Source organism: Amycolatopsis sulphurea, from assembly GCF_002564045.1.
Lineage (GTDB): Bacteria > Actinomycetota > Actinomycetes > Mycobacteriales > Pseudonocardiaceae > Amycolatopsis > Amycolatopsis sulphurea.
In genome coordinates, this window is the sequence record NZ_PDJK01000002.1 from 4,129,224 (window position 1) to 4,184,128 (window position 54,905).

The 54,905-nt window shown below is 69.1% G+C and carries 61 protein-coding genes and 1 pseudogene (1 of these 62 only partly in view); 14 read left to right on the forward strand and 48 right to left on the reverse strand.

The window, feature by feature from the left end; translation table 11 throughout:
• The 3 genes in view from ATK36_RS25080 to ATK36_RS25090 are tightly spaced (at most 16 nt apart) and all read right to left on the reverse strand, a layout consistent with a single transcriptional unit that may run on beyond the window.
• Positions 1-835, reverse strand: partial view of a choline/carnitine O-acyltransferase gene (locus ATK36_RS25080; protein ID WP_170069893.1) — the 5' portion only. 932 nt of this gene lie to the left of the window's left edge; 835 of the gene's 1,767 nt are visible here — the first part of the coding sequence; it begins with the start codon at positions 833-835; the stop codon falls past the left edge of the window.
• Positions 832-1,665, reverse strand: coding sequence for a class I SAM-dependent methyltransferase (locus ATK36_RS25085; protein ID WP_098513731.1), 834 nt, complete (start codon positions 1,663-1,665; stop codon positions 832-834). Before ATK36_RS25085 ends, ATK36_RS25080 begins: the two co-directional genes overlap by 4 nt.
• A gap of 16 nt (positions 1,666-1,681) precedes the next feature.
• Complete coding sequence (locus ATK36_RS25090) at positions 1,682-2,512, reverse strand: HalD/BesD family halogenase (RefSeq protein WP_170070054.1); 831 nt, start codon at positions 2,510-2,512, stop codon at positions 1,682-1,684.
• Between the two features lie 395 nt (positions 2,513-2,907).
• Here ATK36_RS25090 and ATK36_RS25095 point away from each other — a divergent pair, with 395 nt between their 5' ends.
• On the forward strand, positions 2,908-3,708 hold the full coding sequence (locus ATK36_RS25095; RefSeq protein WP_098513733.1) for an SDR family NAD(P)-dependent oxidoreductase: 801 nt from the start codon (positions 2,908-2,910) through the stop codon (positions 3,706-3,708).
• A gap of 149 nt (positions 3,709-3,857) precedes the next feature.
• Here the strand turns inward: ATK36_RS25095 and ATK36_RS25100 are convergent, their stop codons facing one another.
• On the reverse strand, positions 3,858-4,076 hold the full coding sequence (locus ATK36_RS25100; RefSeq protein WP_141544526.1) for a hypothetical protein: 219 nt from the start codon (positions 4,074-4,076) through the stop codon (positions 3,858-3,860).
• A gap of 314 nt (positions 4,077-4,390) precedes the next feature.
• On the opposite strand from ATK36_RS25100, the gene ATK36_RS25105 reads away from it, so the two are divergent.
• On the forward strand, positions 4,391-4,891 hold the full coding sequence (locus tag ATK36_RS25105) for a DUF3995 domain-containing protein (RefSeq protein ID WP_098513735.1): 501 nt from the start codon (positions 4,391-4,393) through the stop codon (positions 4,889-4,891).
• 54 nt (positions 4,892-4,945) lie between these two features.
• Positions 4,946-6,358, forward strand: a complete 1,413-nt coding sequence (locus ATK36_RS25110) for an NB-ARC domain-containing protein (protein ID WP_141544527.1) — start codon at positions 4,946-4,948, stop codon at positions 6,356-6,358.
• Between the two features lie 9 nt (positions 6,359-6,367).
• Here the strand turns inward: ATK36_RS25110 and ATK36_RS25115 are convergent, their stop codons facing one another.
• The 19 genes from ATK36_RS25115 to ATK36_RS25195 all read right to left on the reverse strand — a co-directional run bounded on the left by ATK36_RS25115 (position 6,368) and on the right by ATK36_RS25195 (position 21,859).
• Positions 6,368-6,850: a 3-hydroxyacyl-ACP dehydratase FabZ family protein gene (locus ATK36_RS25115; RefSeq protein WP_098513737.1), complete on the reverse strand. Its 483-nt coding sequence runs from the start codon at positions 6,848-6,850 to the stop codon at positions 6,368-6,370.
• Positions 6,847-7,296: a hotdog family protein gene (locus ATK36_RS32480; RefSeq protein ID WP_170069894.1), complete on the reverse strand. Its 450-nt coding sequence runs from the start codon at positions 7,294-7,296 to the stop codon at positions 6,847-6,849. Before ATK36_RS32480 ends, ATK36_RS25115 begins: the two co-directional genes overlap by 4 nt.
• Positions 7,293-7,655, reverse strand: coding sequence for a DsrE family protein (locus ATK36_RS32485; protein ID WP_170069895.1), 363 nt, complete (start codon positions 7,653-7,655; stop codon positions 7,293-7,295). The genes ATK36_RS32480 and ATK36_RS32485 overlap by 4 nt, the downstream gene beginning before the upstream one ends.
• On the reverse strand, positions 7,656-8,060 hold the full coding sequence (locus ATK36_RS32490; protein ID WP_170069896.1) for a hypothetical protein: 405 nt from the start codon (positions 8,058-8,060) through the stop codon (positions 7,656-7,658).
• 1 nt (position 8,061) lies between these two features.
• A complete protein-coding gene (locus tag ATK36_RS25125) occupies positions 8,062-8,388 on the reverse strand; it encodes a hypothetical protein (protein ID WP_098513738.1) in 327 nt (108 codons plus the stop codon).
• Positions 8,385-8,642: an acyl carrier protein gene (locus tag ATK36_RS25130; protein WP_098513739.1), complete on the reverse strand. Its 258-nt coding sequence runs from the start codon at positions 8,640-8,642 to the stop codon at positions 8,385-8,387. Before ATK36_RS25130 ends, ATK36_RS25125 begins: the two co-directional genes overlap by 4 nt.
• Before the next feature lie 32 nt (positions 8,643-8,674).
• Entirely contained in the window at positions 8,675-9,388 is a 714-nt protein-coding gene (locus ATK36_RS25135; protein ID WP_098513740.1) for a 2-hydroxychromene-2-carboxylate isomerase, read from the reverse strand.
• Positions 9,389-9,417: 29 nt separating this feature from the next.
• Complete coding sequence (gene fabG, locus ATK36_RS25140) at positions 9,418-10,164, reverse strand: 3-oxoacyl-ACP reductase FabG (protein WP_098513741.1); 747 nt, start codon at positions 10,162-10,164, stop codon at positions 9,418-9,420.
• Entirely contained in the window at positions 10,157-11,074 is a 918-nt protein-coding gene (locus tag ATK36_RS25145) for a 3-hydroxyacyl-ACP dehydratase FabZ family protein (protein WP_170069897.1), read from the reverse strand. Before ATK36_RS25145 ends, fabG begins: the two co-directional genes overlap by 8 nt.
• Positions 11,075-11,285: 211 nt before the next feature.
• Positions 11,286-12,320, reverse strand: coding sequence for a beta-ketoacyl synthase N-terminal-like domain-containing protein (locus ATK36_RS25150; protein WP_098513743.1), 1,035 nt, complete (start codon positions 12,318-12,320; stop codon positions 11,286-11,288).
• Positions 12,317-13,318, reverse strand: a complete 1,002-nt coding sequence (locus ATK36_RS25155; RefSeq protein ID WP_098513744.1) for an acyl-CoA thioesterase family protein — start codon at positions 13,316-13,318, stop codon at positions 12,317-12,319. Before ATK36_RS25155 ends, ATK36_RS25150 begins: the two co-directional genes overlap by 4 nt.
• Entirely contained in the window at positions 13,318-14,154 is an 837-nt protein-coding gene (locus tag ATK36_RS25160) for an alpha/beta fold hydrolase (RefSeq protein WP_098513745.1), read from the reverse strand. The genes ATK36_RS25155 and ATK36_RS25160 overlap by 1 nt, the downstream gene beginning before the upstream one ends.
• On the reverse strand, positions 14,151-15,113 hold the full coding sequence (locus ATK36_RS25165; RefSeq protein ID WP_098513746.1) for a beta-ketoacyl synthase N-terminal-like domain-containing protein: 963 nt from the start codon (positions 15,111-15,113) through the stop codon (positions 14,151-14,153). The genes ATK36_RS25160 and ATK36_RS25165 overlap by 4 nt, the downstream gene beginning before the upstream one ends.
• A complete protein-coding gene (locus ATK36_RS25170) occupies positions 15,110-16,252 on the reverse strand; it encodes a beta-ketoacyl synthase N-terminal-like domain-containing protein (RefSeq protein WP_098513747.1) in 1,143 nt (380 codons plus the stop codon). The genes ATK36_RS25165 and ATK36_RS25170 overlap by 4 nt, the downstream gene beginning before the upstream one ends.
• Positions 16,249-17,484 carry a beta-ketoacyl-[acyl-carrier-protein] synthase family protein gene (locus tag ATK36_RS25175; RefSeq protein WP_098513748.1) on the reverse strand — a complete coding sequence of 412 codons (1,236 nt, stop codon included), beginning with the start codon at positions 17,482-17,484 and terminating at the stop codon, positions 16,249-16,251. Before ATK36_RS25175 ends, ATK36_RS25170 begins: the two co-directional genes overlap by 4 nt.
• Before the next feature lie 24 nt (positions 17,485-17,508).
• Positions 17,509-17,754: an acyl carrier protein gene (locus tag ATK36_RS25180; RefSeq protein WP_245915130.1), complete on the reverse strand. Its 246-nt coding sequence runs from the start codon at positions 17,752-17,754 to the stop codon at positions 17,509-17,511.
• A gap of 228 nt (positions 17,755-17,982) precedes the next feature.
• Positions 17,983-19,662, reverse strand: coding sequence for a phytoene desaturase family protein (locus tag ATK36_RS25185; protein WP_098513750.1), 1,680 nt, complete (start codon positions 19,660-19,662; stop codon positions 17,983-17,985).
• Entirely contained in the window at positions 19,659-20,639 is a 981-nt protein-coding gene (locus ATK36_RS25190) for a beta-ketoacyl synthase N-terminal-like domain-containing protein (protein ID WP_098513751.1), read from the reverse strand. The genes ATK36_RS25185 and ATK36_RS25190 overlap by 4 nt, the downstream gene beginning before the upstream one ends.
• A complete protein-coding gene (locus tag ATK36_RS25195; protein ID WP_245915132.1) occupies positions 20,636-21,859 on the reverse strand; it encodes a beta-ketoacyl-[acyl-carrier-protein] synthase family protein in 1,224 nt (407 codons plus the stop codon). Before ATK36_RS25195 ends, ATK36_RS25190 begins: the two co-directional genes overlap by 4 nt.
• Positions 21,860-21,991: 132 nt before the next feature.
• Here ATK36_RS25195 and ATK36_RS34280 point away from each other — a divergent pair, with 132 nt between their 5' ends.
• Positions 21,992-22,414, forward strand: coding sequence for a TetR/AcrR family transcriptional regulator C-terminal domain-containing protein (locus tag ATK36_RS34280; RefSeq protein ID WP_098513752.1), 423 nt, complete (start codon positions 21,992-21,994; stop codon positions 22,412-22,414).
• Between the two features lie 24 nt (positions 22,415-22,438).
• On the opposite strand, the gene ATK36_RS25205 is transcribed toward ATK36_RS34280, so the two are convergent.
• Positions 22,439-23,107: a carboxymuconolactone decarboxylase family protein gene (locus tag ATK36_RS25205; protein ID WP_098513753.1), complete on the reverse strand. Its 669-nt coding sequence runs from the start codon at positions 23,105-23,107 to the stop codon at positions 22,439-22,441.
• Between the two features lie 79 nt (positions 23,108-23,186).
• Positions 23,187-24,005: pseudogene (locus tag ATK36_RS34845) on the reverse strand (AMP-binding protein); the annotation flags it as partial.
• 158 nt (positions 24,006-24,163) lie between these two features.
• On the opposite strand from ATK36_RS34845, the gene ATK36_RS25215 reads away from it, so the two are divergent.
• Positions 24,164-24,811 carry a TetR/AcrR family transcriptional regulator gene (locus ATK36_RS25215; RefSeq protein ID WP_245915140.1) on the forward strand — a complete coding sequence of 216 codons (648 nt, stop codon included), beginning with the start codon at positions 24,164-24,166 and terminating at the stop codon, positions 24,809-24,811.
• A 47-nt stretch (positions 24,812-24,858) separates the two neighbouring features.
• On the opposite strand, the gene ATK36_RS25220 is transcribed toward ATK36_RS25215, so the two are convergent.
• The gene (locus ATK36_RS25220) at positions 24,859-25,416 is read right to left on the reverse strand and encodes a nuclear transport factor 2 family protein (RefSeq protein WP_245915142.1); all 558 of its coding nucleotides are present in this window, start codon (positions 25,414-25,416) and stop codon (positions 24,859-24,861) included.
• Between ATK36_RS25220 and ATK36_RS25225 the strand changes: the two genes are divergently transcribed.
• The 4 genes from ATK36_RS25225 (at position 25,394) to ATK36_RS25240 (ending at position 29,340) form a co-directional block, all read left to right on the forward strand.
• Positions 25,394-25,801 carry a flavin reductase family protein gene (locus ATK36_RS25225; RefSeq protein WP_098513756.1) on the forward strand — a complete coding sequence of 136 codons (408 nt, stop codon included), beginning with the start codon at positions 25,394-25,396 and terminating at the stop codon, positions 25,799-25,801. The genes ATK36_RS25220 and ATK36_RS25225 overlap by 23 nt on opposite strands.
• A gap of 1 nt (position 25,802) precedes the next feature.
• Positions 25,803-26,897 (forward strand): 3,4-dihydroxy-2-butanone-4-phosphate synthase, encoded by a 1,095-nt coding sequence (ribB, locus tag ATK36_RS25230; protein WP_098513757.1) that lies wholly within the window; start codon positions 25,803-25,805, stop codon positions 26,895-26,897.
• A 43-nt stretch (positions 26,898-26,940) separates the two neighbouring features.
• Complete coding sequence (locus ATK36_RS25235; protein WP_098513758.1) at positions 26,941-28,095, forward strand: LLM class flavin-dependent oxidoreductase; 1,155 nt, start codon at positions 26,941-26,943, stop codon at positions 28,093-28,095.
• Positions 28,096-28,221: 126 nt separating this feature from the next.
• On the forward strand, positions 28,222-29,340 hold the full coding sequence (locus ATK36_RS25240; protein ID WP_098513759.1) for an LLM class flavin-dependent oxidoreductase: 1,119 nt from the start codon (positions 28,222-28,224) through the stop codon (positions 29,338-29,340).
• 111 nt (positions 29,341-29,451) lie between these two features.
• On the opposite strand, the gene ATK36_RS25245 is transcribed toward ATK36_RS25240, so the two are convergent.
• The 17 genes from ATK36_RS25245 to ATK36_RS25315 form a co-directional block, all read right to left on the reverse strand.
• On the reverse strand, positions 29,452-29,964 hold the full coding sequence (locus ATK36_RS25245; RefSeq protein WP_098513760.1) for a hypothetical protein: 513 nt from the start codon (positions 29,962-29,964) through the stop codon (positions 29,452-29,454).
• Entirely contained in the window at positions 29,964-30,569 is a 606-nt protein-coding gene (locus ATK36_RS25250; RefSeq protein WP_098513761.1) for a hypothetical protein, read from the reverse strand. Before ATK36_RS25250 ends, ATK36_RS25245 begins: the two co-directional genes overlap by 1 nt.
• Positions 30,566-30,775 (reverse strand): hypothetical protein, encoded by a 210-nt coding sequence (locus ATK36_RS31670; protein WP_141544528.1) that lies wholly within the window; start codon positions 30,773-30,775, stop codon positions 30,566-30,568. Before ATK36_RS31670 ends, ATK36_RS25250 begins: the two co-directional genes overlap by 4 nt.
• Positions 30,776-30,877: 102 nt before the next feature.
• A complete protein-coding gene (locus ATK36_RS25255; protein ID WP_141544529.1) occupies positions 30,878-31,513 on the reverse strand; it encodes a hypothetical protein in 636 nt (211 codons plus the stop codon).
• 10 nt (positions 31,514-31,523) lie between these two features.
• On the reverse strand, positions 31,524-31,928 hold the full coding sequence (locus ATK36_RS31675) for a hypothetical protein (protein WP_141544530.1): 405 nt from the start codon (positions 31,926-31,928) through the stop codon (positions 31,524-31,526).
• A 407-nt stretch (positions 31,929-32,335) separates the two neighbouring features.
• Positions 32,336-33,157 (reverse strand): mycofactocin-coupled SDR family oxidoreductase, encoded by an 822-nt coding sequence (locus ATK36_RS25260; RefSeq protein ID WP_098513763.1) that lies wholly within the window; start codon positions 33,155-33,157, stop codon positions 32,336-32,338.
• 253 nt (positions 33,158-33,410) lie between these two features.
• Positions 33,411-33,686 carry a hypothetical protein gene (locus ATK36_RS25265; RefSeq protein ID WP_098513764.1) on the reverse strand — a complete coding sequence of 92 codons (276 nt, stop codon included), beginning with the start codon at positions 33,684-33,686 and terminating at the stop codon, positions 33,411-33,413.
• 13 nt (positions 33,687-33,699) lie between these two features.
• A complete protein-coding gene (locus tag ATK36_RS25270; protein ID WP_098513765.1) occupies positions 33,700-34,374 on the reverse strand; it encodes an acetoacetate decarboxylase family protein in 675 nt (224 codons plus the stop codon).
• Positions 34,375-34,396: 22 nt separating this feature from the next.
• Positions 34,397-35,251, reverse strand: a complete 855-nt coding sequence (locus ATK36_RS25275) for an NAD(P)-binding domain-containing protein (protein ID WP_141544531.1) — start codon at positions 35,249-35,251, stop codon at positions 34,397-34,399.
• The gene (locus tag ATK36_RS25280) at positions 35,248-35,517 is read right to left on the reverse strand and encodes a phosphopantetheine-binding protein (protein WP_211291947.1); all 270 of its coding nucleotides are present in this window, start codon (positions 35,515-35,517) and stop codon (positions 35,248-35,250) included. The genes ATK36_RS25275 and ATK36_RS25280 overlap by 4 nt, the downstream gene beginning before the upstream one ends.
• Positions 35,518-35,550: 33 nt before the next feature.
• Positions 35,551-36,498 (reverse strand): hypothetical protein, encoded by a 948-nt coding sequence (locus ATK36_RS25285; protein WP_098513767.1) that lies wholly within the window; start codon positions 36,496-36,498, stop codon positions 35,551-35,553.
• 57 nt (positions 36,499-36,555) lie between these two features.
• Positions 36,556-37,731 (reverse strand): aminotransferase class I/II-fold pyridoxal phosphate-dependent enzyme, encoded by a 1,176-nt coding sequence (locus tag ATK36_RS25290; protein ID WP_098513768.1) that lies wholly within the window; start codon positions 37,729-37,731, stop codon positions 36,556-36,558.
• Positions 37,732-37,738: 7 nt separating this feature from the next.
• Positions 37,739-39,010 carry a lysine N(6)-hydroxylase/L-ornithine N(5)-oxygenase family protein gene (locus ATK36_RS25295; protein ID WP_098513769.1) on the reverse strand — a complete coding sequence of 424 codons (1,272 nt, stop codon included), beginning with the start codon at positions 39,008-39,010 and terminating at the stop codon, positions 37,739-37,741.
• A 36-nt stretch (positions 39,011-39,046) separates the two neighbouring features.
• Entirely contained in the window at positions 39,047-40,171 is a 1,125-nt protein-coding gene (locus ATK36_RS25300) for a nucleotidyltransferase domain-containing protein (RefSeq protein ID WP_141544532.1), read from the reverse strand.
• A gap of 37 nt (positions 40,172-40,208) precedes the next feature.
• On the reverse strand, positions 40,209-40,796 hold the full coding sequence (locus ATK36_RS25305) for a hypothetical protein (RefSeq protein WP_141544533.1): 588 nt from the start codon (positions 40,794-40,796) through the stop codon (positions 40,209-40,211).
• 2 nt (positions 40,797-40,798) lie between these two features.
• Positions 40,799-41,812, reverse strand: coding sequence for an OsmC family protein (locus tag ATK36_RS25310; RefSeq protein WP_098513772.1), 1,014 nt, complete (start codon positions 41,810-41,812; stop codon positions 40,799-40,801).
• Positions 41,813-41,815: 3 nt separating this feature from the next.
• Positions 41,816-43,138, reverse strand: a complete 1,323-nt coding sequence (locus ATK36_RS25315) for a trans-sulfuration enzyme family protein (protein ID WP_098513773.1) — start codon at positions 43,136-43,138, stop codon at positions 41,816-41,818.
• A 329-nt stretch (positions 43,139-43,467) separates the two neighbouring features.
• Between ATK36_RS25315 and ATK36_RS25320 the strand changes: the two genes are divergently transcribed.
• From ATK36_RS25320 to ATK36_RS25340, 5 genes are all read left to right on the forward strand, one after another.
• Positions 43,468-44,235, forward strand: a complete 768-nt coding sequence (locus ATK36_RS25320; RefSeq protein ID WP_211291948.1) for a methyltransferase domain-containing protein — start codon at positions 43,468-43,470, stop codon at positions 44,233-44,235.
• Between the two features lie 586 nt (positions 44,236-44,821).
• Entirely contained in the window at positions 44,822-46,090 is a 1,269-nt protein-coding gene (locus ATK36_RS25325; protein ID WP_245915146.1) for an extracellular solute-binding protein, read from the forward strand.
• 4 nt (positions 46,091-46,094) lie between these two features.
• Entirely contained in the window at positions 46,095-47,042 is a 948-nt protein-coding gene (locus ATK36_RS25330; RefSeq protein ID WP_098513774.1) for a carbohydrate ABC transporter permease, read from the forward strand.
• On the forward strand, positions 47,042-47,872 hold the full coding sequence (locus ATK36_RS25335) for a carbohydrate ABC transporter permease (RefSeq protein ID WP_098513775.1): 831 nt from the start codon (positions 47,042-47,044) through the stop codon (positions 47,870-47,872). Before ATK36_RS25330 ends, ATK36_RS25335 begins: the two co-directional genes overlap by 1 nt.
• Before the next feature lie 241 nt (positions 47,873-48,113).
• On the forward strand, positions 48,114-48,968 hold the full coding sequence (locus ATK36_RS25340) for a GHMP family kinase ATP-binding protein (RefSeq protein WP_170069898.1): 855 nt from the start codon (positions 48,114-48,116) through the stop codon (positions 48,966-48,968).
• Here the strand turns inward: ATK36_RS25340 and ATK36_RS25345 are convergent.
• Genes ATK36_RS25345 through ATK36_RS25365 form a run of 5 tightly spaced genes read right to left on the reverse strand, consistent with a single transcriptional unit; the run spans position 48,929 to position 54,903 of the window.
• On the reverse strand, positions 48,929-50,515 hold the full coding sequence (locus tag ATK36_RS25345) for a hypothetical protein (RefSeq protein WP_141544534.1): 1,587 nt from the start codon (positions 50,513-50,515) through the stop codon (positions 48,929-48,931). The genes ATK36_RS25340 and ATK36_RS25345 overlap by 40 nt on opposite strands.
• The gene (locus ATK36_RS25350) at positions 50,512-52,512 is read right to left on the reverse strand and encodes an NAD-dependent epimerase/dehydratase family protein (protein ID WP_098513778.1); all 2,001 of its coding nucleotides are present in this window, start codon (positions 52,510-52,512) and stop codon (positions 50,512-50,514) included. The genes ATK36_RS25345 and ATK36_RS25350 overlap by 4 nt, the downstream gene beginning before the upstream one ends.
• Positions 52,509-53,264 (reverse strand): GNAT family N-acetyltransferase, encoded by a 756-nt coding sequence (locus ATK36_RS25355; RefSeq protein ID WP_098513779.1) that lies wholly within the window; start codon positions 53,262-53,264, stop codon positions 52,509-52,511. Before ATK36_RS25355 ends, ATK36_RS25350 begins: the two co-directional genes overlap by 4 nt.
• A complete protein-coding gene (locus ATK36_RS25360; protein ID WP_098513780.1) occupies positions 53,255-54,061 on the reverse strand; it encodes a glycosyltransferase family 2 protein in 807 nt (268 codons plus the stop codon). Before ATK36_RS25360 ends, ATK36_RS25355 begins: the two co-directional genes overlap by 10 nt.
• Entirely contained in the window at positions 54,058-54,903 is an 846-nt protein-coding gene (locus ATK36_RS25365; RefSeq protein WP_098513781.1) for a class I SAM-dependent methyltransferase, read from the reverse strand. Before ATK36_RS25365 ends, ATK36_RS25360 begins: the two co-directional genes overlap by 4 nt.
• Between the last annotated feature and the right edge of the window lie 2 nt (positions 54,904-54,905).

Here is a 54,905-nt window from a genome sequence, read left to right on the forward strand (position 1 = left end):
CGGTCGACGGCGTGAAATCGTCCAGGCACAGGCAGAACAGCGCCGTCTCGATGGTGTCCAGCGCCGCACCGTTCCCGGCTTCGATCAGCGCCGTACGCGAGGCGGCCCACTCCGCGCGGGCCTTCGTGGTGAAGTGCCCGGCGGCGACGTCGGCGACGTGGTCGTCCTTGAGGATCGCGCGCAGGCCGTCGGCGAGCTGTTCGACGGAGTACGGGCGGCTGTCCTCGTCGAGGACGTCCAGCCGGTACGGGGTGTTCTTGCGGAACACCACGATGTGCCGCTCGCGCGAAGGCCCTTCCCAGCCTTCGCGATACGGCGTGCGCGCGGTATCCAGCTCCGCGCCCGGGATCCGCGTCGCCGAGAAGAGAAACTTGTGCTGCACCATCGACTGTGGCATTCCCCGCACGAGAACCGGCGGCAGCAGCTCGTCATCGACCTTCAGTTTGTAGTCGACGGCCGCCGCGGTCAGCGCGGCGGCGCGTTCGACCTGGCCCAGCGGGGACTCGCGGAACAGGAAGAAAAAGTTGGCATTGAGCGCGATCCGGTCGCGGCGGCCGAGGTAGCGGTACGGCCAGAACGTGTCGAGCCAGCTGCGTACGCCAGGCGAACGGTCGTACGCCTCCAACGCGGCCTGGAGTTCGTGCGCCGGGCTGTCCGGTGCCAGGAACGCCGCGACCGCGGCTTCGGTCTCGGCCAGCTCCTCCGCGGTGAGCAGCGGCGCGCACCACTCCAGGAAGCGGCGGCCGCTGTCCTCCAGGGTGGGGACCGGGACCCGGGGCAGCCGGTCGTCGTTGCCGAAGGTGCGGGTAGACCATTCCGGACTGCTCACGGTCATCCTTCTTCTCGCGGCGAAACTGCGCCGAGCAGGGCCGCGAGGTCCACGGCCGCGCCTGCGGGCTGGGAAACGTACAACCGCGCGTAGAGCGAACCTTCGGACTCCAGCCCGGTCGGGTCGACACCGGCGGCGGTCAGGTTGCCGATGATCTGCGCCTGTTCCTCTTCGGAGGCGAAGCTCCGCTGCCGGAACACGCCGTCGACCTCGGCGGTCTCGTAGCCCAGCTCGGCCAGGCTGTCCGCGACCGGCGCGTAGGAGAACATCCGCAGCACGAAGTGGGCCATCCACGGCCGCGCGCCGCGGGCGATCCGCGTGATGGTCTTCTCGGTGACGTAGCCGATGGCGCCGGTCGAGACGACGAGGTCGACGTCCTCCAGCAGCGCGCGCTGGGCGCTGTCCGGGTCGTCGCGTTCGAAATCCGCGTGGATCGTCTCGTCGAGAAACCCCGCCGACAGCGCGTACGCGAGCGCCGGCGCCGAACTGTCCAGGCCGTAGTACCGCGCGGCGCTCGTGTCCGTGATGCGCGCGCGGTCGGCTTCGAGCAGTTCGTCGCGGCTCATGGCGAGTACGGCTGGGTCGGTGTAGTGGGCGTACACCTCGTCGATCGTCGTGGCGCAGCGCTGCAGGCTCGCGTTGACGCCGTACGAGCAGCCGACGTCGAGCAGGGTCGGACGCTCGGCGGGGTGCGCGTCGATCAGCTTCGCGACGTACGGCTTCGCGCGCTGCGGGATGTCGTAGCCGACGCGCTGCAGCGTGCTGAAGAACGGCCGCGGGTCGGGTTCGGTGTAGATGTGGTCGAACGAGATCTTGCCGGTCGAGTCGAAAGGCACGGGCCAGGCTCCTGATCTAGTCGAGCAGTTCGTCACCCCGGTCGGTGCGCCCGTGCAGATGGACGGGCAGGACCCGGCCGAACAGCTGCCTGGTCCGTTCCGCGCTGCCGATGACCCCCGGGCGCTCACTGTAGGCGAAGATCGCGGAGTGGCGCGCGATCCCGCCACCCACCTTAGTGACCCGGTGCAAGGCGAAGCGTCCTTGGAACAATTGGAGGTCCCCCGGACGGAGGCGAAGGCGGTGCACCGGATGGGTGCCGTCCTCCCGGAGCACCGCCCGCACGGCCGGGAAGTTCTCGTCCGCCGCGGACCGGATGTTCGGGCAGTATTCAAAGATTCCACCCTCGTCGGCGGCCTGGGTGAGCATGCTGACGGTGTAGGAGTTCGTGTCGAAGTGCCACGGATGCGCGCGGCCGGGCGCGATGACGTTGAGCGTCAGCCCGGCGAGCGGATCGGCGAGTTCGTGCAGCACGGGCAGGCCGAAACAGTCGGCGACGAACCGCTGGAACAGCGGGCTGGTGTAGAGCTTGCTGATGATCGACGACGCCGGGATGCGGTCCCGCGCGACGAAAGCGTTGCCACGCTCCATGATCGTGCGGCCCGGATGGTCCTCGGGCAGTGGTTCGCCGATCGCCGTGTTGTAGGCGTTTACCTTTTCGATTTTCGCGTGCGTGTACGCCTCCAGCGGGGCGCATTCCGTACGCAGCACCTCGTGCAGCTCGGGCCGGATGAAGTCGGCGAGCACGCGGCAGCCGAAGGCGGCCAGCTCCGCCCGCGCGTTCGCGACGACCTTCCGCCAGGCCGGGCTGCCCGGTTCGGTGAGCGGGTAACGGTCGGTGTCGACCATGTCCAGTGCGGCCACGGAGGTGCTCACTCGACGTCCTCTCGGCAGGTGAAGCTGCGATGCTTGCCCTGGTCGTGAAGGAAAGTGGTAGCACAGATCCCGCCCGGCCAACGGTCGGTTTGTGAGCGGTCGCACAAGGTCATCGGGGGCGGGCGGGGAGGCGGCCAGGTGCGACGGCGGGAGGCTCCTGCCCGGAGCGGTGGATCACCCGGCCGGGTCCTTGCCCGGTGTTACCGGCTGGGAGCAGGCCCGGGGCCTGGATTGATCGGGTAACCGTGCCGGGGGGACGCGTCGCACGGAAGGTCGTCGCTCGGTGTGATCGGCTGCCCGGGCAGGACCGGCGGCCTAGACTGGCTGGGTCACCGGATCCGGAAGCCCGTACCAGAGGTGGAGATCGGATGAATCTGCCCGACCCGAGTGCCGCGAACCGTGCGGTGGTCACCGGCGCCTCCTCCGGGATCGGCACCGCGCTGGCCGGGGCACTGGCCCGCCGCGGATATCACCTGGTGCTGATCGCCCGTCGCGCGGACCGGCTCCAGGAGCTGGCGGATCGGCTGGCGCGGGAACACGGGATCGAGGCCGAGGTCCGCGCCTGCGATCTCGGCGACCGGGCGGCTCGCGAAGAGCTGGCCCGCGAGCTGTCCGGCCGGGAAATCGCGGTGCTGTGCAACAACGCCGGGTTCGCCACGTACGGCCCGTTGTCCGCGGCCGATCCCGCGCGTGAGCGCGAGGAAGTGGAACTCAACGTGGCCGCGGTGCACGACCTCACCCAGGCCGTGCTGCCCGGCATGCTCGACCGCAAGGCCGGCGGCATCCTGATCACCGGTTCCACCGCGGGCAACCAGCCCGGCCCGCTGAACGCCACCTACGCCGCGTGCAAGGCGTTCGCGAACACGCTGGCCGAGTCACTGCACACCGAACTGAAGGGCACCGGGGTCGGGTGCACGCTGCTCGCGCCGGGGCCGGTCCGCACCGAGTTCGCGGAAGTCGCCGAGGTGAGCAAGCTGACCGACATGCTGCCGGAAGCCCTGCTGGTGTCCGCTGATCGCGTGGCGGAGCAGGCCGTCGCCGGCCTCGCCGACGGCAAGCGACGGGTCGTGCCCGGTCCGCTCGCCAAGGCACAGACCCTGCTCGGCACCTACGGGCCGCGTGGCTTGTCCGGACCGGTGCTGCGTGGCGCTTATCGGCGGGCAGGGTGACAGGCGGCACCTACCGGGAGGGCCGCGCGCTCGGTCGGGAGGGTTGAGCGACAGCCAGGATGCGGCAGCCGCCGTCCCGGTCAAGCCGGCTTGACCGGCGAAACTCCGGCCGTCGCCAGACCGCCCCAGCCGCCGGTAAGCATGATCCGCTAACCCTCCGTCGACAGGTACTTGCCGAGCACCGGGGCAATCGCCGTAAGCGCCGCCGGTTCGGTCATCTCATTGTGGTCGCCGTCGACGGGGACCGCCTCGATCCGACCCGTGACCAGTGGCTGCCACGCGGCGGCGAAGCCGGACGACTGCCAATCCGCCGGTTGACGGGTGACCATGGTGGGGCGCCGGGCGGGCATCCGCAGAATCTTCCGCACGCCGCCCGGGGACAAGGCGCCGGACAGCACCGGACGGAATGAGACGAACCGCGCGGGTCGCTCCGGCCGCCGGAGGGGAATTCGCCCGGAATGGCAAGACCGGCGAAGCTCGGCCGTCGCGGAAAGTGGGGTGAAAAGTGAATTCATCGCACTCCGTGGCACTCCCGTCGCCCTGTGGGAGAGGAATATTTCGCGCGGTTGGGCCAGGCGGCGGAGAGGACTCCGACTTTGTTGCCGACCGCGTGCGGGTATGGCACTGTGTGGGCGTGGTGACCATGGGGGAAGCCGCTCATCCGGGGGGACGGTGAACTGGGGTGCATCCGAACCGCTCGTGGCAATACGGATTTCTCGCGGCAGGCTGGGCGGTGCTGTTCGCGGGCGCGCACTTCTTCTGGGCACTCGGCGGAGAATGGGGGCTGGACAGCTCGGCGGGCAGCCGGCTGGCCGCCGAGCGGCCGGGCTGGTTCGTGGCCGGGGGCCTCTGGGGGGTCGGCGGGCTCTGCCTGATCGGCGCGGTGGTGGCCGGCGGGCTGGCCCGGCGCGGGGTCCGCGGCCGCCGGTGGCGGCTGCTGAAGCTGCTCGGCTGGGGGGTCGCGGCGCTGCTGCTCGTGCGGGGGATCGGCATCGAGGTGCTGATCCTGTCCGGGGTGCAGGGCGTCGACGACGCGGTCGGCTCCGGGCAGAGATTCTGGACGCTCGCCCTGTGGAATCCCTGGTTCATCCTGGGGGGCGTGCTGTTCGCGCTGGCCGCGCGGAACTTCGGCAAGGAGCCGGCCGCGAGGCCGGCCGGTGAGGTGCCCGAAGCCGTCCGCTGAGGCCGCCCGCGACGATTTCCCGGTTTCGGCCGGACCGATCAAAGGGGGTTTGATTTGTCCTGGGAAAAACCTGCGACCGCGGCGGAATTCGTGCAGCGATTGCGAGAACTGCGACTCAGTGTGGGGCAGCCGTCCCTGCGCAGGCTGCAGCAACTCGGCGGCCGTACCACGGTGCCCAGCGGGGACGTGGTCGACGCCTTGCCGAGAAGCACCGTTTCGACCGTCTTGCGGGGCAGTAAACTGCCGCGCGCGGATTTCGTTTCCGTGTTCGTGACCGCGTGCCTGGTGCACGGCAAGCATTCGGCCGAGGAAGTGGCCGAGGTGACCGCGCACTGGCTCGGGCACTGGCGGGCGCTTTACGCGGCCGGGGACGGCGCCGACCTCGTGCCGATCCCCGACGTGCCGAAACCGGCGGTCGCACCCCGGCAGCTTCCGTTCGACGTTTCCCTGCTGGTGGGCCGGGAGGCCGATTTCGCGGCCGCCGAGGCGATGGCCCGCCTGCCGCGCCGGGAGAACGTGTTCCTGATCTCCGGCCCGGCCGGCGTCGGGAAGTCCGCGTTCGCGATCCGGTGGGCGCACCGGCAGCTCGACGGGTCTCCGGACGGTCAGCTCTACGTGGACCTGCGCTCGGCCCGCGGCCCGCGCTCGACGGCGAACGCGGTCGGGGCGCTGCTGAGCGGGCTCGGGGTGGCCGAGGCCGACTGTCCCGCGGATCCCCGGCGGCGGGTGGATCTCTACCGGTCGCTGGTCGCCGACCGGCGGCTGCTGGTCGTGCTCGACAACGCCCGGGACGCCGCGCAGGTCCGGCCGCTGCTGGCCACCGGCCGGCGCTGCCGGACCGTGATCACCAGCCGCAACCGGATGTCCGGGCTGGTGGCCCGCGAGGGCGCGCGCCGGATGTTCCTCGGCGCACTCCGCCCGAAAGCCGCGCGTACCCTGCTGGCCGCGGTGATCGGCGAGGAGTACCTGTTCGGTGCCCGCGCGGAGCTGGCCGAACTGGCGGAGTTGTGCGCGTATCTGCCGCTCGTGCTGCGGCTGGCCGCGGTCAAGTTCGCCGACCGGCCCGAGCAGGGCTTCCCGAACTTCGTCCGCGACCTGCGCGAGGGCGAGCGGCTGGTTTCGCTGGCGCTCGACGACGACACGGACACCTCGCCCGCCGCCGCGCTCGAATCCTCGTACTGCGCGGTCGGAAACGACGCTCAGCGGCATTTCCGCGCGCTCGGGTGCGCGGGGCAGGGGGAGTTCACGCTGGAGCAGGCCGCGGCCCTGGCCGGGATCCCGCTCCCCGAGGCCGCCCGGCTCGCCGGGCTGCTGGCGGCCGAGCACCTGGTGGACGTCCGTGGCGACCGGATCCGCCTGCACCGCGTGCTGCAGGCCTTCGCCAGGGTCAAAGCGGCGATCGCCGGCGACGAGCCCACCGCGGCGTGCGGGGCCGGTCACGGGTCTCTCCAGCTGGCCGCCTGGTGACCGGCCGCGCTACCCACCGGTCACCACCGAAGCCGGGCGTGCGACGGCGATCAGCGTGCCCACGGTGAGCAGCACCTGATCGCCGACCCGGCTTTCCCCGGAGAGGAACGCGTTGTCCTCGGCGACTTGGTCCAGCCGCACGAAGTGGCGGATCACGTCGCCGGGGAAGGCCGCGCCGGCGAACCGGCAGTCCCGGAGCTTGCCGACCATCGGCACCGCGTCGTCGTCCTGGTCATTGCCGCCGTCGGATCGCCCGTCCAGCCAGAGCAGCGCCGCGGACTGGCCGAACGATTCGAGCACGAGCGACCGTGGATAGGCGTAGCGGTCCTCCGGAAGCCCGGCGGAAAGCCCGCCGTAACAGGGTTCGCCGCCGGTCACCGCCTTGGCGGTTTCGATGGCGTGGCCGGGGTCGAGCGCGGTGATCCGGTCGACCAGGACCATCGGGTGGCGGACCGGGAGCAGGGCGAGCAGGTGCGCGTAGCCGCGGTTCATGACGCCCCGCCCCGGACCAGCTCGACGGTCATCTTCGCCACTTCCGTGCCGTCGTCCCGGCGGCAGCCGAGCACGGCCCGCAGCGCGCCGGGACCGGCGGCCGAAACCCTGATGTGCAAGCACAATTGGTCACCTTCGAGCATCGGTCGGAGCACCCGCACCGACACCAGCTGCCCCAGCTCCAGCCAATCGCCGAGCGCGTCGGCCGCGCCCAGATGCGTGCCGAGGGCGGGGGCGCGGTGCAGCTCGCCGCCCACCACCTGCCGGATCCCGTCGAGCAGGAAGACGGCGGGGTAGAGCGTGATCCCGGGGAAGTGCCCGTTCAGGTAGGGATCGCTCGCCCGGACGGTCTTGACCGCTTCGATCACCAGCTCGGACCCCTCGGCGTGGGCCGATATCCGGTCGGCGCCCTCGATCGGCCGGGCGTAGGTCCGTTGAGCCGTCACAGAAACCACACTCCGTCGTAGTCGGCCCACCGGGCTGCGAGCATCGCGGTGTCCGAGCAGGTGACGCCGTCGATCAGGGCGCTGTCGTCCAGGCCGAAGGCGGTCAGGTCCGGCCGGTCGACGTGGACAGGGACGCCTTTGGCCACCAGGGCGCACACCGTCTGCCGGGGTTCGGATAGGTCCACCGAGCCGACCCGGAACGCGGGGAGCGGCTCCTCGTCGGCGATCGCTGCGGTGACGGCGTTTCCGCGCAGGACCACTTCGACGCCGCCGAGCTGGTCGCCCATCATCAGGACGCCGTACAGCGCGTCGAAGAACTGCGCTTCGACGCCGCGGTCGACCACCATCAGGTAAGCCATCTACGCGCCTCCGATGTAGACGGTCCGGCGCGCCGCGGCGATCGTGGCCGCCAGCTGGGCATCGGAGCGCAGCCGGACCTCGGGCAGGTGATCCCGGGCGTCTCGCTCCGCGCTGCACGCTGTGCAGGCGATCCAGCTGAACTGTCCTTTGTGGTCGTTCAGCAATCGCCGGATGAGTGTGGCCGCCGTCGGTGCCGGGCCGCGCAGGTTGGTGGGTTTGGTCTCGCCCAGCGAGTTCTGCGTCAGCATCGTGTTGTACCCGCATGCCCAGGTCCGGATCGAGCCATCGCGGGCCGGCACGGCTTGCGCGAGACGGAGCACGGTGGTCAGGGCGTCGGTGGTGTGCGGCGGCGCGGTGAGCACCACGAGCACGTCCCACGTCCGGCGTTCGATGACGGCTGCCATGTCAGTGCCACACCACTTTCACGCCGTCGGTCAGCAGAGCCTCGGCGACGTCGTCCATGTCGGCCGGTGCCACACCGTCCGCCAGCGGAGCAGTTCGCAGCGCGCGGTGGGCCAGCGTGAACGTGTCAATCCAGACCTGCCCTCCGGCGTCGACGACCTGCGGCAGGCTCGGGTGCGCGCTGCGGATGCCGAGCGCGACAGCGTCGGCGACGAGGAACAGTCGCACCCGCTCACCGGCCCGTGCCAGGGCTTCGGCGTCCGCCAGGAGGCGGCACGCCGTCGTGTCGGCTCGGGTTTCGACGAGCAGGTACGCGCGGTCCTGCGTCATGCCGGGTTCTGCAGTTTTCGGTTCAGCAGCGCGGAAATGTCCGGCATCGTGCGTACCTCGGCGATCTCGTGCGACTCGATCCGGACCTGATAGGACCGTTCCAGGGTGACCGCCAGCTCCATCGCCAGCAGGGAGTCGACGCCGAGGTCGCGGACGAGGTCCACCTCCGGCGTGATCGAGTCCACCTCGACCTCCAGCACGTCGGCGACCAGTTCGCGGACCTCGTCCTGGTCGAATGCGGCTTCGACACTCATTGGATTCTCCTTGTGTGATAGGTGTTTCGCGGTTACCCGCAGCCGCCTGCGGGACCGATGTCGGCCCCGGCACGGACGGGTTCGGACCGGTCGGCTCCGGCCAGCCAGTCCAGTTCCACGCCGGCCTCCGGCGTTTCGCCCCGGACCTTCGCGACCCAGGCACGCAGCCGGTCGACGCCGAAGTACTTGTCGCGGCCGTGGAGGAAGAACGGGACGCCGAAGAGGCCGTCCTTATACGAGCGGATCAGCGTGTCGGCGCCGTGACGCCGGATCTCCGGGTCGTCTGCCGCCCCCGCGACGCGGGCGGCGTCGAGGCCGAGTTCGGTCGCGATCTCCGCGATGGTGGCCCGGTCGGTGATGTCGCGGCTTTCCTGCCAGCGGGCGCGGTAGACGAGCGCCACGTACTCGCGTCCGCGCCCGGCCGCCTCCGCGACCAGGTACCCGAGGTGGGCGATCTCCCAGTTCGGGTCCCGGTCCACCGGCCAGGTGACGCTGAGCCCGCGCGCCTCGGCGAGCCTCCGGGCGTCCTGGAGGATGTAGAAGTTCTTGGCCCGCGACATGTCGACGATCGGCAGCTGGACGCCGTCCTCGTCCAGGATCGCCTGGGTCCGCTCGTCCGGTTCCCAGAACGGGATCCACTCGACGCGGTCCGCGACGTCCGGGTGATGGGCCAGCAGATCGTGGTGGGCGAGCCAGGAATAGGGGCTGCGCAACGAGAAGTACCAGCGCGGTGGTTTGGCTGCCATGGCCGTGGGTCTCCTTCCGGCAGGGGCTCTCAGAGCGAGATGCCGCCGTCGATCTCGACGACGGTCCCGGTGATGTAGGCGGCCCGTCCGGAGACGAGGAACGACACGAGGTCGGCTACCTCACCGGCCTGTCCCATGCGCCGCAGCGCGATTCGCTTGACGGCATCCTCGGCGAGCTTGCCGGGCAGCGCGGCGGTCATGTCGGTGTCGATGAACCCGGGCGCGACCGCGTTCGCGCGAATTCCGTACGGACCGGCCTCCTTGGCCAGGGAACGGGTGAATCCGATGATCCCGGCCTTGGCCGCCGCGTAGTTCGTCTGCCGGGCGTGGCCCTGCACCCCGGCCACCGAGGAGAGGTTCACGATCACCCCGGATTTCGCTTTCATCATCTCGAAGATCGCGGCGCGGCAGACGTGGTACATGCCGTCGAGGTTGGTGCCGAGCACGTGGCGCCAGTCCTCGTCCGGCATCAGCACGAGCGCGCCGTCCCTGGTCACGCCCGCCGACGTCACCACGGCGCCGATCGGGCCGAGGGCGTCGTGGGTGGCGCGAACCCAGGCGTGGACCGCTTGGCCGTCGGTCACGTCCACCCGGGAACCGATCGCCCGCCTGCCCAGGTCGGCGATTTCCTTTTCCAGTTCCAGCGCGGCCTTTTCGTTGCTGCGGTAGCAGAACGCCACGTCGTGGCCGTCTTCGGCGAGCCGGCGGACGATCGCGGCGCCGATGCCGCGTGAGCCGCCGCTGACCAGTGCCGTGGGGACCGGCGTGTCAGGCATGTGTCCTCCTTGGTTCGTCCGTCCGGAACGCGAGCACCGCTTGCCGGACGGCCTGCACCGGTTCCGCGTCGACGGAACTTCCGCCTTCGAACAGCAGGGTGTCCCCGAGCGAACGCGTGAGGGCCACCCGATGGGTGACGATCTCGCCGGGCAGCACGGGTCTGCCGATGCCGGCCCCGGTGACGCTGCCGAGCAGCAGCAGGGCGTCTGCGCCGCCGGTGCCCGGCGTCCCGACGGCGAGCAGGGCCGCGGCCTGGACCCAGGATTCGAGCAGCAGGGACACCGGGTACGCGGTGCCAGCGGTGTCGGCCGCGTAGCAGAATTCGTTGCCGGTCACGGCTTTGGTCGCGGTGAGCCGTGCTCCCGCGGCGAGTTCGGTCACCCGGTCGACGAGCAGGATCGGGTAACGGTGCGGGAGCAGCCTCCGGATGTCGGCGGCGTCGAGCACGGTGTCATCGCTCGCTGTCTCGTGCTGTTCGGGCCGCCATCCGGGGCCGTAACGGAGCCGGATGGTGGCGACCTCGCCGTTGCCGGTGGAGAGCCGTGCCGAACAGCGCCGGCCTTCGTCGCGGGGTTGCCAGGTCAGCTCGGTGGTGACGATGTCGCCGGGGACCACGATTCCGGTGAACCGGGCCGACTCGATTTCCGTTGGCCTGGAATCGGTTACGGCGGCGGGATGGGCGAGGCGGGCGCTGCGCAGGGCGCAGTCCAGCAGGCAGACGCCGGGGAAGATCGGTCGTCCGGGGTAATGCCCGGCGAACACCGGCTCCGTCGCCTCGACGGCGAGCCGGGTGACGGCCCGGAATCGTTGCGGACGGCCAGGATCCGGCTCGATCGGGGTCACGAGCGTAACCGGCGCGAGGACGGTGATTCCTTCGCCGGTGGCCGCTGCCACGGTGCCGGTGCTCATCGCGCTCCGGCCAGTGCGCAGCCCGGCCATCGGTTCCGCTGCCCCCGGCTGGGGAAGTCTGTGAAGGGCCCCTTCACGGACTCTGAGTCTGTGAAGGGGCCCTTCACAGACTTCATGTCGGTTCGCGGTGGGGCAGCACCCGGTCGTGCTGGCCGGGGCGTGGCAGGTGTTTCTTCGCCGCGTTCGGTGGCCGGTGCCGCGGTCCCGGCGCTCATCGCATTCCCAGCAGCGCGCAGCCGACCACATTGTCGCGATCGGCCGCAAGCACGGCGGCGACTCGCCCGCGTGCTTCGGGGGCCTGTTCGGCCGCGGCGAGGACCGCCGCGATCTGGAACGCCGCGCTCGCGGCACCGGCGTCGCCCCAGAGGTCCGCACCCGGCAACTCGCGCGGAGTAGCCCCGGAAAGCGGCAGCTCCGGCATCCCCGGAGGCGGGGAGACGGCCCAGAGGTCCGCAGCCGTGCATCCGGCCTTGTCCAGCGCGCGGGCGAGGCAGCGTGCGAGGGCCGTGGCCTGTTCACCGTCGCGGTAGACCCCGTGGGTGACGTCGAGTACTTCGGCGAGCACCGGCCCGGCCGCGGTGCAGGCGGGTTCGAGCAGCAGCACCGAACAGCCCTCGCCGAGCGGGAGCGGGGCGCCGGCGTGGTGTTCGAGCCAGGCGCGTTCCGGGGTGAGTTCCTCGGCGCCGCCGCAGAGTACCGACGCGGCCCGGCCGGAGGCGAGCAGGCGCATGGCGTAGCGCAGCGCGAACAGCCCGGCGACCCGCCCACCGGCGACGGTCACGTTGGGGCCCTTGAGTTCGTGCCAGATCGCGCATTGCGCGGCCGAGCTGTTCATGATGGCGTTCGGGATCCGCGCCGTGTCGATGTGGAACGGCCGTTCGCGGGTGAGCGTGTCGCGGGTGATGTCCATCATGCTCCGGGAACTGCCCGCGGTCGTGCCGAGGACCAGCGCCGCCTGCTCGCCGGTCGCGACGGGGCGGGCGTGCCCCGCCGTGGCGAGCAGGTCGCCGACCGCGGCGACGGCCAGAGCCGACACCCGGTCCATCGAGCGGGTTCCCTTGCGCCCCAGCACATCCCGGGTGACGAACCCGGGTACCTGCGCGGCCGGCCGGGACGGCTCGGGCCACGGGCCGGGCTCGGGCGGGGCCAGCGCGGGCGTGCCCGCCGCGACCCCGGCCGCGAACGGCGCCCGTCCGATGCCCAGCGGTGAGACCGCCGACCAGGCGGAGATGACGGGCGCGGTCACGAGCCCGTGCCCCGCAAAGCCCGGTCGATCCGGTCGTCCCAGGTCACGACGCGTGCCTGGTTGCCGTTCTCGACGACGCCGTAGCCGTGGGTGATGGCGCCGGTCGCCACCTGCACCAGGCGCCCTGCGCGCACGACGTGGCACTCCATTCGCGCGGTGTAGAGCAGGTTCTTGAAGATGCTCTCGACGGTGTAGACGGTGTAGAGGTCCTCTTCGAGCAGGGCTTCGCCGAGGATCTCGATCCGCGAGTGCGTCACCACCGGAATCCAGTTGCGTTCGGCGAGCTGCGCCGCGATGGAGATGTCGCGGTCGGCGACGAAGCGGTGCTTGGCCTCCTCCATCTGACGGAGGTAGGACGACATGTGCAGACGGTTGTAGAAATGCACGTACGGGTAGGGGATCCGGAACTTCCAGCCGTAGCCGTTGCGGCCCGCCAGCAGTTGCGTGAGTACCGGGTCGTCGTCGGTCGTGCCGCCCGAAACCAGCGCCGGGCCGGTCCCGGCGGGTACTGCTTCGCCCGGGGCGGGGTCGCCGATCGTGGGCACCGTGAACCGGTCGAGCACGGCGGGCGCGGGTGCCCGGGCCGGGAGGCGGCGGTCGTCCTCGTCCCGGCGGAGCACGGCCGTGACCGAAGCGGTGACGATCTTCTTCGGCCGGCTTTCGCGGTCGACGGTGATGGTGACCTCGAAGCGGAACGCGCGGTCCTCGTCCGTGGTCACCGGTTTCACTTCGAGCACGGCCTCGTCGTCGACGAACAGGCCGCCGCGCAGCCGGGCTTCGAGATCCACCACGTCGAAGCCGAGGCCGTACTGCTCGTAGAGCGCGCCGGCCGGCAGCCCGGCTCGCCGGAAATGCGCGAGCACGGCCTTTTCGACGAGGTAGTTGACATGCTTGAAACCGATGTAGGTCCCGATGTTGGCGCCTTCGTAGCCGGGCGTGAGCGTGACCGTGGTGGTCTCGCCGAGCACGTTCTTGACCGCGAGGTCGGTGTCAGTCATCAGATTCGCTCCAAGGGTGTCGGGTGGGGCGGCTTCCCGGCCGGTCCGGGGACCGGCACTGGTCGTTGCAGGAACTCGTCGAGCAGGTCCGCGAACTGTTCCGGTTGCTCGGTCATCGGAAAGTGGCCGGCGTCCTCGACCGTGCGCAGCGTCGCCGTGGGGAGCCGCTCGGCCAGCGCGGCGGCTTCAGCGGTGGCGGCGATACGGTCGCCGGTCCCGGAGACGACCAGTGCGGGCGCCGTCAGGTTCTCCGTGCGCAGCCACGGTGTGCGGAGGTAGGACTCGAAGAACCGCGCCCAGCCGTAGGGGCCGATGAACTCGCACAGCCGCTCGGCCATCGCCCGGTGCAGGACGGGCTTCGTCCGTGCGCCGGCCGCGAGCCGGATGCCCTCTTCCATGGCGAGCACGAACTTCTCCGGCAGGCCGGTCATCGTGGCCCAGTCGAAGTCTTCGGGCCGTGCGCGGAAGTAGGGCGAGACGAGCACGATCCCGCGGAGGTCGGGCGCGGCCGGTCCGCAGAGCAGGTCGAGCAGCAGCATGGCGGCGAAGGAGTGTCCCACGACGACGTCGGCCGGACCCTCGGCGGCCGCGAGCGTGTCGAGCGCTTCGGCCAGCCAGGCCGAGGGTTCCGCACGGTAGCCCCAGCCGGCCGGTCCGGTGCCGCGCCACGGCAGCTCGACCGCGAAGAACTCCGCCTGGTGCAAGGCTTTCCGGTGCGGTGCGAGCGCGCTCAGCTTGTCCCAGATGGACACGCTGTCGGCCATGCCGTGCAGGAGCAGCACGCGGGGGCCGCGGCCGGTGGTGAGCCGGTGGAGTACCACCGGGCGCGGCGTCATGCGGCGCTCCCGGCGGTGAGGACGACACCGGCCACGGCGTCGTCAGCATCTCCGGAGACCGCGTACACCGGCCCTTCGCCACCAGCGGCGAAGTGTCCGACGGCTGCGGCGCATTGCAGTACGCCGAGTGCTCCGGAGGCGTGCCCCCAGCGATCGGCGAGCGCGTGCCGTGGCACCCCGGGCAGGACGCCGGCAGGAGCGTCCTGCGGGGCGAACCAGGCCGCCGCGGTGCCGGTCAGCTCGGAGAGGCAGACTCCGAGCGATCCGGCGCGGGCGTACTGGCCGATTTCGGCGACCACGGTGGCCTCCCGTGCGCTGGCGGTGGCTGTCGTTTCGAGCACAAGCGCAGCCGCGCCGTCGAACGGAGACGCTTGGCCGGTGAGTCGCCGTACGACAGCGGTGCCCGGTTCGACCCCGACCACCAGCACGTGCCTGGCACGCCCGGAGGTGAGCAGGGTGACCGCCCAGTGCACTGCGTCGAGGCCAGACGGTTCACCGTTGCACAGCATCACATTCGGGCCGCGCAGTCCACATCGGATGGCCACTTCGGACGCGGTGACGTTGCTCGACAGCCGCGGGGCGAGGACGGGGCTGACGAGCCGGGTGCCGCGGTCCTCCGCGATTCCCGTGACGACCTCGCACACCGAGTCGAAGTTGCCGAAGTTCGAACTGACGACCACGGCGATCGAGCCGGCGGGCACCGTCAGTTGTGCGTTGACCGACGGCGCGCCCGGTCCTTGCCGCCGGGCGTCACCGAGCATCAGCCCGGCGGCGTTGAGCGCGTCGCGTGCCGCGCAGAGTGCGAGCTGCGTTGCACGGTCTTGGTAGCGCAGACCCTTCTTGCCGATCCGCGCGGCCGGGTCCACCGGCTCGGCTTCGGCGGCGGTCCCCGTGACCAGGTCGGTGGGCTGGTGCGCGCCGGGCACGGCCAGGCCGACGGCGGTGACGGCGGCGCTCATCGCCCCGCCGCCACGATCGCGACGGCGTTGACCCCGCCGAATCCGAAGGCGTTGACCTGCGCCAGCGCGAGGTTCGCCGCTTCGGGTGAGTTCCGGACGACCCGGAAGCCGGCGGCATCGTCGATCGGGTCGTCCAGCCCGATGGTCGGCGGGACGACGCTCTGGGTCATCGCCCGCAGCGCGACGATCAGGCTGTGCACCCCGGAAGCACCCGAGGTGTGGCCGGTCATCGACTTCATCGCGGTCATCAGCGTCTTTTCCGGGGCTGCGCCGAACACCGTGCGCATCGCCTCGGCCTCGGCGGCGTCGTTGGCGTGGGTTCCGGTGCCGTGCAGCATCACCAGGTCGATGTCTTCGGGTGCGGTGCCCGTTCGTTCGTGGGCTTCGCGGATGGCGGTGGCGATGTTCGCCGGATCCGGTGCCGTGGCGTGGCGGGCGTCGCAGTTGACCGCGGCTCCAAGTACCCGGCCGAGACCGCGTTCGGACGGATTTTCGTTCCGGCGCACCACGATCGCGGATGCGCCTTCCCCGAGGATCGTGCCCCTCCGATTGCGGTCGAACGGCCGCACGGTGTCCGGCGCCACCGACTGCAGCCGGTCGGCCATCCCGACCATGCTCTCGGTGATCGCGTCGACCCCGGCCACGACGACGGTCTCCGCGGCGCCGGAGGCCAGCAGGTCGGTGCCCAATGCGAGTGCGTAGATCGAGGCCGAGCAGGCGTTGGAGAACGTGTGGGTGTTCGTCGCGCCGAAGCGTTCCCGCAAAGCGGTGCCGAAGTGCAGACGTCCGGGGGACACCGGGACGCCGTCGCGGGCCCAGAGTTCGACCGAGCGCAGCTCACGCAGACCGGTGCCGACCAGCACGGGGATGTCGCCCAGCTGCTCGTCCAGCCCGGCTTCGGCGAGCGCCTGCGTGATCGCGTCCAACAGGAATGCAGTGGCCCGGCCGGATACGTCGCCACCGTCCCGGTTGTCGATTTCGAACAGCCGCTCGCCGGTGTAGAAGGAGCGGTCGAATCCGCGCATCGGTGCCAATCCGGACTTCCCCGCGCACAGGCTCTCGAAGATCTCGGCCGGTGAGCCGCCGATCGCGGCCACCGCGCCGGTGCCGATGATCGGCCGGCCACCAGCGGCGTTCACGCGGCCACCTCGTAACGGCCGAGGACGGTGACGGCGTTGTTGCCGCCGAAACCGAGCCCGTTGTTCTGCACGATCCGCAGGTCTGCTTCGACGGCGTGATTGGGCACGCAGTCGATCCGGCACTCGGGGTCGGTGCGGTCGTGGTTGATGGTCGGTGGGATGAACCGGTGGGTGATCGCCACGGCGCAGGCGATCGCGGCCAGCGCGCTCGCCGCGCCCATGGTGTGCCCGAGCATCGACTTGACCGACACCGCGGGTGGCGGCCGCTCGCCGTAGATCTCGCGGATCGCCTCCGCTTCGGTCACGTCGTTGGCCTTGGTGCCGGTGCCGTGCGCGGAGATGAGGTCGACCTCGTGCGGTGTGACACCGGCGTCTTCGAGCGCCAGCGCCATTACGCGGGCCACGCTGGCCTGGTCCGGCGCGACCTGGTGGTAGGCATCGCAGTTGAGCCCGTAGCCGAGGACTTCGGCGTGGATCCGGGCGCCGCGGGCCAGCGCCGAGTCCAGGCTTTCCAGCACCAGCATGCCGGCGCCTTCGCCGGTGAGGATGCCCAAGCGGTCGGCGTCGAAGGGACGGCACCGGTCGGGGGCGATCGTGCCCAGCCGGTAGAACCCGGCAAATGTCTTGCGGCACATGGCATCCGCTCCGCCGCAGAGGGCGAAGTCGACGTCGCCGGAGCGGATCGCGTCGCAGCCGTAGCCGATCGCGTAGTTCCCGGCGGCGCACGCCGTCGGGATCGTCACTGCCTCCACATCGGACAGTCCGAGCTCCAGCGCGACGGCCGCGGACAGCCGTCCGGCCCGCAGCCTGGACGCGACCGCGGGATCCATCGCGGAGGAGCCCCGTGCCAGCTCGGTCGCCACCAGCCCGTCGAGATCGTGCGACTCGCCGTCGGTAGTGCCGACCGACACCAGCCCGGCGCGCCCGGCGAGCGCGTCCGGGCCGAGGCCGGCGTCGTCCACGGCCATCCGCGCGGCCGACACGGCGAACCGGCTCGCCGGGCCGAGGCCGTCCAGCGGCAGTGCGCGGATCCAGGCCGCGGCGTCGAACTCGCCGAGGCCGCAGCCGGTGGAATGGTCGAAGCCGGTGGTGTCGAACGCCGTGATGGGCCCGGCGCCGCTGCGCCCGGCCCGCAGGCCCTCGGCGAACTCCCGGACGCCGGTTCCGATACTCGACAGCACACCGAGGCCGGTGACGACCACCCGCCTGCCGCCGGTCACAGACGACACCATGAACTCCCCGTCCTCGCGCCGTCGTTACTTCGCCCAGCCGGCGGTCTCGGACACGACGTCGTACACGCCTCGCAGGTGCGACATCCGGGCGAGTTCGGCCTGGTCGATGACGACCCCGAACTCCCGTTCCAGCGCGCCCAGGATCTCGATGGCACGCAGCGAGTCGGCGCCGTACTCCTCGGTGAAAAGGCCTTCGTCGGTGACCTCGTCCTCTTCGAGTTCGAGGATTTCGCAGACGATCTCCTTGATCTTCGCGAAATTCTTTTCCATGGTTTCGACCATGTCGGACCCCGTTCTCCCGTGCGGCGCGGAACTCTTTTCGACAACCCCGATTCCACTGGCGAGGGTGGTGTCCCGCAAGGTCGCGGACGGCACGGGACAGAACGAGACAGCCCCGCCACCTGCGCTGCTCCAGGATCCTCGGTTAGCCTGCGAACGCTCGTGGACGAAGGGCTGTGAAGGGGCCCTTCACGGACTCAGAGTCTGTGAAGGGCCCCTTCACAGCCTTGGTTTGGGTAGTCCGCGGGCATCGCGCCGGGCGGCGCCGCGGGAGATCGCGAGCGGATCCCAGCCTGGTGCTCGGGCGGGCAGTTTGGCGGGGTCGCCGAGCACCGTGCCCTGATGGACGTCGGCCAGCAGCGGTTTGCCGAGAATCTGTGCCACACAGGCCACTCCGCCGGCCATCACGCCGGTGACACCGCTGCCGTAACGGGTGCTCTGGCCGACGACGTGCAGTCCCCGGACCGCGGTGGCGGTGTCGGGCCGGGCTCCGGTGGTGCCCCAGTGCGCGAGGCCGAACAGGGTCCCGCCGGTCGACAGCGTGTAGCGCTCCTGGGTGAGCGGGGTGGCGAGTTCCAGATGCGTGATGTGGTCCCGGAACGGGCCCAGCACGCGCTCGCCGGCCCGGACGACCGCGTCGGTGAAGCGCCGTTTTTCCGCCAGGTAAGCGGGTTCGCGCCGGTACCGGACGCCGTCGGCGGGTCCCCGCGGCACGCCCCAGTGCTGGTGGCCGGGCGGGCACATCGTCATCAGCTGGAAGTTCGCGTGTCCGGGTGGGCAGAGATTCGGCGAGCCGGGATCCTTGAGCGAGGCGAACGAGAGGAACAGGAACCGGATGTCCGACGGCTGCGCACCGGCGTGCAGGCCGCGGTAGAGACTGTCGATGTCCTCGTCGTCGTACCACCAGATGTTCGCTTCCCGCCGCCGCGCCAGTTCGCGGTCGAGTGCTATGTAGACCGTCGCGAAGGGGAGGCCCATCGTCGCTTCCCGGGTGGACTTGGCGATTCGCGGGCCGAAGTGTTCCGCACCAGCGAGTTCCAAGACCGTGCGCCGGTAGTCGGCGTTGGAGATCACCAGCGGCGCGGTGATTACCTCCCCATCGGCCAAACACACCCCGGTGACGGTCCGGTTCACGATGTCGATCTTCGTGACGCGTGCCTTGGTGCGCAGCTCTCCGCCATGGGCCTCGAGTACCTCCACCAGCGTCGCGGCCAGCTGCTGCCCGCCGCCTGCCGGGAAGTAGGCGCCACGCAGGTAATGGTCGGTCACCGCGGCGTGGACGGTCACCGTGGCGACCTCCGGCGCCATGCCGTAGTTCGGCGACTGTGCGGCCAGCACGGTACGGGCGCGAGTGGACAGTCCACAGTGGTCAAACAAATCGGACAGTCGCTTTCGGCACCAAGCTTGTACGGTCCGGGTTCCGGCGGCGACTTCCGCGAGTGACGCGCCGGCCAGCAAGGCCCAGCGCTGTTCTTCGCCGATCGCGCGGCAGACGCCGGCAAAAGTGCGCAGACCTTCGACGTCCCCGGGCAGCGCTCGTTCCAGCCGCGCGAGATACTCGTCCCAGTCCGCCGGTACGTCCAAGGTCAGGCCCGGCAGTACGATCTGGTCGAAGCAGTCTCGGTCCAGCTCCCGGAACTGTACGCGGTCGCGGGCGCCGAGCCCGGCCAGGATCGCCGGGATGATCCCGTCCGGTCCGCAGTCGCCGAGGTAGTGCACGCCGACGTCGAACTCGTAGGCGCGGCGGCGCCGGAAGACGTGGCTGTTACCGCCGGCCCAGTCGTGCTGTTCGAGCACGAGTACGCGCCGTCCCGTGACGGCGAGATAAGCCGCGGCGGTCAGTCCGCCGAGCCCGCCGCCCACGACGATCGCGTCCCACGACTGTTCGCCGGCGGTCACGGTGCACTCACCGTGATCGGCGCCGGGCGGCGGAGCCGCAGCAACGCACAGCCGAGCGACCCATCGTGGTCGACCGCGGTCACCAGGGCCAACCGCCCGGCGAGCGCGGAATCGTCTTCGGCGGCGGTGAGCACGGCGAGAATCTGGAACGTGGCGGCTGCGGCGGAGGTGTCCCCGATCAGTGTCGCGCAGGGCAGCCGCTCGGGATGATGGTCACCGAACAGCTCGGCGAGGGCTTCGTCCGCCGCGCGGTCCGTGGCCAGTACGCCGATGTCTCCGGGTTTCGCGCCAGCCTTCTCCAGCGCACGGCGCATGCACGACAGCAGGATCGGACCGGCGTCGGCTGCTTCGTGCACTCCGAACTCCAGCGCCACGACGTCGGCCAAGCCGTCGTGGGCGCCGGGCGGTTCCAGCCGCAGCATTGCCGCTCCCTCGCCCAGTACGGTGCCGTCCTGGCTCAACTGGGCGCGGGCGGCGGAGTATTCCTCGGCGGCGCCGCAGAGGAGCGTGCCTGCCCGGCCGCCGGCTTGCAGCCGTCGCGCGTAGTTCAGCGCGAGCAGACCGGAGACGCGGCCACCGGCCACCGTCGCGTTTGGACCCTTGAGCTGGTGCCAGATCGCACACTGGCCCGCGGCGCAGTTCATCACCGTGCTGGGGAACCGGGCCGCGTCGACGTAGAACGGCCTTTCGCTCTCAAGGGAACTCCGAGTGAAGTCCATTGTGGACTGTACGCTGCCAGTGGTGCCCAGTACCAGACCCGCGGTGGACAGCCCGGTGGTGAGTTCGCCGGTCACGGCGACCGACAGGGCGGTCACGCGGTCCATCGAGCGGGTGCCTTTCTTGCCGAGCACGGCCCTGGCGTCGAAGCCGGGGACCAGCCCCGGAACCGGGACCCCGGCGCGTATCCCGGCGCGGAAAGCGTCCGCGCCTGCGCCGAACGGGGAGAACGCGGACCAGGCGGTGATGACAGGGTTCACGCGGCGACTCCCTCGTACCGGCCGAATACGACGACGGAGTTGTTGCCGCCGAAGGCGAGTCCGTTGTTCTGCACGATCCGCAGGTCCGCGGCCACCGCCTGGTTCGGCACGCAGTCGAGGCCGCATTCCGGGTCGGTCTCGACGTGGTTGACGGTTGGCGGGATGAAGCCGTGTTCCAGCGCCAATGTGCAGCCGATCGCGGCCAGCGCGCTCGCCGCGCCCATGGCGTGCCCGAGCATCGACTTCATCGACACCGTCCGAGGTGGACGGTCGCCGAAAACCTCGTGAATCGCCCCGGCTTCCGTGCGGTCGTTGGCCTGCGTGCCCGTGCCGTGCGCCGAGACGAGGTCGACCTCTCGCGGTTGGACGCCCGCGTCGGCCAAAGCCAGCCGCATGCAGTCGGCGACGCTTTCCTGGAGCGGCGCGACCGGGTGGTGGGCGTCGCAGTTGAGCCCGTACCCGAGGACCTCGGCATGGATCCCAGCCCCGCGGGCCAGCGCGGAGGCGAGGCTTTCCAGCACGAGCATTCCGGCGCCCTCGCTGGTGAGGATCCCTTTCCGGCTGACGTCGAACGGCCGGCAGCAGTCCGGGGCAATGGTGCCGAGCCGGTAGAAGCCGGCGAATGTCTTGAGGCACGCGGCGTCCGCGCCACCGCAGAAGGCCAGATCCGCTTCACCGGCCCGGATCGCGTCGAAACCATAACCGATCGCGTAATTCCCGGCCGCGCAGGCAGTCGGCACGGTCATTGCTTCGACGTCGGTCACTGCGAATTCGCGGGCAACCGACGTCGCCAGCCGGGCAGGCGAGGCGCGGCGCGCGACCGCGAGATCGGTGTCGCCGGCGACCAGCCGGTCAAGATCGCGGGTCTCGCCGTCGGTGGTGCCGACCGAGACCAGGACGTGGCCCGCGGTCAGCTCTCGTGGGGTCAGCCGGGCGTCGGCCACGGCCATCCGGGCCGCGGCGACGGCGAACCGCGCCGCCGGACCCAGTTCGACCGGATCGAGCCGCTCGATCCAGCGTTCCGGCTCGAAACCGGTCACTTCGCACCCGTTCGCGTGGTCGAAACCGGTGGTGTCGAACGCGGTGATCGGACCGGCGCCCCTGCGACCCGCCCGCAACCCGGCGAGGAACTCGGCGGTGCCGACGCCGATGCTGGAAATCGCGCCGGCACCGGTGATCACCACCCGGCGCGCGGGGTCCGTCTTCGGTTGTCCAGTCACGAAACGACCGTCCTCTCTCGCCGTCGACCTGCTTCAGCGTCGAAGCGCGGCGGGTCGTCCCGCAAGCGGGGGACAGCACGGGACGGAACGAGACAGCGCCCGAAGCGCCTGCGCGAAAGTCCGTGAAGGTCCGTGAAGGTCTGTGAAGGGGCCCTTCACGGACTCAGAGTCTGTGAAGGGCCCCTTCACAGACCTTGGTCCGGCACACCACGAGGTGGTCGCGCATCTCGAACACCTCCGCCGCGCGCTGCTGGCACACCGCGGCTGCACGCCGGCGCCACCCCGCAGGGCGAGGGGCTTTCACGCGCTCTGCACCAGTTGGCTTTCCTGGTCGCCGCGGGACTGTCCGAAGAGGACGCGCAGACGGCGATGCTCACCACCGGCCATTTCACCGTGGGGAGCGTGCTGGAGGAACAAGCCGGTGATTCCGGAGGCACCCCGGACGAGGCGGGGCATCCTGCGCCGGATCCCGCTTTGGTGTTCGATCACGGACTGGCGCTGATCATCGATGGCCTGGCGCGACGAACCCGTTCCGCAACCGCACGGCGCCGTTGAGCCGGACCCGGCACGTCGAGCTGATCAACCGCCCCCGTGCGCCGGAACCCCTACATGCGGTGGTGCAGCAGCAGCAATCTCCAGCGCATGCAAAACCGCGACCCGCCCCGCGCCAAGCCGGACAGCATTCGCCAGGTGCAGCCGTAAACCGGGCAGATACCGATGCCCCGGCGTGGCATCCGTCGCCATGGACATCAGTTCCTTCGTCAATCCCCGAACAGCTCCCGTCCGCCAAGGAACCGAGCAGTACTCGAAGAACGCGTCGTAAGCCTCGGGGGACAGACGTAGCAGCGCGTCCAGAAAGCCCGGTAGTTCGCGTTCGAAATCGGCCCAGTACGGGTCGGTGCCCTGCCGCCGGTCCTTCAGGGCCCTGCGGTCCGGGTCCAGCGGGCCGTCCAGTGGAGCGCCGCGTTCGCCGAGCGCCTGTGCGACGCGCCGGGAACCTTCCATCAGTGTGTGCACGCCGAGGCCGGAGACGACGACGAGGGTTTCGTGGATCTGCGCGGGCGTCGCGCCGGCGTCGAAGGCGAGGTGGATCGCGTCGTCGATGCCGCGGCCGTCCAGCGCGGTGACCGAGGCGCGCACGGCGAGGCCGATCAGCGACGCGGTGAGCGGGTCGAGGCCGGCGCCATCCGGGACGCCGGTGAGCAAACGCTGTGCTTCGGCGCGGAGGTCGGCGAGGGAAACCGTCATGCGTCGCGGGGAACCAGGGGAACGCGACCGTGGCGTGTTCGGCGGTGAGCAGGTCCAGCGCGCGGCCGGGGTCGAAATGCCGGTCGGTGAGGAAAGTGCCGCCGCTGCCGATCGAACCGAGAAACGACGCGAGCGCGGCGATGTGGAACAACGGCCCGGCCGCCCAGGTCACGTCGTGCTCCCCGGTGCCGAGACGGTACTTCGCGCGCTCGACCGGGCCGCGGGTCACGGCTTCGTGGGAGAGCAGGCATCCCTTCGGGCTGGCCGTCGTGCCCGAGGTGTACAGCATCGCGCCGACATCGCGTACGCGGACGCGGCTGCGCATCTGTTCCACCACTTCGCCATCCGAGCGCGCGGCAAGCTCGTCGAACTGCTGGCGATCGAGACAGCCTGGACGATCGTGACCGGCGAGCAGGACGACCGTCCGCAGCTTCGGGGACGCCGAGAGCCGGAGCCGCACGGGGTCGGTCGCGTCGGCGAGTCCGGGGAGTCCTTCCTGGAGGGTTCCGACGAAGTCGGTGTGCTGATCCTGCCCGGCGGTGGTGAGGACGGCGACGAGATCGGCGTTCTCCGCGATGTAGCCCAGTTCGGCCGCCTTGTGCCGGGCATTCAGCGGAACGATCACCGCGCCCAGGCAGACGATGCCGAAGAATCCTTCGACGTACTCGATCGAGTTCGCGGCGAGCAGGCCGACGCGGTCGCCGCGCCGCACACCGAGCGCATACAGGCCGCGCGCGACATGGCGGGCGCGCCGTTCGAGTTCGGCGAAGGTGTAGCGCGCGCCGGGCAGGACCAGCGCGGTGCGGTCCCCGTGGCGCCGGGCCGAACCGGCCAGAAGGTCGGCGATGGTGGACACCTCGGTGGTGAAGCCCGATTCGGGCCGGGGCTCGGACGTCATGAACGGCTCCTCGCTGTCCGCCGGGAAACGGTTCCCGGAAGGGTGGTCGCCCGGACCACGCACGGCGCGCACCCGTACGCGGACTGCGGAAAATACGGTGGTAAAGTCCGGCTATGGCTTCTCCTGCGCGCCGTCCGCCGGCGGTCTCCGGGAGTGGATTGGCGCAGCGCCGGCGCAGCGCACAGGCCGAGGGCAGCCCCGCGTATCTGGCCAAGCGCAGCGAACTGCTCGAAATAGCGGGCGACGTGTTCAAGGAAAAGGGCTTCGAAGCCGCCACCCTGAACGACATAGCCACCCGCTTCGGCACCGACCGCGCCGCCATCTACTACTACTTCGGCAGCAAGGACGAGCTCTTCCAGGAGGTCTTCCAGGCCACCGCGAAGACCGTCCTCGACGAGAACCTCGCCGAGGCGACCCGGATCGCCGACCTCGAGATCACCGCGCACGAAAAACTCCGGAAACTGATCGAACTGCAGATCACCTCTTATGAAGTGAACTACCCGTATGTGTACGTTTACATTCAAGAGGACATGGGGAAAGTCGCGTTCCAGTCGACGCCGTGGGCCAAGGAGATGGTCCGCAAGACCCGCCGGTTCGAAGCGATCGTCACCGAGGTCATCACCGCCGGGGTCCGCGGCGGGGAGTTCCGCGGCGATCTCGCCGTGCCGGTGGTGGTGAAGGCCCTCTTCGGCATGATCAACTGGACCTACCGGTGGTTCCGGCCGGGCGACCGCAAATACAGCGCCCAGCAGACCATCGACACCTTCTCGGCGATCTTCTTCGACGGCCTGCACCACCACGGCTGACCCGCGGCGATGCCCGGCGAGCGACGCGCGCCCGCCGGGCATCCGGCTCAGCGCGGCAGGTCGGCGGGCGCGGGATCCGCGCCGGGCCAGCGGGCCCGGTTCGGCGCGGTCAGCGAGGTGCCGACCTCGTCCCACGGTCCGACATGGATGATCGCCATCTCCCGGGTCTTGATCTGCCAGCCCTCGGCGGTGCGCACGTAGGTGTCGTAGTAGCGCACCGCGCCGTACACCGTGGTGCCGCCTCGCGCGAGTTCCAGATGCGCCCCGACGACACCGTCGGCGTGGTCGTCGTCGGTGAAGGTGAGCAGCGTGGTGTTCTGCGTGTGCACCGTGACGCCCATGTTCTGCCGGTCGGCCTGGATGAACTTCACGACGGACTCGCGGTCGTCGCCGCCCGGGAACGCGCCCGCCGAGAACGAGCCGTCCTCGGCGAAGGACGCGCCGAGCGTCTCCCAGTCGTCGTCATCCGCGGCCAGGAAATACTTGAGTACCAGGTCTTCGATGGCGGCCCGGTCCTCCAGGCGACTTACGCTCGCGTAGATACCGTCGTGATGCCGCTCACCGCAGAGCGAAAGGGGTGCCATGATCGAGCTGGAGTCCGTCACCGGTGATCCGGTGCAGCTGCGCCGTGCCTACGGGTGTTTCCCGAGCGGGGTCACCGCGGTGTGCGCGTGGGCGGGCGGGGTCCCGGTGGGGATCGCCGCGAGTTCCTTCACCTCGGTGTCGGTGGATCCGCCACTGGTCTCCCTGTGCGTGCAGAACTCTTCGACGACCTGGCCGCGGCTGCGCACGGCGCCGCGGCTCGGGGTCAGCGTGCTCGGCCAGGACCAGAACGGCGCGGTCGCCTGGCTGGACTGCTCGATCCACTCGGAGGTCCCCGCCGGGGACCACGCGATCGTCCTGCTGCGGATCCACGCACTGCGTGCCGAACCGGACGACGCGCCGCTGGTGTTCCACGGCAGCCGGTTCCGGCAGCTGGCGGCGGTCTGAAATGGACCCGATCGAATACGCGCTGGCCGAACTCGCCCGTGGCCGCCCGGTCGTGGTGGCCGACGGCGAGGATCGGGAGAACGAAGGCGACCTGATCGTGGCCGCCGACCGGGTCACGACCGAGACGATGGCCTTCATCGTGCGGCACAGCAGTGGTTTCGTCTGCGTCGCGTTGCCGGACGCGGAGTGTGCCCGCCTGGCGCTGCCGCCGATGTACCACTCGAACAACGACCATTTCGGCACCGCCTACCGGGTCACCGTGGACGCGGCGTCCGGCGTCAGCACCGGCATTTCGGCCCGGGACCGTGCGCGCACCGCGCGGGTGCTGGCCGACCCGGCGACCCGGCCGGGCGATCTGACCCGTCCCGGGCACGTGGTGCCGCTGGCCGCCCGTCCGGGCGGCGTGCTCGAACGGCCCGGCCACACCGAGGCCGCCGTGGACCTCGCGCGGCTTGCCGGGCTCCGGCCGGCGGGTGTGCTGTGCGAGGTGGTCAGCGAGCGTGACCCGAGCCGGATGGCCCGGCGTCCGGAGCTGGCGGCGTTCGCGGCCGAGCACGGTCTTGCGTTGATCACCATCGACAGCCTCGTCGCGTTCCGCCGGGCTACCGAGGCGGCGGCCGAGCGGGTTGTCGGTGTGCGCCTGCCCACCGGGTCCGGGGTACTGCGGACAGTCGGCTACCGGGGGCTGCCCGACGGTGCCGAGCACGTGGCGCTGGTGGCCGGCGCGAGTGACGGCCGGGACATTCCGGTACACGTTCACGTGGAGTGCGTGCCTGGCGACGTCTTCGGGTCGAATGGCTGTGACTGCGCCGCGCGGCTCGATGCCGCGGTGCGGGAGGTGACCGCGGCCCGGCGGGGAATCGTCGTCTACTTGCGACCCCGCGTCGGCGATCCGCTGCGGGGCCTGTTCGACGAGCGGCACCGGGTGGGCTGCGGCCCTGCGGAACTGGCGGTGGCGGCGTCGATCCTGACCGATCTCGGCGTGACGTCTTTGCGGCACCTGCAGAACCCGGTCGCGGTCCGGGGCGGTCTCGACGCCGCCTTCGCCGCCGCCGTCCGCCGGGAGGCCGCCGAGGCACCGGGCGCGGTCGCGTGAGCGGTGGTCGTCCCCCGAATTCTCAGATCAGCAAGGAGTACAGGTGAAATTCAGCCTCATGCAGACCGGCGTCATCGGCCGCCGGCACGAACTCGAAGCCGGGATGGCGGGCCAGCGGCCCGAGCTGTACCAACGCTTTCTCGAAGAGATGCGGGGATACATCCGGCTCGCGGACGAACTCGGCTACGACGCCTACTGCTCGCCCGAGCACCACTTGCAGATCGAGGGTTTCGAGATCACCAACCACCCCGGCATGCTCGGTGCCTACGTCGGGCTGCACGCCAAACGGCTGAAGGCCGGGCTGCTGGGATACGTGCTGCCTACGCACAATCCGGTGCGCGTCGCCGAGGAGATCGCCACCCTCGATCACATGCTGCAGGGCCGGCTGATCGTCGGATTCACGCGCGGATACCACGCCCGCTGGGTCGACGCCTACGCTTCCTTTCGCGGGGTCGGCGCCACGAACGTGCAGCACGCGAAGGCCAAGAACGAGCAGGACGCGATCAACCGGGAGATCTTCGAGGAGTCCGTCCAGATCGTGAAGCAGGCGTGGGAGAACTCCACCTTCTCCCACAAGGGGAAGTACTGGGAATACCCGCCGGCGGGTGGCTCCGCCGGACACCCGGGTTACGCGGAATTCGGTGCCGGGCAGGACGAGAACGGCATCGTGCGGGAGATCGGCATCGCGCCGAGGCCCTTCACCAATCCGCATCCCAAGGTCTACGGCGCGTTCGCCTACTCCATGCGAACCGTGGACATGTGGGCTCGCGAAGGCGGGAAACAGATCGTGTTCGCCAACGATCTCGACTTCTGCGAGGCGCTGTGGAAGCGCTACGCCGAGACCGCGCGGAAGGCCGGCCGCGACGTGCCGCGCGAGGAGATCGGGGCGTGGGGCGGCTTTCTCATCCTGACCGATTCAAAGGAGGAGGCCCAGGCGCTGGAGGCCGAGCACCGCTGGTTCTGGGAGAAGTGGTTCATCCCGCACGGCCAGCAGTTCCCCAACGTGCTGATCGGCACCCCGGACGACATCTCCCGCCAGATCGAACAGGCCCACGACCGCCTCGGCTTCACCGAGTGCTTCCTGATGTTCGGCCAGGGGCACCTCGAACCCGGCCGGCAGAACGAGGAACTCGTCCGGTTCGCCGAAGAGGTCGCGCCGCGGTTCGCCACCAAGGATCCGGACGGGACGCTGGCCTGAGCCCGTCCGCGCGCCGGGTGAGATTCGGGAGGTGCCACCGACTTCCAGCGAGAGCAACGAAAAGCGGCCGTCGGCCGGTGTCCGTACCCATCAGGAAATCGCGAGTTCACGGGAGAACACGAGATCATGAAGTGTGGCATATTCCACGTTCCGTACATGAAGCCGAGCCGCTCCCCGCGGGAAGTCTTCGACTATTCGGTGCTGATCGCGCGCGAAGCCGATCAGGCCGGGTTCGCCGATTTCATGATCGGTGAGCACGCAACGCAGGCCTGGGAGAGCGTGCCCAACCCGGAGATCGTCATCGGCGCCTGCGCCCGCGAGACCGAGCGCATGCGGTTCGCGCCGATGGCGCACCTGCTCGGGCTGCACAACCCGGGTTCGCTGGCGATCCAGGTCGGCTGGCTGTCCCAGGTGCTGGAGGGCCGGTACTTCCTCGGCGTCGGACCGGGTGCCTACCCGCGCGACGCGATCCTGCGTGGCCAGCCCGAAGACCTCTCCGAAGCCCGCCCGCGGCGGGACGAGGCGCTGAACATCATGGAGAAGATCTGGGCGCGCAAGCCGTTTCGCCACGAGGGTGAGTTCTTCACCGCCGGGTTCCCGGAGGAGAACGAGGCGGACGAGGCCGGCGGCGAGTACCACATGATGCCGGACTTCTCCCCGTGGCAGGGCCCGGAGAACCTGGAAATCGCGATGACCGCGTTGTCCTTCGGTTCGGCGTCGATGAAATACTGCGGTGCCAACAACTTCTCGCCGATCTCGTTCTTCGGCGGGCTGGAAGTCGGCAAGTCGCACTGGGAAAAGTACGTGGAAGGGCAGCTGGAGAAGGGCTTCACACCCGACCGCATGCGATTCCGGATGTGCCGCGACGTCGTGGTCGCCGACACCGACGCGGAGGCGAAGCGAATCGCGCTGGAAGGCGGGCTCGGCACCTGCTGGGAGAACTACCTGGTCCCGGTCTACAAGGAGTTCAAGATCCTGCAGGGCTACATCGACGATTCGGGCACCCGGATCGACCTGGCGGACCTGGACATGGACTGGATCGCCGAGCACGTGTGGATCTGCGGCTCGCCCGAGACCGTCACCGAGAAACTGCAGCACATGAACGACGCGATGGGCGGCATGGGCCAGATCGTGGTGAACACCCACGACTACTCCGACGACCCCAAGCCGTGGATCGAGTCGATGCACCGCATCGCCAAAGAGGTCGTGCCGAACATCAAGGACGTCACCGCGCCGGTGGCCTGATCCGCACAGCCCGTGGGGTGCCGGTCCGGACCGGCACCCCACGGCCCGTGGGTTGTCCCGCTGCCTGGGCTTGTCAGGTGTCGACCCATGACGCAGGTACGCTGGGTTTGTTCAGGTCGTATCAGCGAGCATCAGCATCGAGCCGTCGTCCCAATACAGGCTTGCCGGTGCAGGACTCCATTGCGGTCGATCGGGACCTCGGCCGATCCACACGACGGTTGGCGCCGTGGCGGAGTCGCCCAGCTCGGCGATAGCCAGTCGGGTCCTTCCCCGGACGACGGCGATGTCACCGGTGTGCTGCTTCAGCGCGTCGGCCACGCGATATGCCCGACCTGTCGTCGGCCCGCTCGGTATCGCGGCGTGTCTTGTGCTTCCCCGCCGTTTGAAGAGCCGGGTCAGTCCCCAGATCGCCACAAAGGGCCAGGTGATGGCGGAGAACACCTCGATGAAGAACTCCGCGACACAACCGACGGGGCCGTCCTCCCGGGAGACCCTCCGTTCCCGTTCGACACGACGGTCTCGCCGCGCACCGACCGTGACCCGGCCCATGCCGGTCACCTGTACAGACTCGTGCCAGGCCGCTTCAAAATGCCGCTGGATCTGCGAGATCAGTGTTTGGTCCATCAGCCCACCCAGGAGACGGTGTCGAAGATGTCGAGTGCCAGCACGGCCACGTGCTCCCAGTCCTGCCAGTTGTTCGAACACACAGCGACCATGGCGATCGAAGTGCCCTTCGGGTCGGGTATCCAGGCGGTCACCTGTCGTCGCAGGACGTGCACCTCGACACCATCCGCATCATCGCCGTGCAGGATCGTCTTGTTCTCCCGAACCGTGACGACCGCTGTTCCAGCGGGGAGACTGAGCGTCCTCGTTGAACCAGCTTCGGTCGACTCGTGCGTCTGGAGCAGCCCCTCGATGGCAACGTCGACCGACTCGTGCTCCGAGGGGATGCAGGAGCTGGCCAGGATCGGCATGATCGGCCGGTCTGGGGCGTCCGGCGAGCGATAGATCGCGATTGCCGCATAGTCGATACCCTGGGAGCCCATGGTTTCGCCATACAGGGCGTAGGTGTTGGCGAGCATTGCCGCGTTGCTGTCGTCCGCGGCCAGTCCGAATGCGTTGGCTACTCGACGGTCGAGTTCGTGTTTCTCGGTTCCGTCCACGTCGATGTCGTCGACCGGCAGCTCGACGAAGCCGTCCGGCACGGTGAAGGTGAACTCGCGCGTCATGGTGTCGCCTTCCCCGTCGCGACACGATCGAAGATCTGACCAGCGGACTGCGTTGGCCGCCCGTTCACCACGTCACCGACGAAGTCCTTCGCCGAATCTTCCGCACGCGCGATGTAGGGCTCGGCCACCCATTTACCGCCCATGATGGCCCCTTTCTCCATCGCGCCCCAGGCTGCGGCACCAGCTGCTCCGGCGCTGTGCTCCATCTTGAGGATGGGGCCGCCGACCCATTTGTCGAACTTGGTTCCCCAGCCCAGGGCACTCTGGATAAGCCCCTCGTCGTGCAGGACGGCACCGACATCTGAGGGTCAGGTGGAGGCGTCGGCCCACTCGAAGGTACCGAAGATCCCGTGAGCCAGGTCGACCACGTGTGCCCAGTCTTCGGTGTTGTTGCTGGTCACCGCGAGACCGAGAATCACCTTCGTGCCGGGAATCCACGCTGTGATCGCGTGCTCGGCGATCTTCACGGTGTCCTCACCGACCGAGATGCTGCCGGGTGTGACGGACTGCGCAACCACCGCCGGGCCGACCGGGAGTTCCACAATCTCCACCGGCCCGCTCGCGGTGCTGCGATGCACCTCGTCCAAGCCGGCGATCGCCACATTGGTCGACGTGTGGTCGGACTCCAGGCAGAAGCAGTTGACCAACGCCATGATCGGCAGGTTCGGATCCTCCGGTGAGCGGAAGAACCCGGCCGCGGTGTAGCTGGAACCACCAGCCTCGGCCGCCGCAGCCGTCGTGGCAAGCATGACTGTTGCCTCAGCGAGCCCTTGATCTATTTCCGTATCTGCTCCCAAACCGAACAAGGTAGCCAATTCGGCAGCGAGGGTACGGAAACGTGATTCGTCAATCTCTGCCAGCGGCATTTTCAGAAAACCCACGGGAAGAAACAATGAAAATTCTCGCCGCGTTGCAGTCGATGATCCTCGGACATGATCTACCATCTTCCCAAGTCTACTGACCATGGCGATTCGGGCCAAGATATCGGACAATTCGATTGTACTGATCGTCGGTCAGGTAGATTGACAGGACTGCAAGTTCTGGCCAATCAACGTCGAGACGACGTTCAGCAGCGGGCCCGACAACAATCATCGAACCTGGAGGAGTCTCCCAGATGACCCGCGGTTGCCCACTTGTGTGTTTTGCGTCCAGAAACGCCAAATGTGAACCAGAAATAGCCAGCACCAGGTTCCTGCCGGCCACCTTGAGGGTGTCGACTGCATCTATCGTCCGGGGATTCTTGACTTTACTGGAGAGCTTTATTGTGCCGGGTTTTTCGGGTCGATCCTTCGTTATCCCAAACTCATCAGCCAGGTAGCGACCGATTCCTATCAAGATCATAACAGGGAAGAGGGTCATGTAGCCGACGACTTTCCACCGAGTCCACGCTATCGTCGTATTTCTTCCCGGGGCGAATATCAGGAACTTCCATCGCCTAAACGAAAAAGAGTCAACGGGCTCGCGCCACTGTCGCCCAAGGAAATCTCGGATTTTGAGTTCGTCCGTCGAACTTGCGGGGTCTGCGGTATTCATCGTGCGAACTAACCCTTCCCGGTGATCTTGTCAGTCCCATAGTGAATACCCTCTTTGGCGCCTTGGCTGAACACCCCCTGGACGACAGTACCTGTCACTATCCCAGCGGCGGTAAACGCCCTTCGCGATCCTCGGCCGTACAACATGATCTTGAACCGGTCGCGACCGGCGTTCCCAGCTTCCGCGGGCCGGCACCAGCCCGGATCGACGCTGCCGGTCCGCGGATCCCGCCGCTACTTCACGGTGAACCCGGCGTCGACCGGAAGGGTCACCCCGGTCACGTACCGGCCGTCGTCGCTGACCAGATACAGGATCGCGTTGCTGATGTCCACCGGTTCGACCAGGCCGACCGGCATGAGGTTCGCGGCCATCGACGCGGCCTGCGGGTTCTCCTCCAGATAGCGGCCGATGACCTCGTTCTCCACCATCGGCGTGGCGACCCCGGTCGGATGCACCGTGTTGACCCGGATCCCGTGCGGGGAAAGCCAATTCGCGAAGCTGCGCATCAGCCCGACGACCCCGTGCTTGGCCGCGGCGTAGCCGTGCACGCCGCCGTTCGCGTCGCCGCCGCGTCCGGACAGGCCCTGCGTCGAGCTGGTCAGCACGATCGCCCCGCCGGCGCCGCGGTCCACCATGTCCTGTGCTGCCACGTAGACGGTGTTCCACACGCCGACGAGGTTCACCCCGATCATGTCGTTGAACGACTGCACCGGGTCGACCTCCTTCGTACCCAGCATGCAGACCGCCGCGTTGCCCAGCACGATGTCGACCGGGCCGAGCGCGGCCACGCCCGCGCGATAGGCCGCGCTGAGCGCGGGGAAGTCGCGCACGTCGGCCTGCTCGGGGTGGATCCGCCGCCCGGTGGCCTGGACCAGCCGCACCGTTTCGTCCATATCGGACTGCCGGGCCATCGGGTAGTCGACCGTGCCGAGGTCGGTCAGCCAGTCGAGGGCGATGATGTCCGCGCCCTCCCGCGCCAGCCGGACCGCGTGGCTGCGGCCCTGTCCGCGTGCGGCCCCGGTGATGAACGCGACCTTGCCCTCCAGCTTGCCCATGCTCTCGTCTCCTTTGGCGAGTCCCATCAATCTACGCAGGTGTAGACTAGATGCTGACCGATACTCTGCATATACTGATGCTCCATCATTTACGAAGGTGTAGATGCGCGCGGCAGGCGTGGGCATCGGGAAGGATCGTCGTGCGGGCTTGGCAGTTCATCGGTTTCGGATGTCAGCGTCCGCCAGGCTCTCCCGCAGGAAAAGCTGTGAAGGGACCCTTCACAGCCCTCTCCGCCGTCCGTGAAGGGGCCCTTCACAGACTTTCGGCGCGAATTCCTCGGCTGCCGCGCAGACTGCGGTGGAATCCGAGCGTGACCGCGCCCAGCAGCAGCCACGGTGCCCGGCCGGCGACGGTGACCAGCGCGACCAGGCTCGGCCGGTCGGTCAGCGATGCCGCGAGCAGGGGCAGCGCCGCGTAACGCAGACCGTCGCCGGTGCCGCTGATGGCAGCGGCGGCGAGCAGCCGATGGAACGCGGCCGGCAGTGGCCCCGTGCGGCTCTGGGCGCCCGATGCCTTCGCGCCGGTCATGCCGCAATACCGGTCACGCGTGCGCCTCTACCTGCGCCGGCACGCTCCCGGTGAGCACGAAACTGTCCCGGATCTCGTACATCATCCGCGCCGTCACCTGGCGGCCGGCAATGCGTTGCTCAGGGTGCGCGGGCCGCATCGCGGACACCGAGTGCCGGGTGTAGGACTCGGTGGTGAGCCGCCGGTAGCCGTGCGAGGAGACCCCCGGGGCGAGCGAGTAATCCGTCCACAGCAGGAACGGGTAACCGTGCTCGGGCGGGATGTCCGGGGAGGCCCAGTCGGCGGGCCCCGGCTCGGCTCGCAGGTCCAGGGCCAGGTCGCCGGCCTGGAGCACCAGCCCGTCCGTCCCGGCTTGCGGGGCGGCGAACACCTTGTGGAAACCCAGCAGATAGCCGCGGATCAGCGAGTGCTCGTTGTCGACGAAAGTGACGACGGGGAACAGGAAATCCTCGCCGCCCCAGTGCACGGGCACCTTGACGATCGTCTCGGCGAACCGGATCGAGTGCTGCGCCGACGTGGTCGACTCGACCTGCGAGGTGGTCACGACGAACCGGCGGGCCACCAGCCGTTCGATCAGGTCCGCCGGGACCCCGGGCCCGGCCAGCGCGCGGAAGTCGACCGGGTCGGGTTCGTCGAACAGCAGGGAACGGCCGGTGCAGGAGAAGACGTTCGGGAATCGGATGGACACGGGGCGGCTCCAGGGTCTCGGATCAGCGAGCGGACGGCCAGTTCACGGCGGTGTAGTCGACCTCGCCGCCGAATCTCCGCTCCGCCTCGCCGAAGCGGGCTCGCACGACGTCGAACAGCTCGTCCGGCCGTGGCATGATCGCCTCGGCGTGACCGAGGTCCTTGCGCATGTGCCGCAGGGCGAAGTCCAGCTCGTCCGGCGCCCCGGGCAGCATCTTGTCCAGCTTGCTGGCGCAGACCAGGGCCATCCACCCGTCACTGGCGATGATCCGCTGGGCGACCGGGAAATCCGGGCCGAGCAGCTCCTCCAGCGGCGGCACGAACGAACTCAGCGTGGCCAACATCGTGGCGCCCCAGGCGTTGTAGAGCAGCTTGAACCGGGTCGGATGTCCCGGCTCGCGGAAGTCGTACCGGGTGCGGACGAACAGCTTCAGCACCTGGTCGATACGCTCGTCGGAGCCGCTCGCGTGCACGAACGCCGAGAGCGTGCCCGATTCCGCGCCGCTGCGGCTCCCGGTGACCGGGCACTCCACGCTGACGCCGCCGGAGGACCGGATCAGTTCGTGCCACCACAGCACCTGGGCCAGGCCCAGCGTGGTCAGCTCGATACAGACCGCGCCCGCGGCCACGGCCGCGCCGATCGGCTCCAGCGACCAGAATTCCCGGCTCCGGTCGTCGTTCTCGAAACACCCCACGATGACATCCGGGCGCAGCGTGGACAGGCCGTCCTCGGACACGCAGCGCACGTCCGGTACGGGGGAGTGGGCGGCATGCCTGCTGTGCAGCGCGACGGTGTGCCCGGGGTGACCGGCCAGGTGCGCCAGAATTCCCCGGGTCATCACGCCGAGCCCGCTCACCAGTACCGTCGTATCCCTCACCGGACGCCGTCGTCCCCGGCGACGGCGCCGAGGATCTGGTCCTTCAGATCACCGGCCACGACCATGTTCTTGTACACCAGCGCACTGTCCGGAATGGACACTCCGAGCTCGTCCTCGATGGTGGTGATGAGCTCGACCACGCCGATCGAATCGATGCCGAGGTCGTCGAGGATCCGGGAATCCCGGCGGATTTCCACGCTGCCGTCCACGTCCGCGGCCGCGCGCATCTTCAGGTCGATGAAATCGGCGAGTTCCTGCCGTTGCACGATCGGTGCTCCTTTCCGTTGGCCGCCGGCGCCTCAGACGGCGGGGAAGTAACGAATCTGCGACCACTGGTCGATGTTCGCGAGGATCGCGTCGTCGGTCACCTGCCGCACGTGGTCGAAGAACCGTTCGCAGGTGTCCATCGGGGGATCCAGCCGCTCGTAGTGGAACGCCACGTTGTCCGGCCCGTCCAGCCGGGAGTAGGCGAGGAAGACCGGCAGCTGGTACTTCCGCACCATCAGATAAGGGAAAATCGACACCTGCCGGTCCAGGCCGAGCAGCCGGAACCCGACGGAATTGCGGCCCGCGGTGGATCCCACGACGGTGTCCGGCGGCCAGATGATCCCGTATCCCTCCTTGATCGCCGACTCCTGCAGGCGGGCACCCAGCAGGCTGGGGGTCGGGATGATCCGCAACCCGGCCGAATCCGGGAAGGTGACCGGCCGGGCGATGCGCGCGAGCGCCACCAGCGGCGCGAAACCCTGGTCCCGGAACATCGGGAGGGTCACCCGTTCCCCCAGGAACGCCAGGTGCGCGGCCGGCGCGAACGCCGGTCCGATGTGCGGGGAGATGAACAGCTTCGGCCCGGGGATCGCGCACACTTCGGCGGCCGGGCCGACCGGTGGTTCCGCGATCACCTCCTGCCGCACCAGAGTGCGCGCCAGCGCGGGCATATGCTGCTGCAGCAGCGCGGTGATCGACTCGGAGAAGGCGTCCGGACCGCCGGCGCGGCCCACGGCCTCGGCGAGTTCGGAGGTCAGCGGGGCGTCCGCGGCCAGCACGTAGCGACGGTCGCGGGTGCGCTCCCAGATCTCGTTCAGGCTGTCCTCGATCAGCTGTTCCCGGTCCGGCCAGGACAGCTGCCCGAGATCCGGATCCCCGGGACCGCGCCCGAAGGTCACGTCCACCGCGGGCGGAAGATCTCCGGCCAGGCCGTCCAGCGAGGCCCGGGCCAGCTCGGTGAGTGTGTAGTGAACGTTCACAGTCCTCTTCCTTCCGGGCGTGCGGCCGGGCGGTGCCGGGCCATCGGCGTCACGTGGTCAACTCCCGGCCAGCCGGCGCACGGCTTCCCGGATCAGGTTCCGGTCCGTGGCAAGGGACATCCGCGCCCATCGCCGGCCTTCGGCCCCGAATTTGCGGCCGGACATCAGCCGCACGCCGCAGGTCCGTTCCAGCCGCTCGGCCGCGTCCTCGGTGAACGACCGGCCGCCGAGATCGAGCCAGAGGAAGTAGGTCGCCTCGGGCCGCCGGACGGCGATGCCGCTGCCGGCCGCGGTCAACCCGGCCACGGCGAAGTCCCGGTTCACTCGCAACCGCACCAAGGTTTGCCGCAGCCACCTGCTGTCGGTTCCGTACGCGGCCCGCAATGCGGCCTGCTGCACGGTTTTGGGCATGGTCATCCGGGCACCGATCCGGCCGGGCGAATCCCGCCAGCGGCCGTCCCTGGCGAACAGGGCGAACGCGACGCCGAGACCCGACATGTTGTGCGACTTCGTCGGCCCCGACAAGGTGAGCGTGCGTGCCCGCGCGTCTTCGCCGAGGGAGGCGAGCGGGATGTGCCTTCCGGTGAGCACCAATCGACCGTGAAGTTCGTTGGACACCACCAGAATGTTCCACTTCGCGGCGAGCCCGGCCAGGTGGCGCAGCGCGCCGGCACCGAAGGTGCGGCCGGTCGGATTGTGCGGGTTGCACACGTAGATGACCCTGGTCCGGCCGGACACCACGCGGTCCAGCAGCGACCAGGCACCGTCGAGATAACCGTGGATGTCCACGGGGACGGGCACGCCGCCCGCGCCGGTGATGCTCCGCGGGATGTGCTCGTAGCTCGGCGCGAAGTAGACCGCTTCGTCGCCGGGCGTCAGCACATCGTTGAGCAGCAGGTACGAGGCTGCCACACAGCTGGAGACGAGCCAGAATTCGGCCGGATCGACGAGCATCGCGTAGGCCTGGCGGTAGAACGCGGCCAGCACTTCGGCGGTCCCGTTGGCGGTGTAGTGCGGCGGGTACACCAGCGGCTCGCGCACAGCGCGGCGGACGGCCGCCCTGATCACGGGGTCGAGCGGGAAGTCCATGTCCGCGATGTCGACCGGAATGACGGCTGGAGCTGCGCCCCGCCATTTCGCGGACAGCGCCCGCCGTCCGCGCAGTGCCCGCGGGACGCGGACCGGTCCGTCCCGGACTTCGCCCGGGGCGAGGTCGTCGACTTTCACCGTCATGTCCGGGTCACCAGTCCAGCGCGAGCGTGATGTCCGCGCGGGGCAGCCGGCAGGCTTCCCGCCCGGTGAGGCTGTTGAGGATGACCGCGCTGCGCCACGCGGCGAGGCTCAGGTTCGGGTCGGCGATGCCGTGGCTGCCCTGTGCGGCGTTTTGCACGTAGATCCGGTTGCCCGCCGGGCCGTCCCAGCTCAGGCTGTAGTCCTCGTCGACGTGGTAGACCCCGTCGGTGATCGGCAGCCGCTCCAGCAGCGGGGACAGGAAATCCGGTACCTCGGGGCGGAATCCGGTGGCGAGGATGACGTGGTCGGCCTCGAATTCATGCCAGGTGTCCGCGGTACGGTCCCGCACCGCCGCCCGGTAGCGGCCGGTGCCGGTCGTGGTGAGCCGGACGAGTTCGCAGTGCGGGTGCAGCCCGTGCCGGATCGGCTGCTCGTCGAGGTAGTCGAGTTCGTAGAGCCTGCGGTAGATCTCGCCGAGCAGGTGACCGGAGATCCCGGTCTGGGCCGGTCGCTGCCGGCGCAGCAGTGCCCGGCGCCGATCCACCGGCAGCTCCCGGAAATGCTCGACGTAGTGCGGGTGGGCCCATTCGGTGGAGAACGGCGACTCGTCCAGCGGTGTCAGGCCGTCCCCTCCGGTGATCCAGGTCAGGCCACGCGGGCGCCCGGCCCGTCCGGACAGCACCTCCAGCGCCACCTCGCCCGCGCTCTGCCCGCCACCGACAAGCAGCACTTCCTGGCCCGCCAGGCTCGCCACCTCCTGATGGAACCGGGCGGCGTGGGTCACCCGGCCACCGCGTACCTCGCGCGCACACGGCGGCAGGTACGGCCGCTGGCCGACGCCGAGCACCAGATCCTTTACGCGCCACCGTGATTGGCTGGAATGGACGAGGAAGCCGGTCCCGTCGTGCTCGACGCTCTTCACGTGCTGGTTCAGGTGCACGCCGAGTTCGGCGGCCGCCCAACGGAAGTACTGGTCGAACTCCTTGCGGCTGACCGTGCCGCCGCTGGAGATCAGGTGCCGGTACAGCCTGCCCTGTTCGCTCAGGAAGTTCAGGAAGCTGTACCGGCTGCGCGGATCCACCAGGCTGACCAGGTCCTTGACCCCGCTGACCTGCAACCGCGAGCCGTCCAGCAGCAGACCGGGATGCCAGCTGACCGAATCACGCGACTCCACGACGCTGATCTCCGGCCGAGCCAGCGGCGCGCCGAGCGCGGCGAGGCTCAGGTTGGCGGGACCGGCCCCGATCGCGAGCACCTCGGCCTGTCGTTCGTAGGTCATCTGGTGTCGGCCCCTCCCTCGTCGCGGTCGTCGGCGTCACTGGAACTCGGCGTAGCCGGGCAGCACGGACCGGCCGTTGTTGTGGTGCTTCAGCGATTCGTAGTACTCGCCGCGTACCAGCGCGAGTGACTCGCGCAGCGCGGCCCCCTCACCGCCTGGCAACGTGGTGTGGCCGCTGCTCCGGCACACTTCGCCGAACGCCGGCGGCACCGCCGAAACGGCTGTGCGGTCCCGGGTTCCGGTTGCCACGGCCAGCAGCAGCACACCGAACTGGAACGTGTTCATCCGGTGCGGCGACCGGACCGCCAGCTCGCGCAAGGCCTGTACCACCTCGGCGTCGGTTTCGAGGTGCAGCAGCGCTTTCAGCGCGGCCAGCGACATGCCGACCTCGCTGCCGGCCGGCGTCGGGTGCTCGCCCAGCTCGCGTGCCCGGACCAGCCCGGCGCGCTCCGCGGCGTCCGCCACCCGGTCCAGCCCGGCCCCGCCGCACCGGACGATGTCGGCGTAGCACAGCGCTTCGCCGCCGCGCTGCGTGAGCAGGCAGCGCAGGCTTTCCAGGCGCAGCTTGAGCCGGTGGACTGCGCGTTCGGTCCGGAACAGGTACCAGGTACTGGTGTCGGCCGGTGTCATCAACGCCAGACCTGCTTGGTGCGCAAGCACTTCCAGGCGTTGGCGCAGGCCGATCCGCGGTGGCGCGTCCGGGCGGTGAACCTCGAACGAGTACACCAGTGGGTACCGCAGACCGTGCCACAAATCCAGGCCGTGTAACGACGCGGCCCGCGGCAGATCTTCCGCCCGGACGAACAACGTCAGCACCTGCAGCCCCGGGTAGCGGCAATGCAGATGGTCGTCCAGCCCGCGCGCCGGATGCGCCGCGGGGAGATCCTCGGGAGTCACCACGATCAGGTCGAGATCCGACGCCAGCCGCGGACCGTTCGCGCCCGGCCGGACCGATGGTTCACCGCGTGCGAGCGAGCCGCCCAGGTACAGATTGACGTTGCCGACGCGATGCTGCGCGAAATACTCGCGGATCGTGGTTACGTACTCCTGGATCTCTTCGTCGACCCGTTCCCGCGCGGCGGCGGGAACACAGAGGCTTGCCCCGAACCAGGTCCGCGGCAGCTGACCGAGGCTGGTCGAATCCGCTGTACTGCTGCTCAACGCCACCTCCATCCGAACCCCGGAATGCCGCGGTGTCCTACGCCACCGCGTACAGGCACCACACCATCGTCGGAGTGAACTCCTCCAGCACCGACAGCCCGGACAGGCCGTTCACCACGTCGATCGAGGCGATGCATCCCGCGGTCTCACCCGCCGCCGCGGCTTGCGCGGCCAGCGGCTTGGCCCGCACGAACGACAACGCCGCACCAGGCGCGTAGAGGTGCGCGAACGCCAGCGTCGACGGGTGGATGGTCAGGGTGGCGGGTGGCCCGTTCCCCGGCCCGAGGCGGCTGTTGACCGCCAGGCACATCGTCTTGGTTTCCTGCTCCCACAACGCGACCATGCGCAGTCTGCCCAGGAAGCCGAAGTGCAGATCGGCCCAGGTTTCGGCGACCCCGTCGGCGTCGCGGTGCACGTACCCGGCCGGGACCAGCGCGCAGCCGCCGTCGCGGCAGGTCGCCGCCATCGCCTCCCGGAACGTGCCCGCCAGCCGGACGTCGGGGAACAGCGACGAGGCCAGTGATTCCGCGTCCGTGCCGGCCGGGCCGAGCGTCGTCACCGGCGCCTGCCGATAGCGCTCCGGCACCGGTATGCCGAGGCGGACGCTTGATTCTGCAATGGGCATGCTCATCCCCTCGCCAGGACCGGTCCGGCGGATCGGTCTTCCTCCGAAGCCAGGCCGGACAGCCGGAGCTGCGAGACGGCGATCCGGTGCGGTTGCGCGAACAGCCGGATCACCGCGCACCGGCGGATGGCTTCCTGGACGATCGTGCGGAGCGCCGCTTCAGCCGGCTCGCTTTCCGCCGATAGCACGGACACGGTGCACCGGACGTCCTGCAGGGGGATCGGCGCCGCCGGATCGGCCTGCAGCAGTCCTCGCACGTCCACCCGCGCGTCCGCGCGTACCCGCCAGGTCAGCGGGGGTACGCCCGCCTGATCGGCCAGCGCGTTGGCCAGGTCGGCGGCCATTCCCATCAGCAGGTACTCCTGCGGGTTCGGCCCCCAGTCCACGCCGGCCAGCTGTTTCGGCTGGTCGACCCGCAGCACGTCGGCGGAATCGCGGGCGCCCTCGGATACGAACTGCGTTCCGCTGATCCACCGCAACCGGCGCATCGCGGTCTCCTCGGCGCTGAACTCCGCGGCGCTGAACTGCAAGGCAGCCCGCGGAAACCGCACCGTGACGGGGATGGCCTCGACGACGGTCCGGTGGTTCGGGCTGTAGGTCTCCACCTGGGTGATCAGCTCCCGCACCAGCTCCGGGGAGGCGTCCGATTCGATGTCCAGGGCGTAGCCGACGCCGTCCCCGTGCTCGATGCCGAGGCGGACCGTCTCGAACTCGACGCCGCGTGCGCTGCCGCCGCCGATCAGGGTTTTCAAGGTGCAGGAACCGATTCCGGTGAGGGCCAGCTCCATCGGCGTGGGTTCCCCGGTCGGCACCACGACGCCCGGCGGCGCCACCGGCCGCTCGAACCGGCGGGCCGATTTGACGGTGCCGAGGATCGCCGGCCGGACCCGGGCCGTCAGCCCCCTGGTCGGAGAGCACTCCGCTTCGGCCCCATAGCGGTAGTGCGCCTCGGCCGGGTCGGTCCGCGTTTCGTGCACCACCTCGCTGAAACTGGCTGTGTTGAAGCTGTTGCGCATTTCTCACGCTCCGTCCGGCGAGCCGAGTGCCTGGGCCAGATCGCGGATCAGGTCGCCCGCGTTCTCGATACCGGCCGAGAAGCGGATCAATCCGGGATTGATGCCGATCGCGCTGCGCTGCCGGGCGGTGAGTGAACTGTGTGAGGTATTGAACGGCATGCTGACCAGTGATTCCACGCCACCCAGACTGGTCGCGACGTACGGGATCTCCAGCCTTCCCATGACGGCCAAAGCGGCCGCGTCGCCACCGGCCACCTCGAAGCTGACCATTCCGCCGAACCCGGGATAGCCGGAAAGATCGATCGGCGGCCGGGGCACGGTTCCGCAGGTGGGGTGGAGTACCCGGTGCACCGCGGGATGCCCGCTGAGAAAACGGGCCACCTTCTCGGCATTGCGATTCTGCGCGGCTATCCGGATGGCCAGCGTTTTCAGCCCGCGTTCCAGCAGGAAACAGGAGAAGGGCTCCAACGTCCCGCCGAACCGCATCGTCTGGCTCCAGATGCGGTCCAGGAATTTCCGCGGGCCCGCGATCGCGCCGGCGGTGAGATCGCTGTGCCCGCTGAGATACTTCGTCGCGCTGTGCACCACGACCGTCGCCCCGTGCTCCAGCGGCCGGGCATTCACCGGGGACAGGAACGTATTGTCGACGACCAGCAGGGCGTCGGCGTCGGCCACCAGCTTCGCCAGCGCGGGCAGATCGATCATCTTGAGCAGTGGATTGGTCAGGGTCTCGAAGAACAGCAGCTGCGTTTCCGGGCGGATGGCCGCGGCGACCGACGCCAGGTCGGTCGGGTCGACGAAACTGACCTCGCGCCCGGCCGAGGGCATGTCCTCGCGCAGCAGGTTGTAGGTGCCGCCGTAGACATCGTGCGCGGAGATGATGTGGCTGCCCGCATTGGTCAGGCCGTAGACGGTGGCGGCGATCGCGCTCATACCCGAGGAGGTGACGACCGCGCTCTCCGCGTTCTCCAGCGTGGCGATCTTTTCCTGGACCGCCCACTGGCTGGGGTTGCCGTAGCGGGTGTAGATCGGGACATCGCGAAAGGAGCCGTCGTCGAATGCCTGATAGCTCAGCTCGTCGAGCAGGAACGTACTGGTCTGGAAAATGGGCGTGCCGACACTGCCGGTGACCGGGTCCTCATAGGTTCCCGCGTGCACGGCCAGCGTTTCCGGAGAAAGTGTGCGCGACATCAGGCGATTCTGCTCGGTGACCGGACCGCGGCTGCGCTTGCGTTCGAGTTCGTCGAACCACTTCGTTTCGCCGCCCGTTTTGTCGAACCCCAAGGCGACACGTTTGTTACCGGGCAACGATTCCCCCTTGTGCATCCGGATGATTGTGCATCCGGATAGCCTGCGAAGATGCGTTTTACGAATAGTGCCACACTTGGCGAAGCTGTCAACCGGCGCCGGATATGCCCACTCGATCGGCTCAGGACAGCGGGTGGTTTCTCCGGATCGTCGTAAATCGTCGGCAATGCCTCGGACGAGCCACTCTGCCGTCCCGGCAGGTGACCTGAGCGCGGGCGTGACAGCCCGAATTGCCAGACGATTCCATCGGCCGAGGGATGGGATAGGGCCACGATTACCCGAAAGGGGCGCGGGCCGTCGCCGCTCGTGGTTTCGCCGCCGTAGGGCAGGCCCGCTACGGTGTCCCGATGCAGGAAGCGAATACCTTCGACCAGGGCATGGCCGGTTGGCAGCAGTGGCAGGAGAGCCCGTGGGGGCGGCTGCGGTACGCGCTGGCCGCGGCGAATCTGCGGCGTCACCTCGGCCCCGCCCCGCTGGATGTGCTCGACGTCGGCGGCGGTGACGGTGGCGATGCCGTGGCTCTCGCCATAGCCGGTCACCGGGTACGGATCGTGGACAACTCGGCGGAGATGCTGACCGCCGCGCAGCAGCGCGCCGAGGCGGCCGGCGTCGGCGACCGGGTGACGTGCGTGCAGTCGGACCTTCTGCGGATGTCCGCCGAAACAGCTGATGTCGTGTTGTGTCATAACGTGCTGCAGTACGTCTCTTCCGTCCAGGAAGCCCTCGAGGCAGCGGTCCGGCCACTCCGGCCAGGCGGCCTCCTGTCGGTCATGGCGATCAACAAACATTCGGTTCCACTGGTGACCGCGGTCCGCAAACTCGATCCGGCCGCCGCACTCGCCGCCCTCGACAGCGACCAGCTCGAAACCGCCACCTTCGGGACCGTCGTCACCCTGTTCACCGCCGCCGACCTCGCCGCTGCGATGTCCGAGGTGAACTGCCCACCCACCGCGCATTACGGAATCCGCAACGTCTGCGATTACATCGCCGACGACGACCGTAAGAAGGATCCGGTCTTTTACGCGGATCTGGAACGCTTGGAGCTGGCGCTGAGCGATCGCGATCCGTACCGGCAGATGGCCCGTCTGTGCCAGCTCGTCGGTACTCGCTTTTGAGTGGGCACGCCGGCTGACTCAAACAATTTCGCAACTTGGAAGGTCTTATCCATAAACAAAAGACCCAGTGTTCCCTCAGGGTCCCGGCAAAGTCGGTCGAGGACTCTTGATCAGCAGAGAGTGAGCCGTGGCTGCCGCGTCATCATCGACGGCGCCTGCCATCTCGATCTATTGCGCCCGGCAACGGACGATGCGGAGGTATTCGAGACGCGACCACCTCGCGCTGTGTGCCGGACCTGTCTCGGGTCTGTGAAGGGGCCCTTCACGGACTCTGAGTCTGTGAAGGGCCCCTTCACAGACCTTCACGGACCTCCGCCGTCTGCGCAGGGTCCCTCACAGACTTTGCCGACACCCTGAGTGTTACCTCATGGACCCGCTCCGTCCGCCAGTAGTCATCGATATTTTTCAACCGCTTTTCGTGTGATCACCCTCCCGGATCAATCTTGGGTGACTCTGTGACAATCCGGTACCTGCTTGACATCATGTGCCGCTCAGCACACGCTGTTCGCATTGGTCTGCACCAAAATGGGTCCGTGCCAGGCCCGGTGACGGTGGTCGGCCCTGGCCGAGGCGGGAGGGCGGAGCAGTGCGGCGTAGCAGGACGTGGGCTTGGCTCACGGCGGCGATCGGCGTGGTCGTGGTGGTGCTCGCCGCCGGGTGCGGGCCGGGGGGCGCCGGTGGCCGGACGCTGACGGTCTGGCTGATGAGCGGCCCGGTGCCCGACGACACGGTCAACGCGATCGGCAAGGACTTCGAAGCCGCCCATCCCGGCGTCAAGGTCGACTATCAGGTTCAGCAATGGGACGGCATCGGGCAGAAACTGACCACCGCCCTGACCCGCGGCAGCGGCGGCCCGGACATCATCGAGCTGGGCACCACCCAGGACGCGCAGTACACCTCCCAAGGCGCGCTGCAGGACCTCACGGGCTCGGTCGGCGAGTTCAACGGCCCGCAATGGCTGCCCACGCTCAAGGAATCCGGCGCCTACGGCGGCAAGCAGTACGGGGTGCCGTTCTACGCGGCCAGCCGGGTCGTCGTCTACCGCACCGACCTGTTCCGGCAGGCGGGCATCACCGCGCCGCCCGCGTCCGCCGGCGAATGGCTGGCCGATCTGGCCAGGCTCAAAGCGCTGCCGGGCGTGGACCCGCTGTATCTGCCCGGCCAGAACTGGTACGCGCTGCTGTCGTTCATCTGGGATCACGGCGGGGATCTCGCCCACCACGAAGGCGGGACCTGGCGGTCCACTTTGAACACTCCGGAAGCCAAGGCCGGCTTCGCTTTCTACAAGCAGCTGGTCGACACCTCCGGGACCACCGCGGCCAAGGACACCGACGAGGCCACCCCGCAGCAGTCGGACGTGATCGCCAAGGGGGACACCGCCAGTTTCATCGGCTTCGGTTCCGATCTGGCCGAGGTGATCGCGTCGAACCCGTCGCTGAAGGACAAGTTCAGCGCCTTCCCGATTCCGTCGCGCGCGGCCGGCAAGACCGCACCGGTGCTGGAGGCCGGGTCCATCCTGGCCATCCCGGCCAACAGCAAGAACGCGGACCTGGCCAAGGACTGGCTGAAGATCGAGACCAGCGCCAAGTACCAGGCACAGCTGGCCGCCACGGACTCGGTGCCCGGCACCTCCACCGACACCACCGCGTTGCAGGCCACCCCGGTGGGCCGGGCGATGGTGGCCGCGTCGAAGGACGGCAAGGTCACCCCGGTCACGCCCCGATGGACGGCCGTCGAGGCCGACAACCCGTTGAAATCGGCACTGACCGCGTACCTGACCGGGAAGAAGAGCCTGGATCAGGCCGTGTCGGACGCGGATTCCGCGATCACCAAGACGTTGACGAGTTCGAGCTGAGCGGATGACGGCGACTACGGACACCGGCGTGGGGATCACCCCGTCGGCAACGCGTCCCCACGTGCCATGGCGGCGGAGGCTTCCTTACCTGCTCCTGCTGCCCGCGACGGTGACGGTGCTGGCGCTGGTGGGATACCCGGTGCTGTCGGCGGTGCTGACCAGCTTCCGGCAATCGGATCTCGCGCAGCTGGTCAGCGGCGAGACGGTCTGGAACGGCCTGGACAACTACACCGCGGTTCTGTCCGACCCGGCATTCTGGCAGAGCACGGTGCGTACCCTGCTGTTCACCGCGGCGTGCGTGTCCACCAGCGTGCTCGGCGGGTTGCTCGTCGCGTTGCTGATGCGACACGTGCATCGCGTGGTGCGCGGTGTGCTGCAAGTGAGCCTGGTACTGGCCTGGGCGATGCCGATGCTGGCGGCGACCACGGTGTTCCAGTGGATGTTCGACCAGAACTACGGGATCCTCAACAAGACGTTGGTGCAGCTGGGTTTTCCGTCGTTCGCCGGGTACTCCTGGTTCTCCACCGGGTTGTCGACGATGGCCGTGATCATGGTCCTGATCGCCTGGCAGAGCATTCCGTTCGTGGCGTTCACCCTGTACGCGGGCATCCTCGGTGTGCCGGGTGAGCTGTACGAGGCGGCGAGCCTGGACGGGGCGAGCAGCTGGCAGGCGTTCCGCTCGGTGACGTGGACGGCCTTGCGCCCGCTGGTCAACGTGGTGACGTTCCTGTCGTTGTTGTGGGATTTCAAGGTGTTCACGCAGGTGTGGGCGATCCGGCAGGGCGGCCCGGACGGCGGGAGCACGACGTTGCCGGTGCTGCAGTTCATCAAGGGCATCGCCACCAGCCATTTCGGCATCGCCGCCGCGGTGAGCGTGCTCATGACGCTGATGCTGGTCGCGATCACCTGGCAGAACCTGCGGTTGATGCTGCGTGCCGAGGAGGCGGAGTGATGCCGCGTGCCGGTGTCAAGAAGGTCGTCGTGTCCGCGGTGGGTGTGCTGGCCGCGGCGTTCTTCGCCTTCCCGACCTACTGGATGATCAGCACGGCCCTGAAGCCGAGCGACCAGTTGTTGTCCGACAGCTACGATCTGGTGCCGTTCGGGGTGACGTTCCGGCATTTCCTGGACGGCATCGGCAAAGCCGGATTCACCACGGCGCTGGGCAACAGCGTGATCGCCGCGCTGGGTGCGGTGGCCTGCGCGCTGGTGGCCGGGCTGCTGGCGGCGGTACCGCTGGCGCGCATGCGTTTCCGTGGCCGTAAGGGTTTCGTGCTGCTGGTGCTGGTCGCGCAGATGGCGCCGTTCGAGGCGCTGCTGATCCCGATGTACCTGCTGATGCGGGACTTGGACCTGCTCGACCGCCTGCCCGGGTTGATCCTGGTCTACTTCGGCGCGACCCTGCCGTTCACCGCGTGGACGTTGCGTGGCTTCATCCGGGGCATCCCGGCGGACCTGGAGGAGGCCGCCATGGTGGACGGTTGCGGACGGTGGTCGGCGTTTCGCCGGGTGACCCTGCCGCTGCTGGGGCCGGGCCTGGTGGCGACTTCGGTGTTCGGCTTCATCACGGCGTGGAACGAGTTCCTGTACGCGCTGACGTTCATGCAGAGCGAGGACAAGTTCACCCTGCCGGTGTGGCTGTCGGGCTTCCACACCCAGTTCGGCACGGACTGGGGCGGGACGATGGCGGCGTCGACGGTGTTCACGTTGCCGGTGCTGATCTTTTTCCTGGTGGTACAGCGCAATCTCGTCGCCGGCCTGACCGCCGGAGCCGTGAAAGGCTGAAGTCCGTGAAGGGTCCCTTCACGGACTCAAAGGCTGTGAAGGGTCCCCTCACGGACTCAAAGGCTGTGAAGGGTCCCTTCACGGCGCCGCCGGCTTACCCGATTGCCATATTGCCGGGGGTGGCGGGAATTGACTAGGTTGATCATGGGAAACGGCGGGGATTTGAAAGGGCGGGTACATGCGGACGGAAAGTATTTCCCGGGTGGCGCGTCCGGTGCGAGCCTGTTTGTCGGGTGAGGACTTGGACTGGCTGGGTGGACGGTCGGTGTGCGTCGCCCTCGATCTGTGTACCACGGTGGAATTGGCCGAGAGCGGTGGGAACACCGAATGGTCGGCCGAGATCTGGACCTTCCTGAAGGAACGGATTCCGGCGCTGCCGCCGGAGCCGCCACCGGTGCGGGTGACCAGCCGCGCTCCGCTCGCCAGCGGGCTTTCCTCGTCCACCGCCCTGATCCTCGGCCTGTTCGCAGTGTTCGTCCCTGCCGCGTCGGGGATCTCTCGGGACCAGGTGATCCAATGGGCCTATGAGTTCGAATTCGCCATCTGCAACGGCGGTGGCATGGATCATCTCGCGATCGCCTTGGGCGGCGTCACCCTGTTTCACGGCCGCCCGGCCGGTCTGCCCGAGGTGGGCGGCCGGATCGGTCTTCCGGCGGAATGGTCGGTCGTCGTCATCGACTCGGGGACGCCGAAATCGACGCCGGATCACATCAGGTCGGTGCGCGCGCAATGCGCCGCCGGAGATCCGGTGCTCGCCGAATACCTCGCGCGTTCGGATGACGCCTCCGGCGTCGTGTGGAAAGGAATCCAGGAAGAGGATCTAGAAATGGTGAGTACCGGTATGGCCGCCGCGCACGAGGCGATGCGTGACTGTCAGCAGATGTCCACGCCACTGCTCGAACAGTTGCGGGTGCGCGCGTACCAGACCGCCGGGATGACATTGAAGGTCAGCGGCGCGGGTGGGGGAGGGGCGCTGGTGGGCGTGTGCGCGACCGCCGACGTGCCCGCGCTCACCAGCGCACTACGTGCCGCCTATCAGCAGAGTTACCCCGGCGTTCAGGTGCTGGTGGCCGCGCCGGCGCCCTCGCTTTCATAGGCCAGCCATTGCGCGAAATGGTGCAGCCGGTAACGGAACTCCGCCTTCCACCGCGGCGACGCGAGCACCGGCGTGGCCGGTGGTGGACAGGCTCGCTCATCGTGAATGGGCACCGGCCGGACGACCTGCGCGATGATCTCGGCCAATTCGGGGACGGAGATCTCGGGTGACTCGATGCCACCCGCCCCATGGCCGTCCACGGCGCTGCTGACGGCCTCGGCAAGGTCCCAGACATGCCGTGGCCGCAGCACTGCGGGGGCGCCGTCCGGAATGCGCATGGGCTTGCCCCGCAACGAGGCCCACACCAGCTTCCCGATCACCGAATCCGCCGGGCACCCGGGCCCGTAGAGTTCCCGGTCATCCAGCCGCAGCCGCCCGCCCGCATGGCGCACGACGACGGTGTCCCGTTCGTCCACTGTGGAGGCGGTCACCGGGTGTCCACGGTCGGTCAGTGCCTGCACGAGATGCTCGCCGAGGGTGCTTTCCGCGCCCTCCACGGTGATCTCCGGTTTGGTCCGCCGGGGGAGCAGCTCCGCTTCGTGGCCCGCGAGCAGGCCGCGCTCGGCCACTCCGGCGAGCTGATCCTGTACCTCACGGATCACCTGCGGGGGCGTACTGTTGCTGATTCCCCCGGCCCCGATGGTGCGCAGAGCCTCAGCCGCCACCCCGCGATCGACCTCGCCGTTCGCGTCTCTGGTCAGGACCCCCAGCGCGTAGGCGGTCAGCCAGGTTCCTTGCACGGCAACGGGATCCAGGCCACGCACCCGAGGAGCGGTCAGCTGCCGCGCGCCCAGACCCGACAGGTACGGTTCGGTCTCCAGGTGCAGCCAGCGAGGCGGGTCGGCGTGCGGCACCCGGACCACGCACTGGGCCACACCGTTCTTGAAGAACGGCACCGCAGGCAGGGCGTCGAGCCGTCGGTCCTCCTGCCCGGGACGGTCGTGCGGCCGGTAACACGCGGAGCGGCGCGGTCCACGGAACGCGTTTCCGGCGATGCTGGGTGGGTCGTCGTGTTCCGCGAGGTTCGGCACGCTGACGAAGCAGGGCACCCCGGCCGCCCGGAGGTACTGGTGCATCAGGATGTCCTCGGGCCAGGCGTCCCACCGCTGCCGGACGTAGCCGACGTACCCGGCGGCGACCGCGCTAGGCAGAATGAGCGCCGCGCACGGAGTGTATTCATTGACCGCGCGTACCCAGCGCACGCCGGCCAACGCACCCAGCCGGACCGCGCCGCCGTTGCGCGAGTCCCAGAGCGAGAACAGAGCCAGCGCGGCGCCGGGCATCGCCGCGATCGCTGCCCTGGCCCGGTCGAACAGGCCCGGCGCAAGGAGCATGTCGTCCTGCACGACGAGGTGATGCGTCGAGCCGGCGGGGATCGACTCGCAGGCCGCCACCATGGTCCGCACGGCGGTCGGCGGCCCGGTCGGCTCCGGATCCGTGACCACGGTGAGCGCACCGGGCGGGGCCTGCGCAGCGGTCCGGATAGCCGCCTCACCCCGCGAAGGATGAGTCAGCACCGAACCGCTGAGCACGAACCGGTCGGTCACGCCAGCCCCGACCAGGACGCCCACTCCGCGACCTGGGCCATGCCCTCGGCCAAGCCGAATCGCGGGCGGAAGCCCAGCGTTGCCAGACGGCTGGTGTCCACTGTGGTCGGGCTGGCGTAGAACTTCCGATCGGCCTCCGGCCACGCCGCGTTGTCCGGGAGGTAATGCCGGGGCAGGCGCAGCATGTCCCGGTAGTAGTCGTAGAAGGTGCCCCACGCCACGGATTCCGGTCCGGAGAGCAGCAGCCTCCGGCCGTTCACCCCATCCGCCTCGGCGAGGAAGACGACCGCTTCCGCGACATCGTGCACATGCACCGCATTGCACACACCGCCTGCTTCGCTGGGCAGGCACGAGTTGTCCTCGGGCAGCTTGCGCAGCGGCCGGACAGTCCATAGTGGACCACCCGGGCCATACACCACGGTCGGTTGCACGCAGACGACTTCCATCGGGTCGTCGGTCGCCTGGAGCACTGCCTGCTCGGCGGCGAGCTTTTGGTGCGCATAGGACAGATCGTCCGGCTCGGCGGCGACCAGGGCGGAATCCTCGGTGAGAACCGGTCCGGCCGCCGGATCGTAGACGCTCATGCTGCTCACGTGCACCAGGCGGCGCACACTGGCCTTCCGCGCAGCGGCCACGACGGCCTTGGTGCCGTCCACACTGACCGCCCAGCGGCGCGCCCGGTCGCTGTCGCTGCCGTAGACCGTGTGCACGACGGTATCGCAGCCTTGAACCGCGTCGGCCAGCTCTGTCGCCTCCAGGATGTCCGGACGCACGAACTCCACGCGTTCACTGTCCCAATGCGCCAGCCTGGCCCATTTCGGCAGCGACCGTCCTAACGCGACAACAGTGGTCTTCTCGTCCCGCAGCAGCAGGTCCACCACCTGCGCGCCGATGAATCCGGTCGCACCCGTCACCGCGACCCGCCGCGAGCCCCGTGACGCGATCCTTCGCGAGGTCTGCCACGGACGGGGCAGGCTCGACACCCGTTCTGCCTGGCAGCGATGGGCAAGCTCGACGCCCATCTCGGCCTCGGCCAGCGTCGCGACCGCAGTGTCCTCCCCGCGCAGCGCCCGGTCGAACTCGACGAGCTGCCGATGGAACAGCCCGTCGCGGGTGAGCTGGGATGGCCCGAGCGCCGGAACCGCGCCCTCGTCGGTGATGGCGCCATCGGCATCGCGTGCGACGTAATCCGCCGTCCGTACGGTGCCCACGCTCACCGACGCGGCAGAGCCCTCGATGGTGATCTGGTTCTCCACCCGGCGCAACCAGCTCAGCTCGATGTCGATGTCGACCCCGCCGGCCCGCAATTCCAGCCGTACCTCGGTGTCCACACCTCCGGCGCGATTGTCGGTGCAGCGCACCAGCTCGATCTGCGTGCCGAACCAGTGCGTGAGCAGATCGGCCACATGCGGGCTCAGGTCGGTCAGCACCCCGCCGCCGGCCTTGGCATCGAAGGTGAACGGGCTCAGCACCGGCCAGCCGTACTCCGCACCTTCGCGCCAGCGCACCCGGCGTACCGTGCCGAACCAGCCGGACTCCAGCTTCTGCTTGATCCAGTAGGCAGCCGGGAAGAACCGCCGGACGTGGGCGGGCACCACCGTCACACCGCCGGCCAGCGCCGCCGCCCGGACTTCGGCGCATTCCTCCACCGTGCGGACGACCGGTTTTTCCAGCAGCACGTGCTTGCCCGCCCGCGCCAGCATCGCGGTGATCGAAGCGTGCGACGCAGGCCCCGTTGCCACGATCGCCACGTCGATCTCGTCGAGTGCCGCGCTGATGTCCTGGGTGCACAACGGCAGGGGACCGGGATCGAAGCCCTTCGCTTCCCGCAGCTGCCGGTAACGCGCACCGGCCCGCGCCGCGTGCTCGGCGGCGCTGTCCGCGAGCACGGTGAGCTGGAACGGCTCCCCGCTGACCAGCGCGGGCAAATGACACCGTTCGGTCACCGCGCCGCAGCCCACGATGCCCAGCCGCGGCGGCCGCGTCCCGGCGGTCATCGCGACAGCCCGGACTCGTGGACCATCCAGACATTCGGCTCCCAATAGGTGCCCATTTCCGCCTCCCTGTCGATCCGCACGGTCGCGAGGCCGTGCGGGAATACGTAATCGCCGGTTTCGGGAAAACTCAGGCCGGTCCACGACTCCCATTCCGCGATGGTGCCGGTGATCAGCGACGACTCCGGAATGGCCGCCGCGACCACCCCGCCGCCGCGCAGGTGAGTGCGAATCCACGGGTCGAACGCGGCCCCGTCCTCGCGGGTCCAGGACGCGTAACGGCCGATCGGCACCAGCGGGTAGCGGTCCTTCCACGTCGGCCGAAGGGGGACGATCACGTGGCCGAAACCGGCGGCGCGGGCCGTGGAACGCAGCGCTTCCAGCATCGTCGTGGCCAGCTTCCGGCCCTGGTGGCGGGGCGCCACCTCGATGCCCAGCGCGCACAGCGTGTTCGGGGCGATCCCGGCGTCGTGCTCGGCGAAACCGGCGACGATGGCGGCGTCGAGCCCTGGACCCAGGCTCTCGTGGCTGCCGTCCCATCGACACGGAATTCCCCGGGCGGTGGCGAGCACGTCGTCGGTGTCCGGATCGTGCGACACCAGCTGATAATTGCCGAAAAGCTCGTGCAAACGATCCCAATAGCCGGGGATCACGTCGCCGTGCAGATTGTATTCCGGCCAGACCCCCTCGAACAGCTCGGGCATCCGTTTCCACAGATCCGGCCGCTCCGTGTAATCGACCGTCTTCAGTGCCATGTGTCCTCCCCGGGGCCTTCGCTGATCGAGTACATCGGTCCTTCCGCCCCGTGCACCAGGACCGGCCGTGGCACGGGGTAGTGCGCCATCGCCGCCCGGATCTCCGGCTCCAGCACGGACATCGCCGCGTGCGGCCGGGCGCGGATCCCGATCTTCCGGTGGTGTGCCAGGGGAAAGGTATTCTCGCCGTGGTAGCTGTACAGATACAGGTGGCCGTGGCCGCTGATGTGGTGCACCCGGACCTGCTCGTGCAGCTCGATCAGCACGCCCCAGTCCTCGCCGAAATGCTCGTAGCGGCCTGATTCCGGGTACCGGAAGCGCCGGTCGTTGGTCATCAGCATGGTGCCGGGCAGCAACGGAAACCGGGCCTTCGGCTCCGGCAGGGTCCAATCGATCCAGTACAGGCTTCCGTCCTGTTCGAACAGTTGCAGATGGTCGCTGAGGAAGCAGGTGTGCGCGTCGTTGCCGAGCAGCTCGCGCACCTGGACCGCCAGCCGGTCCGGGTGACTGCAGTCGTCGTCGTCCCAGATGCAGACGAGATCGCCCTCGGCCGCGTCGAGCGAGATGTTGCGCAGCGCGCCCAGCCGCAGACCGGGATCGGCGTCGATGATCCGGACGTCGCTGATCTCGTGCGCCCGCGCCAGATCGGCCAGCCGGGCTCGGTACTCGGCGCCGCCCTGATTGACGATGACCAGCTCGCGGGCGGCATAGCGCTGCCGGGCGAAGCACCCGATCGCCCTGGCGGCCAGCGCCGGCCGATCCCGGGTGATCATCAGGCAGCTCACCGCAGGGGTCATTCGATCGCCTCGGCTTCCCAGACGACGACCACCGGAAGACCGGCCCACGCCGCGTTCGCCGCTTCGGGGATCAGCTCCTCGTAGCCGCCGGGCGCCAGCGGACCGGCGAACAGCGGCTCATGGCAGGACCGGACGGCGAAGCCGTGCTCCGCGAACGCGGCCAGGTATTCACTGGCGAGATGCGCGTGGTAGCGGATGAACGCCAGCTCCCCGGGCTTGTGACAGAACAGGGCTGGCCCCTGCAGGAGCACCATCATCGGGTGCACTTCGGTCACGATCAGCCGCCCGCCGGGGCGCAGGACCCGCCGGAACTCGCCGATCGCCGGACCGATGTCCCTGAGATGGGACAACGCCAGCGCGCACACCGCGAGGTCGACGGTGTGGTCGGTGACCGGGAGCCGCTCCAGGTCGCCGATCCGGAACTCGGCCGAAGGTGCCTTCGTTTTCGCCCGCCGCATCATCTCCGGCGACTGGTCGACCCCGATGACCTCATGGCCCCTGGCGACCAGGCCCGTGGTGTGCCGCCCGGTTCCGCAGGCCGCGTCGAGGGCCCGTCCCGGGGGCAGGCCGGCCAGCAGCCCGTCCACGACGGGTTCTTCGGCGGTCAGGAAGAAATTGGGCAGGGAATCGTAGTTCTCCGACCAGACCCGGTAACCGGTGGCGACATCGAGTTCGGACAATGCCTCTTCCGGCGGAATCGCGGCCGTGTCCGGCGCGGCTATCTTGCTGATCTCCTCGATCCGGGCCGCGATGAAGTCGTCGTTTCCGTCGATTGCGCTGCGCATCAGCGCCAGCCCTTCGACGCCCAGCATGAGTTCCCGGACGCGTGCCCGATCCGCCATTT

What these genes read in the sequence shown, in the direction of transcription:
- ATK36_RS25090 (WP_170070054.1), bottom strand. Translation starts at nt 2,512, where the DNA reads ATGGTCGACACCGACCGTTACCCGCTCACCGAACCGGGCAGCCCGGCC.
- ATK36_RS25095 (WP_098513733.1), top strand. Translation starts at nt 2,908, where the DNA reads ATGAATCTGCCCGACCCGAGTGCCGCGAACCGTGCGGTGGTCACCGGC.
- ATK36_RS25115 (WP_098513737.1), bottom strand. Translation starts at nt 6,850, where the DNA reads ATGAACCGCGGCTACGCGCACCTGCTCGCCCTGCTCCCGGTCCGCCAC.
- ATK36_RS32485 (WP_170069895.1), bottom strand. Translation starts at nt 7,655, where the DNA reads ATGGCTTACCTGATGGTGGTCGACCGCGGCGTCGAAGCGCAGTTCTTC.
- ATK36_RS32490 (WP_170069896.1), bottom strand. Translation starts at nt 8,060, where the DNA reads ATGGCAGCCGTCATCGAACGCCGGACGTGGGACGTGCTCGTGGTGCTC.
- ATK36_RS25125 (WP_098513738.1), bottom strand. Translation starts at nt 8,388, where the DNA reads ATGACGCAGGACCGCGCGTACCTGCTCGTCGAAACCCGAGCCGACACG.
- ATK36_RS25130 (WP_098513739.1), bottom strand. Translation starts at nt 8,642, where the DNA reads ATGAGTGTCGAAGCCGCATTCGACCAGGACGAGGTCCGCGAACTGGTC.
- ATK36_RS25135 (WP_098513740.1), bottom strand. Translation starts at nt 9,388, where the DNA reads ATGGCAGCCAAACCACCGCGCTGGTACTTCTCGTTGCGCAGCCCCTAT.
- fabG (WP_098513741.1), bottom strand. Translation starts at nt 10,164, where the DNA reads ATGCCTGACACGCCGGTCCCCACGGCACTGGTCAGCGGCGGCTCACGC.
- ATK36_RS25145 (WP_170069897.1), bottom strand. Translation starts at nt 11,074, where the DNA reads ATGAGCACCGGCACCGTGGCAGCGGCCACCGGCGAAGGAATCACCGTC.
- ATK36_RS25155 (WP_098513744.1), bottom strand. Translation starts at nt 13,318, where the DNA reads ATGACTGACACCGACCTCGCGGTCAAGAACGTGCTCGGCGAGACCACC.
- ATK36_RS25160 (WP_098513745.1), bottom strand. Translation starts at nt 14,154, where the DNA reads ATGACGCCGCGCCCGGTGGTACTCCACCGGCTCACCACCGGCCGCGGC.
- ATK36_RS25165 (WP_098513746.1), bottom strand. Translation starts at nt 15,113, where the DNA reads ATGAGCGCCGCCGTCACCGCCGTCGGCCTGGCCGTGCCCGGCGCGCAC.
- ATK36_RS25175 (WP_098513748.1), bottom strand. Translation starts at nt 17,484, where the DNA reads ATGGTGTCGTCTGTGACCGGCGGCAGGCGGGTGGTCGTCACCGGCCTC.
- ATK36_RS25180 (WP_245915130.1), bottom strand. Translation starts at nt 17,754, where the DNA reads ATGGAAAAGAATTTCGCGAAGATCAAGGAGATCGTCTGCGAAATCCTC.
- ATK36_RS25205 (WP_098513753.1), bottom strand. Translation starts at nt 23,107, where the DNA reads ATGACGGTTTCCCTCGCCGACCTCCGCGCCGAAGCACAGCGTTTGCTC.
- ATK36_RS25225 (WP_098513756.1), top strand. Translation starts at nt 25,394, where the DNA reads ATGATCGAGCTGGAGTCCGTCACCGGTGATCCGGTGCAGCTGCGCCGT.
- ribB (WP_098513757.1), top strand. Translation starts at nt 25,803, where the DNA reads ATGGACCCGATCGAATACGCGCTGGCCGAACTCGCCCGTGGCCGCCCG.
- ATK36_RS25240 (WP_098513759.1), top strand. Translation starts at nt 28,222, where the DNA reads ATGAAGTGTGGCATATTCCACGTTCCGTACATGAAGCCGAGCCGCTCC.
- ATK36_RS25245 (WP_098513760.1), bottom strand. Translation starts at nt 29,964, where the DNA reads ATGGACCAAACACTGATCTCGCAGATCCAGCGGCATTTTGAAGCGGCC.
- ATK36_RS25250 (WP_098513761.1), bottom strand. Translation starts at nt 30,569, where the DNA reads ATGACGCGCGAGTTCACCTTCACCGTGCCGGACGGCTTCGTCGAGCTG.
- ATK36_RS31670 (WP_141544528.1), bottom strand. Translation starts at nt 30,775, where the DNA reads ATGGAGCACAGCGCCGGAGCAGCTGGTGCCGCAGCCTGGGGCGCGATG.
- ATK36_RS25255 (WP_141544529.1), bottom strand. Translation starts at nt 31,513, where the DNA reads ATGGTAGATCATGTCCGAGGATCATCGACTGCAACGCGGCGAGAATTT.
- ATK36_RS31675 (WP_141544530.1), bottom strand. Translation starts at nt 31,928, where the DNA reads ATGACCCTCTTCCCTGTTATGATCTTGATAGGAATCGGTCGCTACCTG.
- ATK36_RS25260 (WP_098513763.1), bottom strand. Translation starts at nt 33,157, where the DNA reads ATGGGCAAGCTGGAGGGCAAGGTCGCGTTCATCACCGGGGCCGCACGC.
- ATK36_RS25265 (WP_098513764.1), bottom strand. Translation starts at nt 33,686, where the DNA reads ATGACCGGCGCGAAGGCATCGGGCGCCCAGAGCCGCACGGGGCCACTG.
- ATK36_RS25290 (WP_098513768.1), bottom strand. Translation starts at nt 37,731, where the DNA reads ATGACGGTGAAAGTCGACGACCTCGCCCCGGGCGAAGTCCGGGACGGA.
- ATK36_RS25295 (WP_098513769.1), bottom strand. Translation starts at nt 39,010, where the DNA reads ATGACCTACGAACGACAGGCCGAGGTGCTCGCGATCGGGGCCGGTCCC.
- ATK36_RS25305 (WP_141544533.1), bottom strand. Translation starts at nt 40,796, where the DNA reads ATGCCCATTGCAGAATCAAGCGTCCGCCTCGGCATACCGGTGCCGGAG.
- ATK36_RS25310 (WP_098513772.1), bottom strand. Translation starts at nt 41,812, where the DNA reads ATGCGCAACAGCTTCAACACAGCCAGTTTCAGCGAGGTGGTGCACGAA.
- ATK36_RS25315 (WP_098513773.1), bottom strand. Translation starts at nt 43,138, where the DNA reads ATGCACAAGGGGGAATCGTTGCCCGGTAACAAACGTGTCGCCTTGGGG.
- ATK36_RS25320 (WP_211291948.1), top strand. Translation starts at nt 43,468, where the DNA reads ATGCAGGAAGCGAATACCTTCGACCAGGGCATGGCCGGTTGGCAGCAG.
- ATK36_RS25330 (WP_098513774.1), top strand. Translation starts at nt 46,095, where the DNA reads ATGACGGCGACTACGGACACCGGCGTGGGGATCACCCCGTCGGCAACG.
- ATK36_RS25335 (WP_098513775.1), top strand. Translation starts at nt 47,042, where the DNA reads ATGCCGCGTGCCGGTGTCAAGAAGGTCGTCGTGTCCGCGGTGGGTGTG.
- ATK36_RS25350 (WP_098513778.1), bottom strand. Translation starts at nt 52,512, where the DNA reads ATGACCGCCGGGACGCGGCCGCCGCGGCTGGGCATCGTGGGCTGCGGC.
- ATK36_RS25355 (WP_098513779.1), bottom strand. Translation starts at nt 53,264, where the DNA reads ATGGCACTGAAGACGGTCGATTACACGGAGCGGCCGGATCTGTGGAAA.
- ATK36_RS25360 (WP_098513780.1), bottom strand. Translation starts at nt 54,061, where the DNA reads ATGACCCCTGCGGTGAGCTGCCTGATGATCACCCGGGATCGGCCGGCG.
- ATK36_RS25365 (WP_098513781.1), bottom strand. Translation starts at nt 54,903, where the DNA reads ATGGCGGATCGGGCACGCGTCCGGGAACTCATGCTGGGCGTCGAAGGG.